The sequence below is a fragment of the Candidatus Vogelbacteria bacterium genome (genome assembly GCA_021414225.1).
Classification (GTDB): Bacteria; Patescibacteriota; Minisyncoccia; order Phycocordibacterales; family XYD1-FULL-46-19; genus JAIOOX01.
On record JAIOOX010000001.1, the window covers coordinates 1 to 57671 of the forward strand.

54 protein-coding genes, 2 tRNA genes and 3 rRNA genes (1 of these 59 running past the window's edge) are annotated in these 57671 nt (G+C 41.0%); 8 read left to right on the plus strand and 51 right to left on the minus strand.

Going from position 1 to position 57671, the window contains the following annotated elements; all coding sequences use genetic code 11:
- The coding region (locus K8Q91_00005; protein MCE9628382.1) for a hypothetical protein at positions 1-213 on the minus strand (213 nt) is incomplete at its 3' end.
- Positions 214-228: 15 nt separating this feature from the next.
- Between K8Q91_00005 and K8Q91_00010 the strand changes: the two genes are divergently transcribed.
- Positions 229-945, plus strand: coding sequence for a hypothetical protein (locus K8Q91_00010; protein MCE9628383.1), 717 nt, complete (start codon positions 229-231; stop codon positions 943-945).
- Between the two features lie 12 nt (positions 946-957).
- Here the strand turns inward: K8Q91_00010 and K8Q91_00015 are convergent.
- The 9 genes from K8Q91_00015 to K8Q91_00055 form a co-directional block, all read right to left on the minus strand.
- Positions 958-1031: transfer RNA gene (locus tag K8Q91_00015), tRNA-Ile, on the minus strand.
- 211 nt (positions 1032-1242) lie between these two features.
- Positions 1243-1623: a PASTA domain-containing protein gene (locus K8Q91_00020; protein ID MCE9628384.1), complete on the minus strand. Its 381-nt coding sequence runs from the start codon at positions 1621-1623 to the stop codon at positions 1243-1245.
- A gap of 306 nt (positions 1624-1929) precedes the next feature.
- Positions 1930-3403 (minus strand): 16S ribosomal RNA (locus K8Q91_00025).
- 291 nt (positions 3404-3694) lie between these two features.
- Positions 3695-4585: a protein translocase subunit SecF gene (secF, locus tag K8Q91_00030; protein ID MCE9628385.1), complete on the minus strand. Its 891-nt coding sequence runs from the start codon at positions 4583-4585 to the stop codon at positions 3695-3697.
- A gap of 5 nt (positions 4586-4590) precedes the next feature.
- Positions 4591-5994 carry a protein translocase subunit SecD gene (gene secD, locus K8Q91_00035; protein MCE9628386.1) on the minus strand — a complete coding sequence of 468 codons (1404 nt, stop codon included), beginning with the start codon at positions 5992-5994 and terminating at the stop codon, positions 4591-4593.
- A 109-nt stretch (positions 5995-6103) separates the two neighbouring features.
- Positions 6104-6592 carry a hypothetical protein gene (locus tag K8Q91_00040; GenBank protein MCE9628387.1) on the minus strand — a complete coding sequence of 163 codons (489 nt, stop codon included), beginning with the start codon at positions 6590-6592 and terminating at the stop codon, positions 6104-6106.
- Positions 6593-6684: 92 nt separating this feature from the next.
- Positions 6685-7479: a bifunctional 5,10-methylenetetrahydrofolate dehydrogenase/5,10-methenyltetrahydrofolate cyclohydrolase gene (locus K8Q91_00045; GenBank protein ID MCE9628388.1), complete on the minus strand. Its 795-nt coding sequence runs from the start codon at positions 7477-7479 to the stop codon at positions 6685-6687.
- A complete protein-coding gene (locus tag K8Q91_00050) occupies positions 7476-8387 on the minus strand; it encodes an NAD-dependent epimerase/dehydratase family protein (protein ID MCE9628389.1) in 912 nt (303 codons plus the stop codon). Before K8Q91_00050 ends, K8Q91_00045 begins: the two co-directional genes overlap by 4 nt.
- 3 nt (positions 8388-8390) lie before the next feature.
- Positions 8391-9698, minus strand: coding sequence for a sugar transferase (locus K8Q91_00055; protein ID MCE9628390.1), 1308 nt, complete (start codon positions 9696-9698; stop codon positions 8391-8393).
- A gap of 60 nt (positions 9699-9758) precedes the next feature.
- Between K8Q91_00055 and K8Q91_00060 the strand changes: the two genes are divergently transcribed.
- Positions 9759-10895 (plus strand): glycosyltransferase, encoded by a 1137-nt coding sequence (locus tag K8Q91_00060; protein ID MCE9628391.1) that lies wholly within the window; start codon positions 9759-9761, stop codon positions 10893-10895.
- Positions 10896-10900: 5 nt separating this feature from the next.
- On the opposite strand, the gene K8Q91_00065 is transcribed toward K8Q91_00060, so the two are convergent.
- The 15 genes from K8Q91_00065 to K8Q91_00135 form a co-directional block, all read right to left on the minus strand.
- Positions 10901-11611: an endonuclease/exonuclease/phosphatase family protein gene (locus K8Q91_00065; GenBank protein ID MCE9628392.1), complete on the minus strand. Its 711-nt coding sequence runs from the start codon at positions 11609-11611 to the stop codon at positions 10901-10903.
- A gap of 17 nt (positions 11612-11628) precedes the next feature.
- Positions 11629-12012: a hypothetical protein gene (locus K8Q91_00070; GenBank protein ID MCE9628393.1), complete on the minus strand. Its 384-nt coding sequence runs from the start codon at positions 12010-12012 to the stop codon at positions 11629-11631.
- A gap of 7 nt (positions 12013-12019) precedes the next feature.
- Positions 12020-13159, minus strand: coding sequence for a rod shape-determining protein RodA (locus tag K8Q91_00075; GenBank protein ID MCE9628394.1), 1140 nt, complete (start codon positions 13157-13159; stop codon positions 12020-12022).
- Positions 13160-13167: 8 nt separating this feature from the next.
- On the minus strand, positions 13168-13941 hold the full coding sequence (locus K8Q91_00080; GenBank protein ID MCE9628395.1) for a hypothetical protein: 774 nt from the start codon (positions 13939-13941) through the stop codon (positions 13168-13170).
- 73 nt (positions 13942-14014) lie between these two features.
- Positions 14015-14121 (minus strand): 5S ribosomal RNA (gene rrf, locus K8Q91_00085).
- Between the two features lie 64 nt (positions 14122-14185).
- Positions 14186-14262, minus strand: a tRNA-Gly gene (locus tag K8Q91_00090).
- A 139-nt stretch (positions 14263-14401) separates the two neighbouring features.
- A 23S ribosomal RNA gene (locus tag K8Q91_00095) occupies positions 14402-17445 on the minus strand.
- Positions 17446-17797: 352 nt separating this feature from the next.
- Positions 17798-18484 (minus strand): hypothetical protein, encoded by a 687-nt coding sequence (locus K8Q91_00100; protein MCE9628396.1) that lies wholly within the window; start codon positions 18482-18484, stop codon positions 17798-17800.
- A 129-nt stretch (positions 18485-18613) separates the two neighbouring features.
- Positions 18614-19216 carry a hypothetical protein gene (locus tag K8Q91_00105; GenBank protein MCE9628397.1) on the minus strand — a complete coding sequence of 201 codons (603 nt, stop codon included), beginning with the start codon at positions 19214-19216 and terminating at the stop codon, positions 18614-18616.
- A gap of 181 nt (positions 19217-19397) precedes the next feature.
- On the minus strand, positions 19398-19793 hold the full coding sequence (gene rplL, locus K8Q91_00110) for a 50S ribosomal protein L7/L12 (GenBank protein MCE9628398.1): 396 nt from the start codon (positions 19791-19793) through the stop codon (positions 19398-19400).
- 32 nt (positions 19794-19825) lie between these two features.
- Positions 19826-20320 (minus strand): 50S ribosomal protein L10, encoded by a 495-nt coding sequence (gene rplJ, locus K8Q91_00115; GenBank protein MCE9628399.1) that lies wholly within the window; start codon positions 20318-20320, stop codon positions 19826-19828.
- 300 nt (positions 20321-20620) lie between these two features.
- A complete protein-coding gene (locus K8Q91_00120; GenBank protein MCE9628400.1) occupies positions 20621-22033 on the minus strand; it encodes a PKD domain-containing protein in 1413 nt (470 codons plus the stop codon).
- 105 nt (positions 22034-22138) lie between these two features.
- Complete coding sequence (locus K8Q91_00125) at positions 22139-23179, minus strand: hypothetical protein (GenBank protein MCE9628401.1); 1041 nt, start codon at positions 23177-23179, stop codon at positions 22139-22141.
- Between the two features lie 71 nt (positions 23180-23250).
- Positions 23251-24756 carry an efflux RND transporter periplasmic adaptor subunit gene (locus K8Q91_00130; protein MCE9628402.1) on the minus strand — a complete coding sequence of 502 codons (1506 nt, stop codon included), beginning with the start codon at positions 24754-24756 and terminating at the stop codon, positions 23251-23253.
- A 49-nt stretch (positions 24757-24805) separates the two neighbouring features.
- Positions 24806-26485, minus strand: a complete 1680-nt coding sequence (locus tag K8Q91_00135) for an O-antigen ligase family protein (GenBank protein ID MCE9628403.1) — start codon at positions 26483-26485, stop codon at positions 24806-24808.
- A gap of 94 nt (positions 26486-26579) precedes the next feature.
- Between K8Q91_00135 and K8Q91_00140 the strand changes: the two genes are divergently transcribed.
- Positions 26580-26747 carry a hypothetical protein gene (locus tag K8Q91_00140; protein MCE9628404.1) on the plus strand — a complete coding sequence of 56 codons (168 nt, stop codon included), beginning with the start codon at positions 26580-26582 and terminating at the stop codon, positions 26745-26747.
- A gap of 156 nt (positions 26748-26903) precedes the next feature.
- Here the strand turns inward: K8Q91_00140 and K8Q91_00145 are convergent, their stop codons facing one another.
- Entirely contained in the window at positions 26904-28874 is a 1971-nt protein-coding gene (locus K8Q91_00145; GenBank protein MCE9628405.1) for a peptidoglycan-binding protein, read from the minus strand.
- 544 nt (positions 28875-29418) lie between these two features.
- Complete coding sequence (locus K8Q91_00150; protein MCE9628406.1) at positions 29419-30228, minus strand: DeoR family transcriptional regulator; 810 nt, start codon at positions 30226-30228, stop codon at positions 29419-29421.
- A 193-nt stretch (positions 30229-30421) separates the two neighbouring features.
- Between K8Q91_00150 and K8Q91_00155 the strand changes: the two genes are divergently transcribed.
- The 4 genes from K8Q91_00155 to K8Q91_00170 all read left to right on the plus strand — a co-directional run bounded on the left by K8Q91_00155 (position 30422) and on the right by K8Q91_00170 (position 34628).
- Complete coding sequence (locus K8Q91_00155; GenBank protein MCE9628407.1) at positions 30422-32593, plus strand: DNA translocase FtsK; 2172 nt, start codon at positions 30422-30424, stop codon at positions 32591-32593.
- Between the two features lie 8 nt (positions 32594-32601).
- Positions 32602-32943 carry a hypothetical protein gene (locus K8Q91_00160; protein MCE9628408.1) on the plus strand — a complete coding sequence of 114 codons (342 nt, stop codon included), beginning with the start codon at positions 32602-32604 and terminating at the stop codon, positions 32941-32943.
- 17 nt (positions 32944-32960) lie between these two features.
- On the plus strand, positions 32961-33995 hold the full coding sequence (gene recA / locus K8Q91_00165) for a recombinase RecA (GenBank protein MCE9628409.1): 1035 nt from the start codon (positions 32961-32963) through the stop codon (positions 33993-33995).
- 63 nt (positions 33996-34058) lie between these two features.
- On the plus strand, positions 34059-34628 hold the full coding sequence (locus K8Q91_00170; protein ID MCE9628410.1) for an elongation factor P: 570 nt from the start codon (positions 34059-34061) through the stop codon (positions 34626-34628).
- Between the two features lie 63 nt (positions 34629-34691).
- On the opposite strand, the gene rpsR is transcribed toward K8Q91_00170, so the two are convergent.
- From rpsR to argS, 12 genes are read right to left on the minus strand one after another with little or no spacing between them, the layout of a single operon-like run.
- Complete coding sequence (gene rpsR / locus K8Q91_00175) at positions 34692-34892, minus strand: 30S ribosomal protein S18 (GenBank protein MCE9628411.1); 201 nt, start codon at positions 34890-34892, stop codon at positions 34692-34694.
- Between the two features lie 41 nt (positions 34893-34933).
- Positions 34934-35383 carry a single-stranded DNA-binding protein gene (gene ssb / locus K8Q91_00180; protein ID MCE9628412.1) on the minus strand — a complete coding sequence of 150 codons (450 nt, stop codon included), beginning with the start codon at positions 35381-35383 and terminating at the stop codon, positions 34934-34936.
- A 2-nt stretch (positions 35384-35385) separates the two neighbouring features.
- The gene (locus tag K8Q91_00185; GenBank protein ID MCE9628413.1) at positions 35386-35877 is read right to left on the minus strand and encodes a 30S ribosomal protein S6; all 492 of its coding nucleotides are present in this window, start codon (positions 35875-35877) and stop codon (positions 35386-35388) included.
- 44 nt (positions 35878-35921) lie between these two features.
- Complete coding sequence (locus K8Q91_00190; protein ID MCE9628414.1) at positions 35922-36728, minus strand: TatD family hydrolase; 807 nt, start codon at positions 36726-36728, stop codon at positions 35922-35924.
- A gap of 2 nt (positions 36729-36730) precedes the next feature.
- The gene (locus tag K8Q91_00195; GenBank protein ID MCE9628415.1) at positions 36731-37183 is read right to left on the minus strand and encodes an inorganic diphosphatase; all 453 of its coding nucleotides are present in this window, start codon (positions 37181-37183) and stop codon (positions 36731-36733) included.
- Positions 37184-37185: 2 nt separating this feature from the next.
- Complete coding sequence (gene metG / locus K8Q91_00200; protein ID MCE9628416.1) at positions 37186-38628, minus strand: methionine--tRNA ligase; 1443 nt, start codon at positions 38626-38628, stop codon at positions 37186-37188.
- 14 nt (positions 38629-38642) lie between these two features.
- Complete coding sequence (locus K8Q91_00205; GenBank protein ID MCE9628417.1) at positions 38643-39704, minus strand: AI-2E family transporter; 1062 nt, start codon at positions 39702-39704, stop codon at positions 38643-38645.
- Between the two features lie 42 nt (positions 39705-39746).
- Complete coding sequence (locus K8Q91_00210) at positions 39747-41030, minus strand: glycine--tRNA ligase (protein MCE9628418.1); 1284 nt, start codon at positions 41028-41030, stop codon at positions 39747-39749.
- A gap of 23 nt (positions 41031-41053) precedes the next feature.
- A complete protein-coding gene (locus tag K8Q91_00215; protein MCE9628419.1) occupies positions 41054-42976 on the minus strand; it encodes a hypothetical protein in 1923 nt (640 codons plus the stop codon).
- Between the two features lie 37 nt (positions 42977-43013).
- Positions 43014-43610: a recombination protein O N-terminal domain-containing protein gene (locus K8Q91_00220; protein ID MCE9628420.1), complete on the minus strand. Its 597-nt coding sequence runs from the start codon at positions 43608-43610 to the stop codon at positions 43014-43016.
- Between the two features lie 3 nt (positions 43611-43613).
- Entirely contained in the window at positions 43614-47087 is a 3474-nt protein-coding gene (locus K8Q91_00225; protein MCE9628421.1) for a class I tRNA ligase family protein, read from the minus strand.
- Between the two features lie 3 nt (positions 47088-47090).
- Positions 47091-48809 carry an arginine--tRNA ligase gene (gene argS, locus K8Q91_00230; GenBank protein MCE9628422.1) on the minus strand — a complete coding sequence of 573 codons (1719 nt, stop codon included), beginning with the start codon at positions 48807-48809 and terminating at the stop codon, positions 47091-47093.
- A 147-nt stretch (positions 48810-48956) separates the two neighbouring features.
- Between argS and K8Q91_00235 the strand changes: the two genes are divergently transcribed.
- Positions 48957-49223, plus strand: a complete 267-nt coding sequence (locus tag K8Q91_00235; protein ID MCE9628423.1) for a DUF378 domain-containing protein — start codon at positions 48957-48959, stop codon at positions 49221-49223.
- Between the two features lie 53 nt (positions 49224-49276).
- On the opposite strand, the gene dut is transcribed toward K8Q91_00235, so the two are convergent.
- The 12 genes from dut to msrA all read right to left on the minus strand — a co-directional run.
- The gene (dut, locus tag K8Q91_00240; protein ID MCE9628424.1) at positions 49277-49702 is read right to left on the minus strand and encodes a dUTP diphosphatase; all 426 of its coding nucleotides are present in this window, start codon (positions 49700-49702) and stop codon (positions 49277-49279) included.
- Between the two features lie 14 nt (positions 49703-49716).
- The gene (locus K8Q91_00245) at positions 49717-50397 is read right to left on the minus strand and encodes a thymidylate kinase (GenBank protein ID MCE9628425.1); all 681 of its coding nucleotides are present in this window, start codon (positions 50395-50397) and stop codon (positions 49717-49719) included.
- 2 nt (positions 50398-50399) lie between these two features.
- Positions 50400-51581, minus strand: coding sequence for a serine hydroxymethyltransferase (locus K8Q91_00250; GenBank protein ID MCE9628426.1), 1182 nt, complete (start codon positions 51579-51581; stop codon positions 50400-50402).
- Between the two features lie 2 nt (positions 51582-51583).
- The gene (locus K8Q91_00255) at positions 51584-52873 is read right to left on the minus strand and encodes an FAD-dependent thymidylate synthase (protein ID MCE9628427.1); all 1290 of its coding nucleotides are present in this window, start codon (positions 52871-52873) and stop codon (positions 51584-51586) included.
- Positions 52874-52875: 2 nt separating this feature from the next.
- The gene (locus tag K8Q91_00260) at positions 52876-53385 is read right to left on the minus strand and encodes a cytidine/deoxycytidylate deaminase family protein (protein ID MCE9628428.1); all 510 of its coding nucleotides are present in this window, start codon (positions 53383-53385) and stop codon (positions 52876-52878) included.
- Positions 53386-53583: 198 nt separating this feature from the next.
- Complete coding sequence (gene rplK / locus K8Q91_00265) at positions 53584-54009, minus strand: 50S ribosomal protein L11 (protein ID MCE9628429.1); 426 nt, start codon at positions 54007-54009, stop codon at positions 53584-53586.
- Between the two features lie 21 nt (positions 54010-54030).
- Positions 54031-54576 carry a transcription termination/antitermination protein NusG gene (gene nusG / locus K8Q91_00270; protein ID MCE9628430.1) on the minus strand — a complete coding sequence of 182 codons (546 nt, stop codon included), beginning with the start codon at positions 54574-54576 and terminating at the stop codon, positions 54031-54033.
- Positions 54577-54588: 12 nt separating this feature from the next.
- Entirely contained in the window at positions 54589-54774 is a 186-nt protein-coding gene (gene secE, locus K8Q91_00275) for a preprotein translocase subunit SecE (protein ID MCE9628431.1), read from the minus strand.
- A gap of 399 nt (positions 54775-55173) precedes the next feature.
- Positions 55174-56190 (minus strand): bifunctional oligoribonuclease/PAP phosphatase NrnA, encoded by a 1017-nt coding sequence (locus tag K8Q91_00280; protein ID MCE9628432.1) that lies wholly within the window; start codon positions 56188-56190, stop codon positions 55174-55176.
- Between the two features lie 2 nt (positions 56191-56192).
- The gene (locus K8Q91_00285; protein ID MCE9628433.1) at positions 56193-56690 is read right to left on the minus strand and encodes a DUF677 domain-containing protein; all 498 of its coding nucleotides are present in this window, start codon (positions 56688-56690) and stop codon (positions 56193-56195) included.
- A 48-nt stretch (positions 56691-56738) separates the two neighbouring features.
- Positions 56739-57146: a DoxX family protein gene (locus K8Q91_00290; protein MCE9628434.1), complete on the minus strand. Its 408-nt coding sequence runs from the start codon at positions 57144-57146 to the stop codon at positions 56739-56741.
- A gap of 448 nt (positions 57147-57594) precedes the next feature.
- Positions 57595-57671: the end of a peptide-methionine (S)-S-oxide reductase MsrA gene (msrA, locus tag K8Q91_00295; GenBank protein ID MCE9628435.1), read on the minus strand. Its footprint extends 403 nt past the window's final position; 77 of the gene's 480 nt are visible here — the last part of the coding sequence; the start codon falls outside the window, past its right edge — the gene reads right to left on this strand; its stop codon occupies positions 57595-57597.

The following is a 57671-nucleotide window of genomic DNA, read 5'->3' on the forward strand; positions in this document are numbered from 1 at the left end:
AATGAGCTCCAAGGCCTGATGCTCCTCTTCGCGCAATAGGTAGCGGATGACCATTTGGATAGTCTTGGGTATGTCCTTTTCCTCCGTGGAGATAAGGACGGGAACCTCGTCATAGTCATCGCCCACCCAAAGCCCGTAGAGATCGTCATCGGTACGCGTGTTCGGGTCAAGGAACGACACTCGGACGCGGTCGATGTAAAGCTTGTTCGCCATGACTACATTGCTGGTGTGCTTCCGGGTGAATTCCTTCACCCCGGTCGCGTCCCAAACAATGTGGTTTTGGCACACCGACTGAAACCAGAAACTTTGGATACCAACTGTCCGACGTCCAACTTCCGAATTCCAGACAAAGAAGCCGGGGGCATACGCCTGGTCGCCGATCTCCACCCAACCAGTCGGGTCAATGAGGAAACAGAACATGTCCTGCTCCCCGCAATACAACCCGGTTCCCCCGCCAGTGGCCACTTGCGGTGGCATGAAGCCTTCGGCCCATTCCGCGACTGTATCCAACACGTCGGCATTGAAGAGCCGGGTGCCGCGCGGTTGGATCGGCTGACGGACGCGTACTTGGACCAGGCAATTGAAAAGGAGGCTTATCAATCACGGCAGGCTTCGCATCTGGAGGATCAGCAGCGATTGAAGGAAAAACTGCGCGATGCGGAGGCGGTTCTGGAGGCAAACCGCAACCAACTCCAAGATTTTCTCGAACTGGTTAAAAGCCTTACGCTGCTTTATGAATTGGGAACGGACGATGAAAAACGCAATGTGGTGCAAAGCGTGTTCTCGAACCAGACCGCATTTGGAAAAGACGTTGTGGTTACGCTGTATTTTCCGTTTCAGGCGATGGCAAATCGGCCACCTGTCCTGGATTGTGCGCATGCCAGGACTCGAACCTGGGACCTCGTCATTATAGACGGCAGGGTAAGAGAGAAATTAAAACATTGATACTGCTCTGCGTGCGCATGCCAGGACTCGAACCTGGGACCTCGTCATTATCAGTGACGCGCTCTAACCACCTGAGCTACACGCGCACGCAAGGCACTATCAGATTTCAATGTTTTGAATTTCGAACGCCCGAACCGTCTACATGATTCATATCAGTGACGCGCTCTAACCACCTGAGCTACACGCGCATTAGTATGTAAAATACTCGGAAAATATACCAGAAAAAAGCTGTAAAAACAAGGATACCCAGGGTCGTGCGAGGGACGACCCTGGGTATTATAAGATGACCAGATTTGATTACACGCTTTTGCCGTAGACGAGGGAGACCTCGTCATACTCGGTCCGAGGAGTCCCAGGCGGCGGTGTCTGTTCGATCACCTTACCGTCGCCCCGCTTATCGTTCGTTGACCACAGAAACGTATTCCCGTAGTGGAGTCCGAATGCTTCCATGATCTCGGCAACTTCTTCCGGCGACTTACCGCGGAAGTCCGGAATCTCACGAACGAAAGTCTGAACTTCCAAAGGCACCATCACCGGAGTGGCCTGTTCGGTTGGCGATGCCCGGTTAAAAGAGATCTTCCCTTTCCACCAAGCCCCCACAACACCGGAGCCGAAGTAAACGGCTGTAAACACGATCAAGGACACCCCGATTTTTTCAAACACGGTCAATTTCTTCATGACGTCAATCTCCCAAGGCTACACACTCAAGTGTCGCCAGTTGTTTACAAGTTCCATTATTTATTATATCACATATACAGAAAAAAGCAAGTATATCCACATCTCACCAAAAAACCGCCTAGTTAGGCGGTTTTTTGGTGGTTTACGAAGTTATTTAAAGTAATGTTTTGGACTTTCTTTTGTTCCGTTCATACTAGTCTTTCCTAGTAGGCACATAAATTTAGAGACAATTATGATGAGTCTTCCTTGATATTAAAATCTCGGAACCGACCTAGTAAGTCATTGTCCTAAGACAACAACAACTAGAATGAAATATTTCCACGACCAGCTTCCGCTAGCCGTGCCTTGTTACGACTTAAGCCTTGTCACCGAGCTTGCCTTAGGCCCGTAAAATTACGAGACTTTGGGCACTCCCGGCTCCCCTGCCTTGACGGGCGGTGAGTACAAAGCTCGAGAACGTATTCACCGCAGTATAGCTGACCTGCGATTACTAGCGATTCCAACTTCATGAGGTCGAGTTGCAGACCTCAATCCGAACTGGGGCTACTTTTGAAGGATTAGCTCAGGGTTTCCCCGTCGCGACCCGTTGTAGTAGCCATTGTATCATGCGTGTAGCCCAGGGCGTCAGAGGGACATGCTGACTTGGCGTCATCCTCGCTTCCTCTCCGAAAATCGGAGTAGTCTCGCCTGACACTTGTAACAGACGACGAGGGTTGCGTTCGTTTCCCCACTTAAGGGAACAACTCAAGCCACGAACTGACGACAGCCATGCATCACCTGTCCAGCCGTCCTTGTGAGACGACCAAAGTTTCTTCTGGTCTTCGTCTGGATTTCTAGCCCTGGTGAGGTTCTTCGTTTAGTGTCGAATTAAACCGCATGATCCACCGCTTGTGCGAGCTCCCGTCTATTCTTTTGAGTTTTAGCCTTGCGGCCGTACTTCCCAGGCGGATCACTTAACGCATTTGCTTCGCCTCTCAGAGGGTCGATACTCCAAAAAGCTAGTGATCATCGTTTAGGGCGTGGACTACCGGGGTATCTAATCCCGTTCGAAACCCACGCTTTCGTGCCTCAGCGTCAGAAATGTGCCAGTCTGCTGTCTTCACTTTTGGCGTTCCCCATGATATCAACGGATTTCACCCCTACACCATGAGTTCCACAGACCTCTCACACTCTCTAGTCTAGCCGTATCTCCCGCGTCTTCCCGGTTAAGCCGGGAGTTTTCACAGAAGACTAACTAAGACCGCCTACGCACCCTTTATGCCCAGTAATTCCGGATAACGCTTGGGGTACTCGTATTACCGCTGCTGCTGGCACGAGTTTAGCAACCCCTTATTCTTAGAGTACAGTCACACCGGTCAACCGGTTTCTTCCTCTACAAAAGAAGTTTACGTCCCGAGGGACTTCATCCTTCACGCGGCGTCGCTCCATCAGGCTTTCGCCCATTGTGGAAGATTCTCGACTGCAGCCACCCGTAGGTGTATGGTCCGTGTCTCAGTACCATCGGTGGGGGTCAGCCTCTCAGCTCCCCTAGACGTCATAGCCTTGGTAGTCCTTTACACTACCAACTAGCTGATATCCCGCAGGCTGTTCCTAAAGCGATAAATCTTTACTCTTTCGAGACCATCGAGAATTATTCCGCCTTTCGGCGGGTTATGCCCGACTTTAGGGTACATTCCTACGTGTTACTACCTCGTTCGCCGTGGGTCTAAACCCACTCGACTTGCATGCCTTATCCACGCCGCCAGCGTTCATCCTGAGCCAAGATCAAACTCTAACAAAAAATTGTATAAACAATTTAAGAATGAACGGAACAAAAGAAAACACAAAACTTTCTCTCACGGAATTCGTTCCGTGAGTAGAATTACTTATGGATCATATCTCATAACGACTTCGTAAACATTATGAGACTATTTTGCTGTCAAAGGTCACTAGAAAACAACAGCCTATCGAAACAATAGGCTACAGGGGCTATTATATAGGTATTTAAGCGGGTGTCAATATAAGTAATAACCTATACAAATAAAGCCCCAAAACCGGCCTCTGGGCCGGTTTTGGGGCTTTATTTTAAGGCTTATTTCCGACTCCACTTCTCCCAAGTTACCAGGAGCGGCGAAGCGATGAAGATTGAAGAATAAGTACCCACCACCATACCGATAGTTAGGACCAAGGCAAAGTCTTTAGTGGTCGGACTACCAAAGAAATAAACAGCTAAGAGCACCAAGATAACCGTCATGGAGGTGTTAATAGATCGAGTGAAAGTCTGAGACAAACTCATGCCCACCACATCTTCGAAATGAGGGGCAACTTTATTTTTCAAGTTTTCTCTGATTCGGTCAAAGACCACAATTGTATCGTTAACTGACAAACCTAAGATGGTTAGCAAAGCGGTCAAAAATAAAGCGTCAATTTCTGTCCCCTTAAAGTGACCCAACAAAGCAAAAACACCCGTCGGAATAATCACATCGTGAGCCAGAGTACTAATAGCAATGATGCCATACTTCCACGAAGCAACCGGTCGAGACACGCCCCAGAAAGCAAAAGAGATGAATAAAACAATCATCAGAGCCACAATCACAATAGCAATTATGCCTCTAGTGGCTAGTTCATTACCTAAGGTTGGACCAATTGAGTCCGAACGCTTTTCGGTGAAAGAATATTTACCTTCAACTGAAGCCTGTTTAGTAAGACTATTTTTTTCTTCCGGTGATAAATTTTTTGATCTAATTACCATTCCAGATTCATCAACTGGCTGGACTAACAAATTTCCTAAGTTAGCCTTGTCTAATGAAGCTCTAAGCTCAGCTGTTTCTGGTCGATTCTGACCATAATCTAGCTCAATAGTTGTGCCACCTTTAAAGTCAATCCCTAAGTTGAGACCATACATAGCCACTGCCGCCAAAGAAGCAACGATCGCTAAGCCAGACAAGATATAAAAGAATGATCGATATTTAATTACCCACATATTAGTTATTTAGTGAAACCGCTACCGAATAAAAAGGTCGACAATTTTGTTTTATGCTTAACACCCAAAGCCAACAAGAGAGTTCGGGTGACAGTAATCGCACTAAACATACTAACCAAAATACCAATCATCAAAGTCAGGGCAAAACCTTTGATCAAACTAGTTCCAAACCAGAACAAAACTGCAGCTGAGATAATACTAGATAAATTTGAATCCCGAATCGATAACCACGCTCTAGAAAAACCTTCCAACAAAGCGTCATGAATACTTTTACCGCGACGTAACTCATCTTTTAGGCGCTCAAAGATAAGCACATTAGCATCGACAGCAATCCCGATCGACAAAATTAGCCCCGCCATTCCAGCAGCTGTCAAAGTAACCGGGATTAATTTAAACAAGGCCAGCATGATAGCCACGTAGATTGATAAAGATATAACAGCAATCAAACCAGGTAAGCGATACCAAAAAATCATAAATAGAGCGATGACCGCCAAGGCTACTGCTCCAGCCTTGACCCCTTTATCAAAAGCCTCTTGCCCCAAAGTCGCCCCAATTGTTTGAGATGAAGCCAATTTGATTGGTAGGGGTAAAGCACCAAGGTTTAAATCACGAACCAAAGTCTTAGCTTCGTCGACGGTAAACTGGCCAGTTATTTCCGCTCGACCATCTTTAATCGCTTCACGTACGTTAGGCGCTGACAACAGTTGACCATCTAAATAAATAGCAACCGACTTACCGACATTCTCACTGGTAATTTTGGCAAATAATTTTGCTCCTTCCTCATTGAATTCTAGGCTAACCCCTGGACCAGACACCCCTTCTCCACTAAAAGACACACTCGCTTTTTTTAAATAACGGCCAGACAACCCAGTCGACACATACAAAGGATCTTCACTTAAAAGTGGATTAGCCTTTAATAAAGATTCGATAGTGGTTGAAGCATTGCTAGTGATACTTAATTGAGCTTGTTCATAAGCTTTTTTTATTTGCTCTTTTTCTGGACCATCCGGTCGTTCTGTTTTAAATTCCAAAACTGGAGTTTTGCTAATTAACTGTAACGCCTGGTCAATATTAGTAACTCCCGGCAATTCCACCACCAGTCGATGTTTAGCCTCAGCTCCCAAACCAGCTGTTTCAGTAAAAATTTGCGGTTCAGAAACTCCAAACACGTTAATTCGTCTTTCAATCACCTCTCTCAATGAGTCCATCGCATCCTTCACATCCCCAGCTTGTATAACTGAAGTGTCAGCATCATAAACTAAACGAGTTCCACCCCTAAGATCCAAGCCTAATTTAAAAGGCTTAGATAAAAATGAATCAGGAGTGACAGTCTCGGAGTGGTACACAAAATATCCAACCCCGACTCCCAGCAACAACAAAATAACAGCAAAAATACGGTAATATGACATAAGTATCAATTAAACGATGTAATAGGGCTATTATAGAGAAAATAGCCCGTAAAGCAAGGTTAAACCCGGCAAAACACTTGCGTGCTTTGCCGGGTCAAAATAGAAACAATTACCGACGATTTAAGGTGATGTTGATTTCAAGCGCCTCCAGATATGCCCTGGAACTTTCTAGGGTTCGAAGCCTTTTGTCGGCTTTATCGACCCAACCATCAAGAGCACCTTTTAGTACATCAGAAAACCGGGAATAGCTGATTCGAGCAAGAAGATCCCATAACCCGTTTTGGAACTCCCAAACCTGAGTTTCGACACCACATCTAAAGCCAGTACTCATACTCCAGAACACATCCAACTGACGCAAGCGACCATCACGACCAAGGCCCCAGAAATGATCAGTCTTGCCCTCCCTGTTAAAAGGAGAAGGGTCCCAAATCCCCTGAATTCTTTCACCTTGGGACATCTGCTCGATACGACTGAAGTGACAATCCTTCCCTGCTACTACTGTCTCAAAAAAAGGAAGGGTTTCTGTCGACAAAAACGGATGGAATCGTTTCAAAAGCAACTCCGCAGCATGGACTTCACGATTCGTGGGCGTACCCATAAAACAACTCCTTCGTCACACGTTCGGCGTACCGTTTGGTGACTTTTTTAGACACGGTATTATGCCTAAATCTAGCCCAATTTCTAACACACTTATTGTCCGTCTACAAGGTCTAAAAGATTTGCAAAAAGAAGTACCAAAGTCAGAGGGCCAACACCACCTGGTACTGGTGTAAACAAAACAGCTTTGTCAGCGCAGGCCGGGTCGGCATCACCGGCCAGCCGGCCACTGGCTTCGGAAGTTGCGGCGTCGATAATGACCACTCCATCTTTGATCATGTCCAGTTTAATTAGCCCTGGCTGGCCGGCTCCCAAAATCAAAATATCAGCATGTCTGGTAATCGCTCCGACATCCACCACCTTACTGTCCACCACCGTCACATCATAACCATCACTAGCCAACCATAAAGCGACTGGGCGACCCACTAATTTACCCTGACCAACCACAACGATCTTTTTGTCAGCTAATTCAATCTGACTAGTTTTCAAAATCTCTTGCACTGCTCGCACTACCGGTGAAGGCACCTTGGCATCCTCACCCAAACTATCTGGATCTTTAGCCGGTGGAATCAAATTAATTATTTCCTCTCGATTAAGATGGTCGGGTAATGGTAGTTGCACCAACACCCCATCAATGTCTTGTCGAGCGACTAATTTTTCTATTTCTAATTTTAAGTCAGCTTCTACAATATCAGCCTCGTATTCAAATAGTTGAACATCCACTCCAACATTTTCCCCCACTGCTTTTTTACGATTAATATATTTAACCGATACCGGATCATCTCCAACAATCACCACCGCTAAAGTAACCGGTTTACCTAAACCAGTTACTTTAGCTCGAAGCTCGGCCTCGATTTTTTTACTTAAAGCTTTGCCGTCTAAAATCATAGTAATCCAGCCAACTGTTTTAGTTCATTAATTCCCTCTTCAATCGACACTTGCGGCTCCCACCCAAGTAGCTCCTTGGCTTTAGAGTTATCGGCTTTTGTGTCTTTTGGCTCAAGTCGTGCAGGTAAAAACTCAACAGGACCACCAACCAGTTCCGCAATTCTTTTAACAGACTGGTTGTTACCTGCACCGATATTTACAACCTCCCCCCGACCTATTTTGAGGTTATCTAGGCAAAGTAAATTAGCCCTGACAATATCTGTGACGTGGGTAAAATCTCGTGTTTGCTCACCGGACCCACAGATAGTTAGTGGTTCGTTATTTTGTCGTTGTTTTATAAACTTGGTAATCACCAACGGATAAGATGCTTCAGCACTATCACCTGGACCATAAACATTAAAATATCTTAAACAAACGGTCGGTAAACCATAAATTTCAGTAAAAGTTTTCGCATATAATTCACCAATATATTTTTGTAAACCATAAGGACTTTTTGGTCTAGCTGGCATGGTTTCCACTAATGGTAAGATGTCTTGATCCCCATAAGCAGAAGATGAAGCTGAGTAAACAAAAATCTTTACTCCAGCATCCTTAGCAGACACTAGAAGATTTAGAGTACCTTTAACGTTAGCCTCATTGCTTTCTATTGGGTGATCTATGGAAAAAGAAACTCTAGGTAAAGCAGCTAGATGAAAAACCGCCTCCACGCCAACTAAAAGAGGTTTAAGACTATCTAGGTCAGTAATATCAACCAGGTGGAACGAGACACCATCAGGAATCCTCTCCTTTTTACCAGTCGACAAATTATCAACTACCACCACCTGATGACCATCTTTGAGTAAGGCTCGAACTAAATGTGCTCCGATGAAACCAGCCCCTCCACTCACTAAAATTTTTTTAGATATCATAATTTAAGAACCTTTAGCTGATAATAATAAAGCGACTGTTTTTAAACCTATTTTTATATCCAACCAAATACTTCTATGCTTAATATAATACAGGTCGTATGATAATTTGTTGCGTGTCTCGACAACATCTAAACCATGATGAGGATGGGCTTCATGATACATTTGAGCCCAACCAGACAAGCCAGGTTTAATGATATGACGAATATTGTAATAAGGAATCTGATTACTATATTTTTCAACTGGATCGGCAAACTCTGGGCGTGGACCAATCAAAGAAATATCTCCTCTTACAACGTTCCACAACTGAGGCAATTCATCAATCCTGGTCTTTCGTAAAATCTTACCAACCCTGGTTACTTTGTTTTTGTTCACAGCTCCCCACACTCCACCGTCGTTACTATTAGTCATCGTTCTAAATTTTATCAAATTAATTGGTTGATTGTTTTTACCAACTCGAGTTTGATATGAAAATAAAGGACCTGGTGTTTCTAGTTTTATTAAAACAAAAACAATTGGATATAAAATCAAAGATAAAATCCCAAACACCAAACCAACCATCAAATCGGTTGTTCGTTTAAAAAAATCATAAAATGGTTTTGGTTGATTAGACAAATGTTCCAAGAACCAACGTTCACTAATGATCGAAACCGGGACTCGACCATAAACTTCTTCATAAATGTCTTCAATATTAGCAAAGCGGACTCCAGAAAAAAGCATTCGATAAAAGTTGGCAAACAAAGGGGCACTAGCAGTGTCGTGGGAATTAAAGACAACCATCGACACCTCTTGCGGTAAAGCTCTAGGCTCACCATCCCGAACAGTAATCCCATACTTACTATTCTTCGCAAAAGTCTGTCTTAACTCTTCAACTTCTGGGCCACCACAGGCAAACAAAATTGATTCTTGAGCTGGTCGAATAACAAAACCAACCCCTAATCGACGCCACACCAACAAAATTAAACAAGAAACAACTAAAAATATGAATAGATTAGTTTTAGGAGTAATCCCAAAATAAGGAATCAGATAAAAGAATAGTAGTGCAATGATTATGTTGACCACCTGGGCATTGAGAATAGCACTAGTCAATTTTCTTTCCAAAAATAGAGTTCTAGACCCGTAAAGATCGTACATAAAAAAGACCAGACTCCAGAGAATAAAAATAATAGCAAATGGAGCTAGGTGATCAAAAAAAAGTTGAGTGCTTGGCCAGCCTAGATAACGAATAATAAGCGTCAACCATAAGGCTATCGCTAGGGCAAGCAAGTCACCCAAGAACAAAAAAACTGTTTGAGTGGTAGTCCCAAAACGCATAAGTAGCCGAATAATACAACAAAATAACCTTTTATGCTACCCTAGATACTAAGTACTATTATGACTAAAAAAGTTCTATATTTAATCACTAAAAGTAACTGGGGTGGAGCCCAAAAGTATGTTTTTGACCTGGCCACCAACCTACCTAAAGACCAGTTTGAGACAGCTGTGACTAGCGGTGGCACCGGAGCCAAAGGAGCTGAGGTTGGTCAACTGGCCAATAAACTAGCCGAGGTCAGCCTCCCTTTCTACCCGATCAAATCGTTCACTCGTGATATTTTTTTATTTAACGAACTAAAAGCTTTTTGGGAAGTGGGTTTGATTATTAAAAAATATAGGCCAGACATTCTTCATGTTAATAGTTCTAAAGCGGCTGGTGTCGGTGGTTTCGTCGGGCGACTAATTGGTGTTAAAAAAATTATTTATACCGTTCACGGTTGGCCTTTTAACGAACAGCGAAATTTTATCAGCAAATTCCTGATCTACTTTTTTTCGTGGCTAACCTGTTTTCTAGTTCATGAAGTAATTGTGATCAACGAAAAAGATTTTGCGCAAGGCAAGAAAATGTTTCTAGTGGGTAAAAAAATGCATCTAATTTACAATGGTCTCGCTCCTATTTCTTTCCTGTCCCAATCAGAAGCTCGTAAAAAGTTAAGAGAAATAACTATCCACAATTTTTCTGATTCAGATTTAATTGTAGGTTCAATCGCTGAACTCCACCCCAACAAAGGATTAAACTATTTGATTGAGGGAGTAGCGCAGGCACCAGAATGGAAATTAATAATAATTGGCGGTGGTCAAGAAAAAACCAATCTTGAAAAATTAATCCAGAAACTCAATGCAACTGATCGAGTATTTCTAGCTGGCTTTGTCACCAACACTTCCACCCTACTCAAAGCTTTTGACGCTTCCGCTCTTGTCTCTCTCAAAGAAGGTCATCCTTACGCTGTGCTGGAATCGGGCCTCGCCTCACTCCCTGTTATTGGTTCAGACATTCCTGGCATTCGAGCGATTATTGACTCACCAGACAAAGGCATGTTAGTTCCCCCAGCCAACCCCCAGGCTATTACTGAAGCCCTAAATAAATTAGCCAACGACCCTACCATTCGACAGACTCAAGGCGAGAATCTCCAAAATAAAGTCCAATCAGACTTTAATATCGAAAAGATGATAAATAGCACCACTCAGTTATATTAGGAGATCTATATCTTTTTTATCGAAGCAACCACAGCCAAGTGATCACTCACTCCATCTACTAATTTAATGTCCACCACTTCGTAGTGAGGAGTAGTAAATAAAGCATCAACCATATAAGGTAAGTAACCAGCTCTGTGCAGATTTTCATCTAAACTAGTTACCACCTCTTTTGGAATATTATCTTTGTACATCGTCGCCCAGTTATCAAATATATCTGTTCCACGGGGACAGTTAGTATCACCAGTAAAAATAAGTTCGGGCATAGAATTTAACATTTTAGTTAAATCAACTTGAAGTTCTTTTTGAAAATCAGACACCTCATTCCCAACATGATTTTTGGGGAAATGGGTCGTGGTAACGGTAAAAACATCATCACCACTGACCACATCAACTCGCACTAAAGCAAAAACAGACCAGTAGACATCGAGGGGATGCATTTTACTACCAGGCAAATGATCCACTCCTCGCCAGTAGTAATCCGCCTTCGAAGTGATAATTGACAACTGACTCAAAACACCAGCACCCAATATTCCCTCTGAATTTGTAAGCATTGGGGCAAATAAACCAGTCATACCCAACTCTGCCTTAAAGAGATTAAAAGAAACTTCGCTAACCTCTTGTAGACACAAAACGTCTGGTTTTTCTGTCTTTAAGAAAGGGGTGATTTTATCAATATGCCTATCCCCTTCGACATTTAGTTGTATTAGTTTGATCATAAAAAAATATTATATCTTTAAATCAAAATTTTTGAAATATCCTCTCTAGAGATTTTACGAACCTTAACTCCTTCCATATTTAAAATATAAGATTTCATTAATCGATGAAGTCCATCCAAGATAAGCCATCGACCTTTATTTTCCATAATATCGATCGGGTGAATTAAATCAGCTTTCATGGTTCTTTCATACTCTTTTTCATGAGCTTTCGGACTATCAATCACCTCTTGGGGTTTGAGATTATAAACCCCATCCTCCCACAAAAATGGAACATCAAAATGCCAAGTTAATTCTTTTATGTCCATTTCCTCTACTGGTACATCAAGAGCCCAAACCTTTTCTTCACTCCAATTAAAATCAAACCCGACGTCTTTAATAATTTGTGGAATATCTTTTTCCATAATTTAATTAACGTGGTCCCACAAACTCATTATGAATATCTCCTCGATGGTAAGCCAGGCGATAGCGTCGCATACCCATCAGAATTCCAAGACCAGCAAAAATAGTCAGCATGTGAGACCCACCATAACTCATAAACGAAATCGGCAGACCAGTGACTGGTAAAACTCCAATATTCATACCAACATGAATCACAAAGTGACTCATTAAAATAATAGACAGCCCTATAGCAAACAACGTTTCAAAATTGGTCGCCCCCACCAGGCCGGCCCCTAAAATCCTCCAAATAACCGTTCCAAATAAACAGAAAACAATCATCACTCCAACAAACCCCCACTCTTCAGCAAAAGCGGCAAACACGAAGTCTGTCTGAAATTCCGGCAAAAATTTTAGTCGGGACTGACTACCAAACCCTACCCCCTTCCCTAACACCTGACCCGAACCAACCGCAACCGTGGACTGAAAAGCGTTATAACCCGCCCCCTGAATATCCGACAATGGATTAACGAAAGTTTTGATTCTGTTTTTTTGATAATCAGCTAAAACAAATCCCCATAACATCACAAAAGAGATCACCCCTAAACCAAAAACTACGGCTAAATGTTTTTTAGAAATACCGGCCACCATGGTCATCCCCAACCAAATAAAAAATATGATAACAGCCGAACCAAAGTCTGGTTGGATAAAAATTAGTACGAATGGAATAAAAGCATACAAACCAGAAACTAAAATATGACGGATATGAGCAATCTCTACATGACGCCTAGTAAAATACTTGGCCAACATAATCACTAAAATCAACTTCATAAATTCCGCTGGTTGGAGTGATACCCCACCAACAGAAAACCAGCTGTACGCTGAACGGGTGGCCTGACCAAAAAGAAACACCACCAACAAAGCCAAGCAGCCCGCCAGATACAAGCTAGCCACCACTTCTGTTCGACGTAAAATCCGCCAATCGACAAAACTGAAGAATAAAAACGTGGACAAACTAGCCGTAATCCAGATCAACTGCCTCGTGAAATAGTAACTATCACTAGTAAATGAATTCATAGTAATCAAACCAGCTCCCAATAAAGGCAAGATAGCTACCACTAAAACCCAATCAATCGACACGCCCCCAAAGCGTCGTAAAATAGTCTCCAACATGATCAGTATTATTGGCGCTTAATTCTAAAAGTATTGGCTCGAGGATAGAAATCAACGTATTCTGGAGTTTTGGTCAAAGCTTGAGGCCAAGTAAAATACACATCTTTAGTTTGGCCACGACCCAAATCTTGGATCAAAGTCGCACTCCCAGTAAAAGCGTTTTGTTGACCATCAGACACAACCACCGGCACGACAATATTTTCCAAATCGTAATTTGATTCATTCGTCACCAAAGCATGAAGCTTCGGTGTTTCATCTGCAAAATTAAATTCTTTTCTAGTCACAGATAAAACTGGTTTAGCAATCTCTGGTTTATCCCAACCAGTATCACTCGTAAAATCAATAAAGGCCCGTAAAGCAATCTGGTTGTCAGTATTAATATTCGGTTCAAAAATAACAAACTTTTCTTGAGGATTAACGAACACCTCTCCCTTCCTGGTCGCCACCGTTGCGCCGAGGTCATTTGTTAATTTAATGGTGTAAAAAAGACGATCCACTCCCAAGGATCGATTTTGATTCTCAAACAAACCCATCACACTATAAGTACCAGCCACAATCGAAAATGGCCTAATCCATAAAGTTTGAGTTGGAATAACTTCACTGCGACAAACCTTAGCACAAGGACCTCCACAATCTATTCCAACCTCTTCTTGATTTTGCCGACCATCAGAACAAGTTGGTAGCGGTTTGGTATACCAATAACCAAAACCAGTCACTGCGACTATAAAAATAATCACTCCCAATAAATAAGCTAGTTGTCGGCGTCGGTTCCAAGATAACATTAGGTCTATGGTACCAAAAATCCCACCCTCTGGCGAGGATGGGATTTTTGATTTTAAGTTTTTGAATACTCTGTTCCGGCGACAAGCTACTCTCCCGCATAGCAGTACCATCGCCGCTACGGTGCTTAACTTCTCTGTTCGGAATGGTAAGAGGTGTGACCACCGCGCCAAATCGCCGAAACAGAACATTCAAACGCTTTTGAAAACTGTGATGGAAAGCCAACATAAATGTTGGCGAAAAAATTGGAGCGGATGGTATGGGACTCGAACCCACGTCTCCTTATTGGCAATAAGGCACTCTACCAACTGAGCTAACCCCGCCCGAAAAATTTTAGGGATATCCCATCACAATTTTCAAACTTTAGGTAAAACACTAAATTAAATTGACTACTCCGACAAATTAACTTGTCGGAGCGATTTGTAAAAATTTTAATTTTTACAAATCGCATGATTTTTAAATTTCCTAATAGGAATGGACGAATTAGTACACCACGGCTCAACACATTACTGTGCGTACACCTAGTGCCTATCAACGTAATCATCTCTTACGGGTCTCATAACGATATCTAATCTTGAAGTTGGCTTCCCTCTTAGATGCTTTCAGAGGTTATCCATTCCCGACTTAGCTACTCGGCAGTGCCCTTGGCAGGACAGCCGACAGACCAGCGGTCAGTTCACTCCGGTCCTCTCGTACTAGGAGCAAATCTTCTCAAATATCAACGCCTACAGTAGATAGGAGACCAACCTGTCTCACGACGGTTTGAACCCAGCTCGCGTATCTTTTTAAATGGCGAACAGCCATACCCTTGGGACCTGCTCCAGCCCCAGGATAAGATGAGCCGACATCGAGGTGCCGAACACTGCCGTCGCTGTGGACGCTTGGGCAGTACCAGCCTGTTATCCCCAGAGTAGCTTTTATCAGATAATCTTTGACCGCGTCTAAAGCGAATCCTCGGTTCACTATGTTCTGCTTTCGCACCTGCGCGACATTCACGTCTTGCAGTCAAGCCACCTTGTGCCATTACACTATCGGCACGGTTTCCATTCGCGCCTAGGTGACCTTAATAAACTCCTCCGTTACTTTTTAGGAGGATAGCGCCCCACTAAAACTACCCACCAGATACTGTCTCAATCCGTTTTTGCCGGACTGGTTAGTGCATACATTTTTACAGAGTGGTATTTCATTGTTGACTCCACGACAGCCAAAACCGTCGCTTCAAAGTCTCCCACCTATGCTACGCAGTAAAAACGTATACACAATATCAAGTTGTAGTAAAGCTTCTGGGGTCTTTTCGTCTAACTGTAGGTAGAGGGCATCTTCACCCCCATTGCATTTTCACCGGGCTAATCCTCGAGACAGTTCCCCAGTCATTACACCATTCGTGCGCGTCAGAACTTACCTGACAAGGAATTTCGCTACCTTAGGACGATTATAGTTATCGCCGACATTCACCAGGGCTTATAAAGCAAAGCACAACATCCGAAGACATTGCACCGACCTTATTTGACCTTCTGGCATTGGTCAGGTGTCACCCCCTATACATACTCTTACGAGTTCGCAGGGAGCTGTGTTTTTGATAAACAGTTGCCAGGGATACTTTAGCTGCGCCCGTCACTAGGACGGGAGGCCTTATCGCTAACTTACGGCCGCTTTTTTGCCGAGTTCCTTGAGGATCACTCACCCGTTCGCCTTACTCTTCTCGAGCTGACTACCTGTGTCGGTTTACGGTACGGTTTCATTATGCTTAATCTTAGAAGTTTTTCTTGGAAGCGTGCTTTGTCTCATTTTCCCGCGTAACCGCGGAAATTTATGCTGAGCTTGGATGTTGTCTATTACGACCAGCCTCCGGATTTACCTAAAGGCCACCCTCACCCCACAAACATAAATCCAATAATATGCGAGACATACAACCCTCCGTCACTCCATCGAAACATAACAAAGTCATGGAATATTAACCATGTGTCCATCGGGTCCGACTTTCGTCATTCCCTTAGGCCCGACTAACCCTTGGCTGATCAACATTGCCAAGGAAACCTTAGTCTTTCGGCGGCAAGGGCTCTCACCTTGCTTGCGGTTACTTGTGCCAACATTCTTGCTTCGCAACGCTCCACGGTGCCTCACGACACCGCTTCACTGCGGTTGCGAATATTCTCCTACCACGTTATTTAAAAAATAAATAACATCCGCATCTTCGGTACCACACTTAGCCCCGATAATTTGCGGCGCAAATTCTCTGAATGAGTGAGCTATTACGCTTTCTTTAAAGGATGGCTGCTTCTAAGCCAACCTCCTCATTGTCTGAGAAATTTCACCTCCTTAAGTGCACTTAGTGTAGATTTAGGGACCTTAAATGGCGGTCAGGGCTGTTTCCCTTTCGACGAGTGGAGCTTAGCCCCCACCGTCTAACTGCCGTGTACTTCGTCTCGGGTATTCGGAGTTTGATAGAGTCGACGAGATTGCTCCCTGTTCGACTCTTCCAGTGCTCTACCCCCCGAGGGTACGCACGACGCTAGCCCAAAAGCTATTTCGGAGAAAACCAGCTATTACCAGATTCGATTAGCTTTTCACTCCTTACCACAGGTCATCCGATAGCGTTGAACGACTAACCGGTTCGGACCTCCCCCACCATTTCTGCTGGGTTCATCCTGCCCATGGTAAGCTCATCTGGCTTCGGGTCTTATGTATACTACCTTTCAGGTTTCATAACTTGTCGCAAATAAATGCGACCAGTTACAAAACAAGAAGACGCGCTATTCACACTCGGTTTCCCTTAAGCTCCATCCCATAAGGACTTAGCTGAGCAGCATACATAAACTCGTTGGCTCATTCTTCAATAGGCACGCCGTCACCCCTTGCGAGGCTCCGACTCCTTGTAAGCATGTGGTTTCAGGATCTATTTCAACGCCCTCTCGGGCTACTTTTCACCTTTCCCTCACGGTACTTGTTCACTATCGGTCTCTATACGTATTTAGCCTTGCCGGTTAGTCCCGGCGGGTTCCCTCAAGCTGTTCATGTCTCGAGGTACTCAAGAATAAAAGCAAAGAAGTTGTTTTGTTTTCGTTTACGGGACTATTACCCTCTAGGGTGTTGCTTCCCAGCAACTTCAACTAACAAAACAATTTATAACTTCTCTAGTGATACTACGCTTTTACCTTACAACCCCTGATTCCTTTCGGAATAGGTTTGGGCTTCTCCCTGTTCGCTCGCCGCTACTTAGGGAATACTAGAAGCTCCTTAGTCCTGACGACAAAGTCATCGTCAAAACTAAAAAGCTTCGTTATTAGTTTATTTTCCTCCAGGTACTGAGATGTTTCACTTCCCTGGGTATGCATCTTGTAACAAGACAAGATTCTCGAAGTTTAATTCGAGAGAGTTTCCTCATTCGGAGATCTCCGGATCGAAGGTTGCTAGACACCTCCCCGAAGCTTATCGCAGCCATGCCACGTCCTTCATCGCCATATAGAGCCTAGGCATCCACCACATGCTCTTAATTTCCTATTAGGAAATTTAAAAACCATGTTTACAATTTTAGCCCTGTAACAATTTTATTTGTTACAAGTTTTGATTTAATGCTTACCTATCCGCCTCCAGTATGGCAAAGACCCCAATTAAATTGGATAGCCATAAAGTGACGGGATTCAGTTATCAATGTTCCGATTCTTGGCTGAAAAAATTAAACCGCCTGTCAGGCGGATTTTAGGCACCTATGCAAAAAGCAAGAGTCCTTTAACCCGCGTGTTTTTGGTTTAATTTGATAATCATACTGACGCTCGTTAGTATATACCCCACAGCAAAACCCGTCAAGCCAATACTGGCCAGACGGGTTTTGTCTTTAAAACAAGGGCTAAAATAGCTCTATTTTTTAGAAATATCGTTACGAAGCTTGTCTATATAACGAGCGGCTGCATCCTTTCCACCCAAACCGAAAGATAGACCGCCGGCGATCGCCAACATGGCCACCAAACCAGTAAATAGGGTCTGAGCAAAAATAGCGCCAATATCCAATTGATTGAAAGCAGCTAAGATAGCAAAGATCCAAATAGACCAACGAGTAATACCGCCCAACAAATCAGCATAATCAGTGCCAGCCGCTTTAGCAGAAGCCACTACCGCTTTTTGTAAAGCGTCCGCAATGATAGCCGCCAACAACAAAATCAGAGCGGCGGCGATAACATTAGGAATATAACCCAATATTACCTGATACAAGAAAACGTTAATCTGAGACAACTTGAGAACATCAAGAGCTGCCACTAAAAAGATAATTATTACAAATACTTTCACCAAGCCTCCGATAAAAGCACCGGAGTCTAGACGGTAGCCAGCTCGGCCGACGATCTCATCAACCCCAACACTAGCCAAAGCTCGGTCAATCTTGAGACTACGTAATACTTGAGCCACCCATCGGCCAACCACCACTGCCACCACCCAACCGACTACAAAAACAATAATGGAAACAAGAATGTTTGGCACGTACGCAACAATCTCGGCCCAGACATTTTGGAATGAAGCAACGAGCACTTCACTCCAGGTTTGAAGAATCATAATATTCTAAAATAAAACTGTTATTGATAAAACGACCTAAAACTAATAATAAGTTACACCTACAATTATACCACGATTAGACCTTTTGCGGGGGGTAATGTGGATAATAATTAGCACAACTTAATCTCATTAAAAAGGCATTTTATCTATGATTCGTTCGTGTGGATAGTCAAAAATATCTCGAATGAATTTATCGCTAGAGTTGGCTCGATATTTAAAATCATCGGTTTCCATAATTGAATAAACAAGTTCCCTACCCACCTCAGCCTCAATCCCCCGAATAATATTCTCAATCACATTTCGTTTTAGTTGGTCGCCGATAATAACCAAATCAACTCGACTATCAGTGTTTTCCACAAAAATACCAGACACAATCAACAGTTTGATTTTGCCACAGTTTTTAAATCGTCTAACCAACTCATTTTTTCGGCGAATAAAATCAGCATTCAATAGTTTTTTAATTTGAGAGGCCAAAGGAAAACCTTGGGTCAATTCCAAGCCAACCCTAGATCTTGAACCATTCTTTTGTTTCGCTGGTAAAGTTTTTTCCTTGATTACTCCAGCCGCGATTAGAGTATTAATTTCTTTAGCTAAACGTTCGGCTGGGATCTTGGCTCGACTAGCAATACTGGCTCGGTCAAAAATAGTCTCGGGATTAAATAAAAACAATCTCAACAGCTTCACCCGATGAGGACCACCAAAAAGCTTGCCTAATATATCAATCGTATTCATGGCCGGTAGTATAACAAACCCCGCTCTCGGTCACAACCGAGAGCGGGGTTTGTTAAACCGGTCATTTTATATATCAGTTATTATCAATACAACCCCTCGAGACTAAAGTCTCGAGGGGTTGTATTTAGCTCTTATCCCGCTTCCCTTTGGGAAGCGGGATCTCGCTTAAATAAATTACTATTTATTTAAGCTCGACCTGACCACCAGCGGCTTCGATAGCCTTCTTGATAGTTTCAGCTTCTTCCTTCTTAGCACCTTCCTTAACATTAGCAGGAGCAGCATCAACAATATCTTTAGCTTCCTTAAGACCAAGACCCAGGGCGTCTTTGATAGCCTTAATCACTTGAACTTTTTGATCGCCAACCGCTTTCAAGACTACTGTGAAAGAGTCTTTCTCTTCAGCCGCTCCCTCACTAGCTCCAGCGCCACCAGCGACAACCATTGCTTGAGCAGAAACACCAAACTTTTCTTCTAACACTTTTACCAATTCATGAAGTTCCAACACACTCATTGACTCAACTTTTTCTACCAAGTCTTTGAATTTAGCCGGCACTTCTACCGCTTTTGTTTCTTCCATAATAATTATCTTAATATTTGGATTAATAATATTTAGTTCGAATCTTTTTTATCAGCTATCTGACCAAGTGTCATCACAAAACTCTGGATCGGCCAATTGATCATATTTACAAATTGACCATACAGAACTTCACGAGTAGGTACCTTGGCTAGAGCAGTCATGTAGACCGCATCAGCATAATTATTTTCGAACACTCCGCCAACAATCGAAATCTGGGCTGGATTTATTTTCTGAAATTCATAAACCCCTTTAGCCGCTTCTAATGGGTCTTCACCGTAAGCTACCGCAATCTCACCTGGCAGTTCTGGCATAGAACCATTGATAGCACTGTTACTGAAACCAATCTTGATTAAGGTTTTCTTAGCTACAAAATAGCCAATCCCCTTATCTCGAAGTGATTTTCGAATCGTAGTTGCAACTCCAACAGGTAAACCATGAAATTTAACAAAGACGACTGACTTGGCACTGCCAGCCACGTCGCTAAGTTTTTTCACAATTGCTTGTTTTTTGTCTTTAGTAATTGCCATTGTTTTTGAGTAAAATAAAAAACGGCTCTTCGCCGCCGTCTCGACCGCCACACTGTTTATATCTAAACCACCACACAGTGTAGGGTTATCTTCCAGTGGGCCTCAGTAGGTCTTATAAATGCCTACTTTCTACGGCTTGGCTAAAAGCTTACCACGCTAAGGAGCTTTGTCAATAATGGAGAGTTAAGATCGCCTCTTTCATAAGCCCCCACACTATAAACCACCCCCAAACCAAATAGAATTAGTACTAAAAAACCAATTGTCATGCGCCAAAATTTAGGATTAAAATCTACCATATAATTATCTACCAATTATATCGTGAATCATCTTAAAACCAAGACTTGGTATATTTTTAAAAGAATCATACCAGCTAGCCGGCTTATCTATTACGATTGAAATAGTTCCAACCCCAGCCACCTGATTAGAACTGGTAGAGCTCACTATTTTAGTGGGTTCATCCTCAACCGCTATTACTTTTTCTTTTTTAGCTAAAGATGATTGTTGAGGAGCTAAAGTATTTACTTGATTAGAAATCAAAGCCAACCGGGATTCTATTTCCGCTAGACTAGATACCAAATGATCACTTTGACCTGTTGTTATTAATGGGTTTAAAGTAGTCGCCAAGTTTTTATTCTGGGGATCTTTCAAAAAAATATTTTGAGTGGTCGATCCAATCGTAAAACCCAAAATCCCAAAAGCCACTGGCAGATGACCACCAGGCACAATCAAGGTGTCGGTGGGAAAAACAAAGTCTTGCGAACCATCCCCTATCCTCCAATCACCAATATTAACTTCTCGGTTGGATTTATTTTTTAAAATTAAATACCCAGACAAGAAGTCAATTACTTCTATCTCTACTTCTGGTTTAGTGACGACCACCCTAGTTCGCGAAACCGCTTTCTCGGTACCGGATACAGCGTTGAGAACTATCTCATAAGTACCGGGTAGGGCATAAGCATGTCTCACTGATTTACCTACATAGCTAGTCCCATCCCCAAAACTCCAAGTAAATGATGGGTTGAAAAAATCACCACCTCTTGTCACCACAGCATCAAAAGACACCAAGTTGCCAACCACACTTATTTGTTCTCGACCGGCGCTGACTTCAAATTTTATGGGACTGGCGGTTGAACTAAGGGTCACCGAACTAGAGTGAGCTGAGGATGTCCCCCCACTAGAACTGTTGGTCGCGTTAGAGACTTCAGCAGTCACTGTGGTAGTCGAGGTGGTCGATGTTTCTTCCTCAGAATCACTGTCTCCATTAGGTAGCGAAACAGTTACTGTTTTTTGGTAAGTTTCCCAATCGTTGTTTTCAGGCGACCATGTATCACAAGAAGTTGTTACTTCACTTGGTCGCAAAAAAGTTTTTAACGAGAAAACAGTCTCAGACACTCCATTTAAACTAAAATAAAAATTACGATTACTGACCCCGTTTTCGTTTTTAGGGATATTACTTTTTATTTTAGACCCGATCTCAACTTTAGAACTACTGAAGAAAGTTCCTCCCGCTGAAGATTCTAATTCAAAACAAGTAGTTAACGTTCTAGAATTTAAGGCTCTAACTGTAATTGAGTTTTGCTCAGAAGCACCAATAATACTATTTCCTTCATCGTTACCCACTAAGACAATATATTCTCCATTAGCTAAAACCAACTTCGGTAAAAATACTAGATTTAAAATCACTAAACCGATTAAACAAAGTTTATTTGTCATCGTTTTAAATATTAAGACTATATCTATAATCTTAATCCTAGCTAAACCGACTGACAAAAATGTTTTCCCCACCCTATCAATACCAAGGATAGCCCTCGCTAAAGATTAGTATTTAATCTGATCAACAAGAAGGCCATTGGCATCATACAAGGTAATGGTTTCTCGCTCTTTTGCCCACATCTCCCAGACTTGACCCAAGTAAACTCGCCACTCCCCTTTGAAAAAATCGTCATCCCCTGAATGGTATTTTAAACAACTTTGGTAGTTGAAATGCTCTTTCAAATAATTTTTACACAAATTAGAGAAGCCATCGATACCATCGACGTAACTACCTCGGACCACTTCATTACCAATCCTCTTATAGTCCGAAATGTCAGGAGTCCGGCAACGCCCTAATCTCTGAGTGACATACTTGTAACATTTTTCCGCTAACTGCGGTACGCCAATTTCTTTTCGAGGGTCAGGACAAGTGAGTGGTAAAGACGGCACAAAATTATAATCAGGTGTCTGTTCAATATAACCAGTACACTTATTGGTTTTAAAGCTACGAGTAATATCAAAATCAGTACGAATTGCAGTAGGGCTACCCGTTGTCACAATGGCCCTCTCACCAGCCTTGAGAGTAATGGGACCCACCACATCATGGTCTAGCCCCGTAAATAAAACTGAACCGAAAGGAATAGCCACTCGTTTTGAGACACCTGTCACTATTTCACCATTTTGTTCATAATATCGATTATTAAATCCATTTTCCAAGATCCAACCGGAAATATTAACTTCTCCTTTATTATTAGAAGCAGCTTGTAAAGTAATATATTCTTCACTGGAGCGGTAAGACGAACCAGCATTACCCCTCCCTAATTTTATTTTTCCCTTCCAAGGTGAGGTAGTAGAAAAACTATTATTGGAGTTACCAACACTGTTTGACCCAGACCCGGCAGAACTTTGGTTATTATTATCAATACTAGAACTATTATTTGGGTCAAAGTTAACTTTTGGTACAGCTATTTGCAACGAAGCTGGTGTTAAAAACAAAGACTCATTGCTCTGTTTTTTACTGATTTGACCACTACCAGTCCACAAAGCAAACAAGGCTCCAATAACCAAAAAGAAAAAAAGTAAGTCATTTTGAAAACCTCCAGACATAAGATTATATTAATTGTACTACAAAATTAACCAGTCTGACTATTGATTAGAGTCTGAAAACAAAAAACTAATTACTGAGCTTTGACTTCAATCTTGTCGCCAGCCACCAAACCCTCAATCACCTCCACTAGACCATTATCACCATAGATACCCAATTTGACGGGAGTGGCAACCACTTGGCCGTTAATGTATTTTTTCACAGTTGATACTCCTTTGTCAGTGGTAATAGCATAGACAGGCACAACCACTACCTGATCTTTAGAATCAGTGGTAATAGATAAATTAGCGGTCAGACCATTTTTTAAGCGCTCGTCTTTTTCAGTAAAAGAGACTTTGATTTTGTAGTTAACCACCCCATCGATCAAAGTTTCAGCTGGATCAATATAGAAAACCTCGCCAGAAAAATTTTCACCAGGAAAAGCGTCCAAGGTAATGGTCGACTTCTGACCTACTTTTATTTTACCAATATTTATCTCCGGAATATTAGCTTCCACTTCGAAGGAATCAGGATTAAGGATGGAGACCAAAACTTCACCAGCAGAAACCGATTCACCCACTTTAGCTTCTTGTTTGGTAACGACACCCGAAATAGGTGCCGTTAAAGACAACTTCGAAAGGAGGGCTTGCTTTTCAGCTACCTGAGCTTCTGCTTGTTTAATCTGAGCACTCTGAGTTGAAACTTGCCCGTTGCTCAACTCCGCCGCACTTAGACGAGCACTATTCCAATCTTGACTAAATGAAGAAATATTGGAAATTTTTTCATTAACGCTTGTCCGAGCTGAGGAGATTGTGGATTTATAGTTATTAATAGTCGATAAATAACTATAGTCCCCAGTATCAAAAGAATTAACTCCTAAAGAAATATCATCTAACAATGTCTGTATCGCTTCTAGTCTATTGCGAGTAATATTGATAGATTTTTCTTTATCTTTTAGAAAATCTGGACCATAAATATCTGCTTTCCACTCTTCGAGGATGCGGTCAACCCTTCTCTTGCCAGTTGAAATTTTACTTCTTAAAACGTAATCATTTGTACTCAAGCTAACACTCTGACCATTATCATAAAACTGAATTTCAAATGAAGGTGAGGATGAATTGGGATTTTTAAAAAATTGATTTACATAGTTCTTTAAAATATCATCGGCCGAAAAATAGGCACCACGCAAAGAGTCATCTAAATTTCTCTCCACATCTCCTAAAGATATTTTAGAGTCATTCAGTTTTGCTTTCTGATAATCTAGATTAGCTTGAGTTGAACTCAACTCCGCATAAGCTTTATTTTTATCCAGACTAACTAAAATCTGACCAACTCCAACAGTGCCACCTACCCGAGGACCAACAAATGAAACTAAACCCGTTTGCTCAAAAGCTAGGTCAACATAACTTTCCGCCCTAGTTTCTCCGGCCACCGAGACAGTCTGAGTAATAGGTCCAGCCGACACAGAATAACTCTCGACTGCATTACTAGTATTTCTTAAAAAGAAAAAGGCTATCAATGCCAGAGCTAAAATGGACAGTCCCCCTATCCACCAGTATCTTTTTCTTAGTTTAAATTGTTTTTCAAAAATATTTATCATTAGTCAATTGAAGCATACCTAGTTTAAATAATAAAGGCTTTGGTAAAGTTTATATTTGTCTAAAAAAGAATAAGTCCAGGTCTGGAAAAGTTTTAATAGATTTTTCTACGTAAGCGACCACCTCCTGACTCTGTTTAATTTTAGGATTAAGCGCCAAACCACGACTAGAAAACTCTCTAGCCAAATCAAACTTTCTCATATAAACATAAGCGACGGCTTTCATCCAGTAAGGTTGGGGACTTTGGGGAACTAGTTCTATCGCTTTATCTAGAACCTGCTGGGCCTCGACTAGATTGTTATCACCAAATAACATCGAGTAAATTAAAACATCAGCCAAACCTAAATGGGCTCTAAAATTATCCGGATTATTTTTTAAGTACTCTCTATACTCATCCTTGATGATCAACAACTCCTGTCTGATACTTTCTACTTTTTTAGGGTTTTCTAAAACCTTAGGATTTTCAGCCACCCCTCTCTGGAAATCAGTCATCGTTCTCCATAAAATAGCTTGTTTATCAATTTTCGATCCAAACAAAGCTGGGTAAAGTGGAATTCTTTTGTCTGTATCACCCACCATCCTCAACTGCCCATTAGCCACCTGTGAGTTTAGAAAAGGATACAACCCGTAAATTAAAGAAAAAATAGTAAGAATGGTGACCACTCCAGCAGATAAGTACTGACCCACTAGTCCAAACTGTATTTCTTTATTTTGGTAAGACCAATTTCTGTGGAACAGTACCGCAGCGGACACAAACATAAAACCTAGGATTGGATAGGAGATCGAAGTGTCAAAAGCGGTTTGTAGTTCTAATAAATGTAGCGGAAAGTAAACAGCCAAAATCACTGCCAATAATTTATCCTCTTGCTCTGAGGCGTTTAGAGCCACATAGATCAAAGATAGTAGAGAGACTATGTAGACCAATAAATAGAGGCTCAAGCCCACCAGACCATTGTCCACCAATTGATCAATAAAGATATTGTGGGCCCGATCAAACCAGGCCTCCCCTCCATATTCATTCTGTAGTAACCGATTATCATAGTTAACCTCAAACACTCTTTCAAAATTATCCTGACCAAAACCTAGATAAGGCCTTTGGGAGATGGCTTGCTCAGAAACTGACCACACCAAAGGTCTAGCCGCAGAGGATTGACTCAAGTAAAAATTACGGACCAACCCCCCAGAAGACAGCAGAGAGAAAATAAGAAATACTATCCCAATAAACACACCCCCAGCCAAAGTATAACTTAATATTGATCTTAATTTATGATCTTTAATTTTAGCTAGCAACCAAACAAAAATTAAACTAACCAGGGATAGGATAACAACGTAGGTGGTCGCTCGGGCTTCGCCAATTATACCGTCAGAAAAATCGCCTCGCCAAATTTTGCTACTTATAATATAAGGATTTACCAGTAAACTAACTGGTAGTAGATACAGCCACCATTTCTTAACTTTTTCTTTAGCTACAAAATAAACAGACAACATAAAAGTAGCAAAAAGATACATCGCCGCGAAACTGGAGTTACCAAAAGTAAAACCGTCGTTTGGATTAGATTTGAACAATAAACCTAGACCCTCTGGACCTAATACTGACAAGATGGAGTAGAAACTAGTTGATAAACAAATAATTAAAATAAGCCGGTCATGTTTAGACCGATCATTAACTATAACAAGACTCATTAAAACCAAAACAATACCTAGACTGATAAAATACCAAAGCCCAGTCATTCGAGTAATCACCGACCAAAATGAGTTAGATAAACTTAAACCCAAAAAACCCGATAAACAAACAGATCCCAGATACAAGGTTAAAGATAAAAAGATGGGTGATTTAGCTATAACCAGCTTTCTTTTGCTTGAAAAAATAAAACCCAAAAAAACCAAACTAAGCAGTATTGAAAAAATTACTAAATTAACAGATCTAGTGGTTGACCCAGAGTATAAAAAAGAACCGTACAAGATAAATGGAAAAGACCCAAAAAACAAATAGATTAAATATTCTATAACCACTAAATACGAGGACTTTTCTTTGTTTATTAGCATATGTTTTATTATAAACCACTGTTTGTAAAACAACAAAAAACCGCCCAATCGGGCGGTTTTTTGTTGTTTTACAACAATTACAAAGTAACGAACTCTACTATAATTAGTTAAGAGTTGCGTTAACCTTAAATGAGTTAAGGTTTGAAGTGTAAGCGTTGTTTGGAGTAGCGTCAGTCTCATCAGTTGTCCAACTAACACCTCCCAATTTAACTTGGAAGTTGCCACTAGAACCAGCTGCTGGCAATGAAACGGTTGTAGTCAACTCAAATGTTGCACTTTCACCATCTTCAATTGTCCAAGTACCAGCTGAAGTTACTGTAGGCTCTACAGTGTCCACGTTAATAATACGAGTTGATACACCACCAACAGTGGCAGTACCATTTCGATCAACGTTAACAGTAGTGTAACCAGCTGTAACACCAGTAAGTTGTTTATCTGACAGTGATGATACGTAAATAGTATCACCACTTGCAGTTACCTTAAACTTGATGACGAAATCACCAGAGTCGTTATTCGCTACAGCGTTATCGGCTACAGGTTTAGGAGTAACACTAACCAATGTCAAACTAATACCACTGGTTCGTAATTCTTGAGCTTCACCAGTAGCAGTACCTGATTTCTCTGAAGAGTCAGAAAGTTGATCACCTTCTTCGTTTTCAACATCCATCAAGTTACGGTTACTTGTAGTAACATCAGCCTTCAAAGTAGCACCGTTTACGAAGATTGAGCCGTCAACATCGTTAACATCAGCTAATACTTCGAATTCAACAGTATCACCAGCATCTAAAGCTAGATCAAGGTTGTCGAAAGTTACAGTACCAGCAAGAGCGGCAGTTACACTCATGGTTTCAGTGTATTCCTTACCATCAATCTTAAGTGTTACTGAACCAGCAATGTCATCAACACCGTTAGCAGAACCACCGTTAGCAGTAGCTGTGAAAGTTACAGGGAACTCATCAAGAGTTGCATCTGAAGTACCTTCAAGCTTTAGCTTACCCTTAAGCAAAGTAACGTTATCAGTATTTGATGAATCATCAACTTCAACGATACCAGCTTCTGGACTGTCTGAGTCAGTAGAGATCTTAAGTTCAGTATCAGCTGAACTTGAGAAACTAACGAAATCAATAGACACATCCATACCGTCAATATCACCAGTTGAAGTGTCTGTAGTTGAAACACCAGAACCATCAACGAAGCGAATACTGTCAATATCAACTGTCCAAGAATCACCTCCAATATCACCAGAATCTAGGTTATTAGCAGCATCAACTGAAATGAACAATTGAGCTGTTTTGTCAGCCTTGATTACAGCATTGGAAACAGAAATAGTTTTTGAGTAAACACTTCCATTTTCAGTGAAGTCATCTACATCAGCTGAGCCGATTTTAGTAGAACCCAACCAAATAGAAACTGAATCAATATAATCATCAAGATTATCTGAACCAGATGTACCAGTTGAATCAAAACTTACTTTAACAGCAGTGATAGAAATATCACCGTCGTTAGAAGCCTCTACATCAGCTCCTAATACTTTAACACCCTCTTCACCATCACCTACCTCTTCACTGTTGTAAGAACCAAGTTCATCAACATCTGAAAGAGTTCCGAATGAACCAGTCAAAGGACCAGTAGTTGCTGGAGTACCAGGAGTTGCTGGAGTACCAGGAGTACCAGCCATAGCGTTAAGCGCGGTTCGTGAGATAGGACCCACGTAACCAGCTGCTGGAGAAATACCAGCAGCAGCTTGCCACTTAGCAACAGCTGCTTGGGTCAAAGGACCAAAGTTGCCATAAGCAACACCAGCAGGCATAACCAAGTAACCCTTAGCAACCAAAACTTTTTGAAGTTCAGTTACATCAGCACCAGTAGAACCGATAGTCAAATTACTAGTAAATTGGTAACCACCAGTAGATGTACCAGTAGTGGTTGTACCACCTTGTAGCTGAGCAATCATTGCTGTTAACTGAGCAATTTGGGCCTTAAGTGCATCAACATCAACTGTTTGAGCACTAGCAGGAACTGCTACAGCAACAAGCATGAAAGCGGCAACTGCCAAAGCAGAGATTTTTTTCATACTCATAAATAAATAATATGTGAACTAATAATTTTAATTAACTAATCAACCTTTTTATACTTCAAGACTTTACTGATTGTTTCCAATCTCAAATCCCAAAGTACGCACCATCTCAACTTTCGACGGTTTGACATAGTGCAGTTTGATTTCGATTTTTATTAACCTTGAACTACCTACTCCGCATTATATTAATGGTGCGTTTTGACAGCCAAGGGTTAATAAACAAAAGGGAAGAAATCTGATCGGCAGACAGATAGATCGTGACGGAATTTATTTTTAACCTTATTTAATTTTCAAAGTTCAGTCAGCCGGACAACTAGCGACCAGATTACAACGTCAAAGATTATTATACTATTGTCCAGCCTCACCCACCAAATTGATGGGCTTAATAATGTGGATAAGTAACAGTATTTTGACTCTGACGATCTCTGGAGGTTGTTTATTTTCCACCAGTTCTCAGGCTCTAGTTTAACCTAAAATGGTCAAATAGTCAACGAAAACGTCTCCCTTTGCCCTAGACTTGAACACATGAAAATAATTATTTTTAAGAGACAAGCGTATAGCGACTCCACCGTCTATCCCCCTTTTTTCTAAGTAGTCCTTTTTCTACCATCAAAGACAAGTCACGTTGGATGGTTTTCATACTACATTCCGGAACTACTGTGGCTATGTCCTTTATGGATAACCAACCTTTGTCTTTTAGAAAAGAAACAATCTTATCGTGTCTATCATTTTTTAAACCAGATTCAACTTCTAACTTATCAGTCGCCTGTCGGTCTGAAGTTTTGTCTTTAATATTTCCGGTTTTTAATTCTTTGGAAAAAGACTGACCTTGAGGTAAATTTTTGGCGTTAGAAACTGTCCCTAAATAAGCTCTATCAGTCACCTGATTTTGGGTTGGCAAACTAGAATAACCAGGTTGTCGATCATAACCCGACAACATAAACAGGCGCATCGATTCACGAACCGAAGCATTAATATTATCAGCCAATTTTTGGTATTCCTCTCTAAGTAAAACTAAATTCATGGTGGAAACAGTTCCAGCCGAGACCGCAACCGATACAAGGGTATTTAGATCGTTAATAGATTTGACTAAAGTATCAACATCAATGTTTTTATAAAAGACAAAGTCCTGACCGTAATCAGCCATGTGCTCTGTTTCCACTTTTTTAATATCAGACAAAATACCTAAAGCTGATTCGCGTAACTTCCACTTCAACGGCTCGCTGTCCGATAAAAGCGAGGTCACCAAATACAACGCCGAAGTTAGTCTTTCTGTTTTTAAGACAACAAAACCAAAGGCGGTATTATCCTTCAAAGTCAGGTTAGTTTGGTTGTCCTTTGTGTTGTCCATAAGTATTCTGTCTTTTAGATAAATTGTCTCTTAAACCAGATAAAAGACACTCCTAATGTGTCCTTTATTATATATTAGACATAAAGTTTTGTCCAATGCCTTTAAAGGACGTTTTGTTTATATGGCTCAATCAAGCCTTCTTTTGCGATCATTATCTTGATATAATAATTAGGCATCACAAACCACCCCTTCAATGGCGCGTAAAAAAACTACCAAAAATAAAAAGGACCACGGGGACGAAGAACTAGTCAGCCCCCGCCTACAGGCCGAAACTCGTTACGGTATTATGGCTATTGTTTTTTTTACTTTAGCCCTCTTTTTTATTCTCTCTTGGTTTACCAAAGCCGGTCTAGCTGGACAATATACTTACCAAGTACTGGACTATTTATTCGGGGCTGGCTATCTACTAGCACCGACTGTTTTTCTAGTCTTAGCCATCTCTTTCCTCCAACTATCCAAACCTAACTTTATGGCTCATCGTTTGATTGGTGGCTTACTACTTTTCTGTTCATCTCTCGGTATTACTAGTATTATCGTGGACCCTGAAGCAGGCGGGGTCGTCGGCAATCTCATCGCCACCCCTTTCCTAAAATTATTTGATATCTACTCTAGTTTAGTTTTCCTAGTCGCCCTGATCATCATCTCAGTCTTGATTATGTTCGAAACCAAAATCACTCTCGGTTGGGGCATTTTCAGTCGTCTATTTAAACAAAAAGAATTGGCGTCTGAGACCGAAGATATTGAACCGAATATTGTCGGCCAACCAGACACTGATGAGGAAGAAGAAAACACTCCCAACAGACCAGTTAAACCGGTGGCCACCAAAACTGAAACCCCCAACGAAATGGGGTTACTCGGCTCTTTGGTTGGTTTTACTAAAAAAGGTACTAGCGGCTCTTTTACTCCACCACCATTATCACTCCTAGAAAAAGATAGCGGTAAACCAGGGGCGGGCGATATTAAAGCTAATGCTAATATTATTAAAAGAACTCTGGCCAACTTTGGTATTAATGTCGAGATGGACGAAATCTCTATCGGCCCGTCAGTTACTCGCTACGCTCTCAAACCCGCCGAAGGTATCAAGCTGTCTCGAATTGTCGGCTTACAAAATGATTTATCTTTGGCTTTAGCGGCTCACCCACTTCGAATCGAGGCTCCGATCCCTGGCAAATCACTTGTTGGAATAGAAATACCAAACACAGTGAAAACCACCGTTGGTCTAGGCACCTTGTTGGGCGCCAAAGAATTTACTGATTCAGCCCATCCTTTACTTGTTTCTCTTGGTCGAGGTATATCTGGTATACCAAACTTCGCTAACGTCGCTAAATCCCCTCACCTACTAATCGCTGGTACGACTGGCTCCGGTAAATCTGTCACTATCCACACTTTGATTGTTTCTCTACTCTATCGCAACCCACCAGAATTGATGCGCTTTATCATGATCGACCCTAAACGAGTCGAACTCACTCTCTACAACAAGATTCCCCATCTCTTAACCCCAGTTATTACAGACCCCAAAAAAGCTATTGCCGCTCTCCGCTGGGCCGCCAAAGAAATGGATCGCCGCTATGATATTTTGGAATCACACGCTGTTCGTGATATTCAGTCTTATCACAACAACATCCTCGCCCCAGCCACCGCCAAAGCTAGTGGTAAAGATGACGAGGAAGCGATGGAACAAATGCCTTATATTGTCATTTTGATTGATGAATTGGCAGATATTATGTCGACCTATCCTCGAGAACTGGAAGCGGCTATCGTTCGTCTAGCTCAAATGTCTCGAGCGGTCGGTATTCACTTGGTTCTATCAACCCAAAGACCATCAGTCGAAGTAATCACTGGTTTAATCAAAGCCAATATTCCATCTCGAATCGCTCTCCAAGTGGCTTCCCAAATCGACTCTCGTACTATTATTGATATGCCTGGAGCTGAGAAACTATTAGGTGCTGGAGATATGCTTTATATGTCTGGGGAAATGTCCAAACCGATTCGGGTTCAATCAGCCTTTATCTCTGAGACTGAGGTAAAAGGGGTGGTTAAATATCTGGTTGATAAATATTCTGATGCTATTCCAAATGAGATAAACTTAGGTGGACCAGAAGAAAACGGTAACTCCCTCTTTTCTACTTCTCTAGACAACGACAACGGTGACGATGATGAGCTTTATGAAGTAGCTCGAGAAGCAGTGGTGGAGGCTGGTAAGGCTTCAGCTTCTTATTTACAACGTAAACTAAAAGTGGGTTACGCTCGAGCCGCTAGACTGTTGGACATGCTGGAAGAACGAGGCGTGATTGGACCCGGTGAAGGCGCTAAAGCCCGTGAAGTGTACGGTGGTGGTCGCTCAAGTGAAGAAGAAGTTCTATAATAATAAACATGAGACAAGTCACTATCTTAAAAATGATTTCGTTGGCCCTAATCATGGTTTTTATTACTGGTTATGCCTACTCTAAGACCATTGATGTGATTCGCGGTCCAGAAATCATCATCCACTCACCTACCATTGGCTACTCCACCACAGACAATCTCATCCAAATCAAAGGCCAAGCTTTGCGCATAGCCAAACTCTACCTAGACGGCAAACAAATATATACCGATGACCTAGGTAACTTTAAGGAATCGTTGCTCCTCCCTAAAGGCTATAGTACACTCAACCTAGAAGCGACTGATATTTTCAATCGCAAAACTAGTCACAATATTCCGGTCGCCCATTTATGAACCAATTAGCCTAAATTATGATCAAGAAAAAACAATCTGCCCCCAAAGAAACCAACACCGGTGTTGATGATGCTATTAAAGCGATTCAATCTCGTTTTGGTGACGAATCTATTATTAAACTTGGAGAAAAACCAAAAGTGGGAGTTAATGCTATTCCAACCGGCTCTCTAGGTTTAGATTTAGCCCTCGGTATTGGTGGTGTGCCTCGCGGTCGGATCATCGAGATCTATGGCCCAGAATCGTCAGGTAAGACTACCCTCGCCCTTCACATCATCGCTGAGGCTCAAAAACACGGCGGTGTGTGTGCTTTTATTGACGCTGAACACGCTCTCGATCCTGAGTATTCAAAAAAAATTGGCGTAAAGATTAATGACCTTCTAGTCTCCCAACCAGATTATGGTGAACAAGCCTTGGAGATCTGTGAAAGTTTGATCCGCTCGGGTAGTATCGATGTTATCGTTATTGACTCTGTAGCCGCTCTCACCCCTAAAGATGAGATTGAGGGTGATGTTGGTGCTCAACACATGGGTAAACAGGCTCGTCTAATGTCTCAAGCTCTCCGTAAAATGACTGCCATTGTCGCTCGATCTAAGACTGTTGTTATCTTTATCAACCAAATTCGAATGCAAATCGGAGTAATGTTTGGTAATCCAGAAACTACCCCTGGAGGTAAGGCTCTAAAGTTTTATTCCTCTGTTCGTCTAGATATCCGCCGCATCGCTCAAATCAAGAAAGGTGAAGATGTTGTTGGCGGTCGAGTAAGAGTCAAAGTGGTCAAGAACAAGGTCGCTGCCCCTTTCAAACAAGCAGAATTCGATGTTCTTTATAATGAAGGAATCTCCCCAGAAGGTGAAGTGCTAGCTTTGGGTGAAAAATATGGCATCGTTAAAAAAGCTGGTGCGTCTTATAGCTACACCCCCGAAGGTAAGGATGAGGTCAAACTCGGACGAGGTTACGACGCGGCTCGCACTTTTGTCAAAGCCGACCCTAAATTAAAGAACGAGTTGGTGAAGAAAATTAATGAAGCTTGGGGTAAAGAAACCCTTGCTTAAGCTTCCAAATAGCCCAAGTCGAGCGACTGGCTTTTTTACAGAATTAAGTTACAATACTCCCGTATGGCTATGCTCGAATACAATGAAATAAAGCCCCGAAAGTACATCATTCACGAAGGTGGGCCTTATGAAGTTCTCGATTCTCACGTCTTCCGCAAACAACAACGAAAGCCAGTTAACGCTACTAAACTTAAGAATTTGATTACTGGTAAAGTCGTAGAACATTCTTTCCACGTCTCCGATAAAGTACCTGAAGCTGAGTTGACCACTAAAAAAGCTAAATATCTATATTTCAACCGCGGTGAGTACTGGTTCTGCGAACCAAGCAATCCTAGTAATCGCTACCAAGTTGAAGCTAGTGTTTTGGGTGAGACAATTAAATACGTAAAAACCAATTCTGAGGTAGAGTTATTAACCTTTGAAGAACAGCCGATCGGAATGAAGATTCCAGTAAAAGTGGAACTGAAAGTCACTGAAGCCTCCCCGGCTGTTAAAGGTAATACTGTCCAAGGTGGTAGCAAACAAGTTACCTTGGAAACAGGAGCTACTCTCAACGTGCCCATGTTCGTCAATGAAGGCGATACAATCCGTATTAATACCGACAGTGGAGAATACGTCGAAAGAATAAACTAAAATCCTAACAAAAAATCCGGCCAGGCGCCGGATTTTTTGTTATCTTTATATTATCTAAATTTTTTAACTAGCCAAGAAAGGCAATAGACCCATAAAACGAGCTCGCTTAATAGCAGTCGTTAGTCGTCTTTGATGACGAGAACAAGTCGCTGTTCGACGGTGCTTAACGATTCGAGCATGAGGATCAAGAAAGAGCTTGAGGGCATCAACCTCTTTGTAATCTACCTCCTTAATATTATTACTGCAGAAATGGCATTGCTTCATATTTACATTATTACTATCACGTTTATAATATTTCGTCTAGATTAAAAAGGAATATCGTCAGGATTAATCTCTTCCTCTGGATATTCAATAGTATCCAACTGAGGAGCTGGGGCTGGACCATCGGTCTTGGCTGTCTCACCAGCAAAGCCAGTCGCTTGCCCCTCTCGTCTTGGTCCTAATTGAATCTTCTCCACCACTATTTCAGTTCGATACTTTTTAGAACCATCTTGGGCATCCCAACTGCGGGTCTGCATTCTGCCTTCTACCATCACTGAACTTCCCTTCTTGAGATATTGTCCGGCCACATTGGCTTGAGGACCAAAAGCGACGACATTGTGGTATTGAGTATCTTCTTGCTTGGCTCCATTCTTATCCTTCCACACTCGAGAAGTGGCTACCGCAAAACTAGTGACTGATACCCCACTTGGCAAAGCTCGCTGTTCTGGATCGCGAGTAAGATTACCAATGATTATCGCTTTATTAAGATACATATTTAAGCAACGAGTAGTTCTTCGATCTCTTGGTCGATTTTTTCATTATCAACCAAACCCTTATCTTCTTCTATCACCCCTTCTTCAGCGATCACTTCTTCATTTTTAACCTCAGCTCGTGGAACAACAATTCTTTCTGTTTGAACTGGAGCGTCGATAACCAAAATACGAATAATTAGATCACTTTTTTCTACTTGTTTTTTAACGGTATTTATTTTGTCAGGCGTAACAGAAAATTTAACCGCTCCAAAATAAGCATCTGACACTAAAGTTTTTTTGTGGTTAATAGTCTTACCAATTTTGTAAGCCAATTTTCGTAAGTGAGGAGTGGTTTGACTAACCATAGTTCCACCTACCGCTTCCACCTCTTTAACAATAATCTCAGTGATTTTGTCAGCCTTGTCAGCCTCAGGCACCAAAGGACTCAACAAATAGCCTATTTCATAGGTTTTTGGGTCTTTTAAATCAATATCAGCAATAACTTGTTCTTTCATAGATAGGAGGTATGTTACCAGACAAAAGCCAAAAAGTCAAAAAACTAGAGGCCAAATAGGCGCCTGGCGTTGGCTACCAAAGCTTCAGCTACCTGCTGTTCTGGTAAGGCTTTGATTTCAGCTATTTTTTTAACAATTTCCACCACATAGACTGGTTCATTCCTTCGGCCTCGATGAGGCACCGGAGCGACGTACGGACAGTCGGTTTCAGCCATAATCATATCTAAAGGCGTGTTTCTAACCAACTCCTCATATTGCTTAGCAAAAGTCACCACCCCAGTAAAAGAGAGGGTAAAGCCTAAATCTAAAAATTGTTTCCCCTCCTCCCAAGTACCAGCAAAAAAATGGACATTACCCAATACTTTGGCGTCCTCCCTAAGCACAGCCAAAGCGTCACCATAGGCCTCTCTAATATGTAACATTAGAGGTTTATTGATTTCATTAGCCAAAGCTATTTGTTGTTGGAAAACTGGTATTTGGGTCGCCTTGGTTTGCTCCTCCAACCGAAAATAATCCAAACCACACTCACCAATCGCTACGACTTTCGGGTCACTAGCTAATTTTTTATAGATCTCATAATCAAAAATCTCAGCCTCATGAACCACTTGGTCTTTTATTTCATCAGGATCAGCCGGATTGGTCGTACTATGAGTCGGATGTAAGCCTACAATAGCGTAAACCCCTGCTTCATACTGATTGGCCAGATCTACTGCCGATTGCGAGGTTTCTAGCCCGGTACCAACATTAATCATCGCCACCTGAGCTTCCTGTGCTCTTTTAATTACCTCATCTCTGTCACCGTCAAAAGCTGGGAAATTAACGTGCGAATGAATATCAATATAGCGGAACATGACTAAATTTGAGACTTTTTTATTAAAGTTAAAGCTTCAGCCTCATCAACAATTTCAACTATTGGTGATTTGTAACCAAAATAATCTTTTATTATTTTTTGCTCTGTTAAAGGAATGTCTGACCAAGAATTATGGTCACAAAAATCTATTTCTACTGCCAAAATCTTTTCATCTTTATCTTCTCTCTTTATAAGACCAATTGGTTTAATTAATACTTCGTCAGCTGGTTTCAGATCTCTACTAGAAAAAACCAAAACATCTAGTTCTTCCTCGTGCTCACTATCTTCTTCTTTATTTACAGTATCTTTTATAAAACCATAGTGAACCGGCATTATTCCCTCATTAACCGGAATCACATCCTTAATAGGCCCCAAATCGATTAAACCACTCTTGTCATATTTCATATGACGTCTTCGACCATCTCCTTTTGGTATCTCTATATAAGCTTTATACATAATTAATCCTTGCGTAAAAATAAAGGCTGAGCTGGGGCTTTATTTTCTTCAATTAATTGTTGAATGATTTTAGCAGTTTCGGGCATAAGTGGATTTAACATTTGACTAATAGTGTATAAATCAGTAACCAACTCTTCAATAATTTTAACTCCAACCGCTTGATCAGTTTTTACCAATTTAAATGGTTGAGTGTCTTGGATTTTTTTATCGAGCTTAGTGATTATCTCCCAAACCACACTCGCCGCTTTATTGGTGTCGTATTCAGATAAAGCAGTCTGAAAATCAACTGAAGGTAGTGCTGGAACCAAAGCCGGACACTTCATTAAATTAGTTTCAGCCATTTTCATAATTCGTGACACCAAATTACCCAAACCATTAGCCAGATTGGCATTATAAGTGTCTTTAAATCTTTCCATCGTAAAAGGACTATCATCAAAAGAAGAAGTTTCCCTGGTCACAAAATAGCGCAAAGCATCCACTCCGTATTCTGCCACTACATCATAAGGATTAACCACATTACCGATTGACTTAGACATCTTAATCCCCCCTTCGCCAGTATAGAAACCATTTATTACCACCTGATGAGTATTCGGTAGATTGACCGACATCAACATGGCCTGCCACATAGCCGACTGTTGACGCAAATTGTCCTTACCACAATATTGAGTCGGTGTTCCATTGACCCAGAAAGCCTCAAATTGAGCCTGGTTGTCAGGCCAACCTAAGGTGGAGATATAATTAACCAATGCATCGAACCAAACATACATTACTTGGTCTGAATCATCGGGAACAGCTACACCCCAGGGCATTTTAGATTTCAACCGAGAAATAGAAAAGTCTTCTAATCCTCTCTCGACAAAAGCTTTAATTTCATTAAATCTAAAATCAGGTAAAACAAACTTAGGATGTTTAGTATAAAAATCTAACAATGGTTGTTGAAAAGCGGAAAATTTGAAAAAATAGTTTTCTTCATCAATTAACTCAATTGCTCGGCCAGGATGAAGCGGGCACTCCCCTTTATCATCTAGTTCGGAGTCTGTTTTTTCTAATTCACATCCGACACAATATTTAATTTGGTAAGCTTTTTTATAAATAAAACCATTAGCCTGACAACGGCGCCAAAATTCTTGAGCGGTTTTTTCATGCTTGGCATCAGTAGTGCGAACAAAATTAATATCTTCTGAAATACCTAACAACTTGACTAAACCTTTGAATTTTTCAGCATATTCATCGACATACTGCTTTACTTCTTTACCTTCTTTTTGGGCGGCTTGCCATAGTTTGGAACCATGTTCATCAGTACCAGTATTAAAAAAGACTTCATCACCCACTGATTTACGCCACCGAGCGATCACATCAGCCCTAATCAACTCCATAGCAAAACCAACATGCGGTTCAGCATTAACATAAGGCAAAGTGGTGGTGATATAAAACTGTTTAGACATAAAAACTAAACTGGTTATCGAGCTTCATTCATGCGCGCTTTTCTTTTCTCGAAATCGTTGGCTATTTCCATCAAGATGGTAGCCAGTGGTACCGACAAAATAATTCCTAGAAAGCCGGCTATTTTTGCTCCCACCAACAGGGCTAAAATAACAATAATTGGCGATAAACCAACCACCTTTTTAACCACTAGCGGGTAGATCAGATGGTTTTCAAACTGTTGAATGATCACATACAATCCAATCACCATCAAACCAGCGGTGGTATTATCAGTAAAAGCTAATATCACCGCTGGAACAGCGGCTAAGATCGGCCCAAAAACTGGAATCAACTCAAAGAAGGCCGCAATTACCGCCAACACAAAGGCATATTTAACTTGCAAAATAGTGAGTCCTAAAAAGACCAAAACGCCCACAATCAGAGCCAGTACAATTTGCCCTTTCATCCATTGACCAATCTTAATCTGGGACCGGTTCCACAAATCAAGAATATAAGGTTCATTACGATAAGGTACGACTAGTTTAATAAAGTTTTCAATTCCTTTCTCTTGAACTGATAAGTAGAAAGAAATAACTAAAATCAAAATAAAACTAAAAGCTCCACCGAAGACCGTACTAGCAGTCGTAAATAAACCACCAGTAAATTGACCCACCGCCTGTTCAACTGGTTCGATTAAATCTTTTAAAACAAAACTTTTTTCAATCCCCCCTAGAGATAAGACTGGTTCAAAGTTATAACCAACCACGGATGAAGAATCAATTTGTTCTGGAATATTATTAGAAAGATCGGAAACCTCTAAAAAGAGGGGTGGTATGAAGATATACAAAAAACTAAAAACAGCACAAAAAGAAACCACATAAATAGTCAGCACAGCTAATACTCGTGGAAATTTATAATTCATAAACCAACGAGTCGCCGGTTCTACCGCTGAAGCCAGTACCACTGAAGTCAACAAGATCAACACCAAATCAAATAATAAATAACCAAGCAAAATCAAGAAGGCCACAAAAAATACCCGCCAGACAGTACCAGTCGTAATAGTTACTTGGATTGGAGTATTTTTAGAGTCTTGTTCCATTAGCCTTATGTTACTACAGAAACTACCCGACTCGCAATAAGCTTAGGAGTTGAGCTTGGTTATTAGGCCGGCTATGGTCACCCGTTCTTGCTCACCGCTATCACGATGACGAATGGTGACCGTCTCATCTTCAAGGGTATCAAAATCGATAGTCACACAGTAAGGAGTTCCTATCTCATCCTGACGGCGATAACGTTTACCAATATTGCCATTATCATCAAAGACTACTCGGCCAAAATTGGCTTTTAGTTCAGCAAAGATCGTTCGAGCCTTAGCAATTAATTCTGGTTTATTTTTAAGAAGTGGGAAAACAGCCACTAGCACAGGGGCGACACTAGGGGCTAAAGCCAAATAACTTCGAGCCTCTCCATTCATTTCATCTTCTCGATAAGCATCACTCAATACAGCTAGAACTGTTCGATCTACCCCAAAAGACGGTTCAATGACATGTGGAATAAAACGTTCTTTAGACTCTTCATCGTAGTACGACAAGTCAACAGTGGAGTTTTCCGAATGCTTTTTGAGATCGTAGTCGGTTCGATAAGCTAAACCATAAAGCTCCTTGCGACCAAAAGGAAAATCAAATTCAAAATCAATTGTTCTTTCAGAATAATGGGCCCGGTCTTCCGCTGCCACCTCCAACTCATGAACATGTCCAGCCTCCAAGCCAATCTCCGCATTAAAAGCCAAGACTTCCAATCTTAACTCTTCAAAAGCTTTTTGCCAGTCGATCGGCTTAACAAAATATTCAATTTCCATTTGCTCAAACTCTCGAGTTCTAAACACAAAATCCCGAGGCGCTATTTCGTTACGAAAAGCCTTTCCAATCTGAGCCAAACCAAACGGCAATTTGGGATGAAAAGAGTCCAGCACATTTTTGAAGTTCACAAACATCCCCTGAGCTGTTTCTGGTCGTAAATAAGACACTGATGTTTCGTCTTGGACTGCCCCCACATTAGTTTTAAACATCATATTAAAAGCTTTCTCAGCTCCTAAAGCTCCCCCGCAGTCTGGACATTTTTCTTTGTCAGCTAAGTGATCAGCTCTAAAACGTTTTTGACACTTAACACATTCAACCAAGGGGTCAGCAAATCCATCCACGTGACCTGAAGCTTGCCACACATTTTGATTCATCAAAATAGCCGCATCAAAACCATACATATCCTCTCGATCGTCTACAAACCGCTTCCACCACAACCGTTTAATATTATTTTTAAGCGCTACCCCTAAAGGGCCGTAATCCCAAGTCCCAGCCAGGCCACCATAAATTTCCGAGCCCTGGTAAATAAAACCGCGCCTCTTAGCTAAACTAACTATCTTTTCCATCGTTTTCTCTGTATCCATGACTCTTACTCTACCACCAAACCGTCCTTAACTTCAAACCCTGGCTCTGATAACAAACTAGTGTTTAAAGTATTTTTAGTATCTTGTAAAGTATTATTAGTAAAAAGATCAACCCCAGATAATAGGATATTTTTGACTATAACCGCCGGCCGCTGACGATCAGTAAGACTAGGAGTAAGCCCTACTTTGAAGATCACTTCCCTAGGAGCCATTTTAACCCCTGTTCCTGCTACTACCCTACCTAGATCCCACCGCACCTCACTAGTGACCGGGTTATAAGTTACTTTTTCCGACTTGGGAGTTGTTTCTCCGATAAATCTCACCCCTTGAGGCAAGACCACCTTAACATAGGAATCACTAACATCATTTGAGGTGTTCAAAACAGATATATCAATAGAATAAGTGGTCTCTTGATCCACCTTTGGCGGGATTGGACCAGTATTGGTCAGAGGCCCGGTCTGGTGAAGCACTTTGGCTGATAAGCGCAAAATAGAATTCAATTTAATCTTTCGACTAATTTTGGTTTCAATATTTTCAGTTGGAAAGCCCTCAGAAATTCTCGTCCCTCGAATCACCGCATTAAGTTTAATAGTTGGATTAACAATACCAGCCATCGCTTGATCAAACAAAGAGTAAGAGTTGAACGTAAAAGAAGTTTTACCAGACTCAAGCGAAGTTATATCAGCCAACTTAGGTTCAGCCACTTGTGTCCAACTAATCGTTCCATCACTCACTCGATAAAAACCCGTGCCTGGAGAAACACTAGATTTATTAAAAGGCTCTCCCGACAAACTCACTTCTAGCTGATTATTGACCACCTTACTAGCCAAACTATTAATCCAGTTTAAATCAACCCGAATAGTGCCCCCACTGGTCACCACCGGTTCAATAGAAGCACTACCATTAATACTTGTATCCAGAGCAATAAACGGTTGCTTTAGGGTTATAGTCTTAAACACTTCAGTAAATTTTGTTTCAATCGCTCCTTCATCAATAATATCCTGAACTCCAAGTAAAGCCTGAAAAATCTTTACCTCTTGATTAACTCCTGTTAGTCGGCCCTTAATAGTAAAATTCTGCTCACTCCCGGATTTTATCTCACCCAAAACCCAAAAGTTGTTGTCTTTGGTTGGCTCTAAGGTCGAACTGATAAATTCAAATCCTCGGGGATAGCTGATCTGCAAAGCAATCCCCCGCAACACTGATTGAGCGTTAGAAGTAATTTTAACATCTAAGGAAACTTCATGGTCAACTATCGATTCTGGAACAGCTGTAATCGCAATACTAACCGGCGGTGAGCTAATAATTAAATTATATTTGGAATCTTTTTGATAGACCGCATTCGATCCGTAAACTCGATAAGCAATCGAACCAGTCACTTCTCTGGCTTCGTTTTCATTACCAAATAAAGCCGCCGAGACTGACTTGTTGATAGTTTCACCGGGAGCAATACTACCAACTGGTAATTCTACTTTACGTAATGGTACAGTAGCATCACCAGGTTGTTTAGTATCGTTAGGATACTCAACCGTTAAGACCACTTGATCTAGGGCTAATTTATTACGATTAGTTATGATAATTTGAAAATTTGTTTCGTCGCCAGCCTTGGTAGTAGCGGGACCACTAATAGAAAAATCAATATTACGATTGGAGATTAAATTGGCTCCCTGAAAAAACCAAAATCCAGCGACCGCCAGAGTTAAAGCAAAAAAAATAGCCGAGATTAAAGCTAATTTATAGAGAAAGCCTTTTGTAAAACTATCATTATTTGAAGTGATGGCCTGATTGGAATCAGTCCAAACTGGGACCACTTCTTGGTATTTAGGAGATAATTTTGATCGCCTTACTCCCCCAACAGAAACATCTCGATCGTATAATCTTTTCTTTAATTCCTCGATCCGATTAAATTCTTCATTATTAGCGTTCATCTAATAATTATACCATGAGTAGAGTTCGTCAAAAATACTACAGGTGAGTAGCCTTGAGTGAGTTGTTAATAGTCTGAATCATTGGTCGACGGACAGCGTCTAATTTAATTTGAGCTAAGTCTGTCCAAGAGAAATGGTCGATGAAGATCCGTAATTCTGGAATATCAGGAATGTAACCTAAGTGGTGCAGAACTCGCAATAAAGTAACGAGCTCAATGTTTTCTAATTCTAAATGACGCCCTTGATCAACAACCAAACTAATCTGTTTGAACGAGCCTAAAATATCGTCAAACAGAACAGGGTGACTATCCTCACCCTTAACCAACCTTTTGACCACGTTGATAATTTGTCCCACAACCAGTCGAGCGGATTTATGTTTAACAAAAACAGTCGTAAGACCATAATTTTCTACCCCCACCAACCGCCACACTTCCCGACCTCTCACTACACTCAGTCTAATATAACTATACAAAGATAGATGTGGTCTTAATTTAGATTCTGGACGACGATAAGCTTTAACGTGAACAAAAATTAAACCTAAATCTCTCGTAAAAACACCCACTCGAGCATCCCACTCACTGACACTCGTTTTCGAGATCACAACACCATCCGTGTGATATATGTGATGAGCCATAATTTAACGTAAAGCCAAAGAGAAAGATCGACCATCAATCAATAAACTATCAACCCCTGTTATCAGTTCAAACACGATCGATCGAGAGTTGGTTACTCGCAAAATTTCGGTTTGGTACTTTTCTACTAAAATCTGACTGTCTGGATCAGTACTAATTACCACACTAACAATATCAGTTGGTAATAAACCATTACTTTTACGCAATTCTTGAATATGTCGAATCAAATCTCTAACCAAACCTTCTTCTTTTAACTCAGAGGTAATATTTGTATCCAACTGGACAGGTTCGGACAGGGTCTCATCAACCGAAACATTTTTTACATTAACCTCTTCAGCGATCATGACTAAGTAGGCCGGACTTAATGTCTTTTTAATCATCAATTGAGCTAGTGGTTGGCGAACTTTAATTCCCGCTTCAGCTCTCAAGCGCAATCCCTGCTCAACAATAATTCTAGCTTCGGCCATATCAGCAATCACTACTTCATCAAAAGAAGTGGCCACAGGCCAGTCAGTTAGGTGGACACTAATTTGATCTTCGGGATTTTTTAATTTTTGGAAAATATCTTCAGCTATAAACGGTGTAAGCGGGGCCATTATTTTAGCTAAGACAAGTAAGACGTGACTAGTGGTTATTTTGACCAAAGTCCGATCTTTTATATCTTCACTTTTAAACCGATCTCGACTACGACGAATATACCAATTGGACAAGTCATCAATAAAGTCATCAATTGGTCTAACCGCTCGGTCCAATTCATAGTTATCCAGCGCTTTACCCACCTCTAAAGTGACCTGGTTTAGTCGGCTGGTAATCCAAAGATCTAAAATGTTGTCAGATTTTTCAGAACCAATCTTCAGATCTTTATCTGCATACATTTCATAGAAAGAAATTACGTTTTGCAGTCGAGCAATGACTCGCCGACTAGTCTCACTCAGAGTTCGCTCTGAAAAAGCAAACTCCTCCGCTCTAACTGATGGACAACCCAATAAATAAAAGCGTAAAGCATCAGCCCCATATTTATCAATTGTCGGATGAAGGTCTGGATAATTTTTCAATTTCTTACTCATCTTTTGACCGTCTTCCGCCAAAATCAAACCATTCACAATCACATTTTTAAATACCGGTTTATTAAACAAAGCCGTCGACAAAACAGACAGCGAATAAAACCAGCCTCGAGTTTGGTCTAAACCTTCAGCAATAAAATCAGCTGGGAAATTTTGATTAGTCTCAGGATCAAACTGGTTTTTATCTCCAAACGGATAATGCGCTTGGGCGTAAGGCATCGATCCAGACTCAAACCAGCAGTCAAACACATCAGATACTCGAATAAGATTTCCACCACATGAACAGGTCCACTTAAATTCATCAATGTATGGGCGATGAAGATCTAACTCATAATTTTTATTATGAGGATATGACCTAACCACCGCCTCTCTAGCTTCACCAGTTTTGAAATACAAGTCACTCCATTTTTCTATTTTTAATAAGTCGTCAATTGTTTTGAAATTCAAATACTGTTCCGCCAAGAACAGTGGTAAACCATGAGAAACAACCAGGATTGTTTCATTTTCATGACTATTATTAATATCCATGATAGCACCCAACATTCGAGCTGATATTTCATGAATAGTTTCCCCTCCAGGTAAAGCCTTAAAGAAACGTTCATTTCTATTTTTAAACTGGGCATTAAATTCCGCCCAAGGTTTACCATTAAAGCCCCCGGTTTTAAGTTCTCTTATTTTCTCTTCAGTAACAATATCCTCGATTGGAAAACCGATCGTCTCCGCCACCAATTTGGCTGTCTCTTGAGTCCGCACAAATGGTGAGGCAAAGATTTTAGTTATACCTATATCTTTCAAACCACTCGCTGTTTTTGATACCTGACTCCTACCAGTCTCACTTAATTTATTAACTTCAGTTGGATCATCACTAATAACATCTCGAACATTACCACCAGCTTCACCATGGCGCATCAAAATAAATTTATTTCCACGAGTTGGAAGTTTGCTCACCAAATCCTCCACCGAACCAAGGACTTCGCTTTTTTCACAAGAATCACATTTCCAGACCGGCAGTGGTGCTCCCCAAAAACGGGATCGAGAAATAGCCCAATCGCGAGCCCCTTCTAACCATTTACCGAACCTCCCATCTTTAATATGATCGGGAATCCAGTTGATCTGCTGATTATTAGCAATTAGCTTATCTTTAAAATCAGTTACTTTTACAAACCACGACGAGGAGGCGTAGTTGAGAAGTGGTGTATCACAGCGCCAACAGTGAGGATAGGAGTGGACGATTTTTTCTTTGGCAAATAACACCTCTTTGGCGGCTAGTAGTTTAATCACTTCAATATCAGTCGCCTGGTGGTCGTCTTTTGGTTTAGCTTGTTTACCAGCCAGATCAGTCACTTCTAGTTTGAATTCCCCGTTGGTGCCCACATGCTGAATAAAAGGCAGATTGTATTGCTGACCCAACTTCATATCATCTTCACCAAAAGCCGGTGCAATATGGACAATCCCTGTCCCATCTTCAGTTGTCACAAAATCAGCTCCATAAACTTGCCAACCGTTATCACGATTGACTAATTTTTCATCTTTGGAGTAATGATCAAATACTGGTTTATATTTTTTACCAACCAATTTTTCCCCATTAAATTGTTCAACGATTTCATAATCACTCTTCAGGTTTTTTTCAACTAAGTTTTTGGCGAGAATATAAAATTTACCATCCTTAACCACTTTCACATATTCAACTTCTTTGTTAACCGCCAAAGCCACGTTACCAGACAAGGTCCAAGGTGTCGTTGTCCAAGCCAATAAATAGGTCCCTGGTTCATCAACTAGTTCAAATTTTACTGTCACTGAGATATCAGTAATGTCTTTATAGCCCTGATTAACTTCAAAGTTAGATAAAGTAGTCTCACAACGCGGACACAATTGCATTGACTTAAACCCTTGGTAAATCAAATTTTTGTCATGGAGAATTTTAAAAATCCACCAAATTGATTCGGTGTAAGTAGGATTCATAGTTTTATAATCATTCTCCATGTCCACCCAGCGACCCATGCGGTAAATAACCTCTTTCCAATCAGAAGCATAACGAAGCACACTCGCTCGAGCGGCTTCGTTAAAAACATCGATTCCTAAAGTCTCAATGTCTTTTTTAACTTTTAACCCCAACTCTTTCTCAACCACATTCTCAACCGGTAAGCCATGACAGTCCCAACCCCAGCGTCTAAAGACCCGCTTCCCTTTCATGGTTTGATAGCGAGGAATAGCATCTTTAATCGAGGTTGGCAATAAGTGACCAAAGTGGGGCAAGCCATTGGCAAATGGCGGACCATCATAAAAAACAAAATCCCCCGCTTTACCCGGCCGACTTTCGGTCTGTTCAAAAATTTTATTGGTACGCCAAAACTCCAGAATTTCTTCTTCACGTTTGGCGACATTACTTTTTGTTTCTTTTTCTGGTTCAGCCATAGGTTACATCTTATCGGGTGCTACTATTCCGAGCAAGTACAGACCATTCTTCATCACAATCGAGAAACTTTCAGTCAAAGCTACTTTATAACCCGACTCCAAATCATTAGCGTCAACGATTTTATTTTGAGCGTAAAAGTTATTGAAGCTAGCAGCCAGTTCTAACAAATAGGTCACAATATAGTGTGGAGAGAATTCTTTGCCGGCTCGTTCCACCACTTCTGGAAAACGATAAAGTAACTTTTCTAACACATAAATTTCCTCCACTGTTTTCTTGGTTGTTTTTTCAATACCAGCCTTATTGGCTTTGTCTAAAATAGATTTAGCTCTCGTGTAAGCGTATTGCAAATAAGGACCAGAATCACCTTCAAACGAGATCGATTTGTCAAAATCAAAAATCACGTCTTTTCCAGGTGCCTGACGCAAGATGGAGAATTTGATAGCCCCAACCGCTACCGCCTCGACCACCTGGGCTTTGGTCGCCTGATCATAGTCACGATCTTTAATTTTATCAGCTACCATCTTTTTTATATCTTCAATTATCGAGACAGCTGTAATCACGTCACCGGTCCGTGAAGACATCTTACCAGACGGCAATCGCAACATACCATGAGACAAGTGAACCGTTTTCTCTGCTAGTTGAGGAAAAACCAACTCCATAGCCTTTAAAACTACTTTGAAGTAGTCATTGACCTCATTGCCGGTTATCACAACCGATAAATCATAAGGATAGTCTTCATATTTTATATGAGCTAAACCAAGTTCCTTAGCTTCATAAGTTGGCAAACCTTCTGAGTTTATAAAAACCCGAGTATGCAAACCAAAGTCTTCGCCTGGGAAAATAATCGCCCCATCGCTTTGTTTAAAAATATCCTTCTTGAGGGAATCCATTACTATCTTCTGACCAAAGTCCCCGGTCGCACTCTCAAAAAAGAAGTGGTCAAACTTAGTACCAAGTATTTTGTAAATCGAATTAAAGTAGTCTAGACTCCAGTTTTTACCGGTATCATAATAGTAATTAGTTGAATTATTATTCCTTAAATAAATTTCTTTATTCAGCTCAATTATTAATTGCTTCACCTCTGGATTAGATTCATATTCTTTAGCTCCAAAACTATAAGCGCGACCCAAAAAGTTAGCACGGGTCGTTTCGTCACCCAGTAATTTAACTTTCCAAAAATCAAACTTCTGATGTTGTAAACCATAAACCGCTTTCGCAATATGCAAACCTACATCACCTTGATAACAAGCTCGGTGCAACTCTGCTCCACTGTAGCCAATAACCCTAGAAATAGATTCACCAATAATATTAGACATCAAGTGACCCAAATGAAATTCTTTAAACGGATTAGGGTCTGTATATTCAACAATTACTTTTTTATTTTTTAAATTATTGTTAGCTCCGTAACTAGCCCCATTTTTACCAATCATCTCCAGACTATCACCAAAAAAACTAGGAGCTAGGTAGAAATTAATAAAGCCAAAACCAGCAATCTCCACTTTTTCTAATCCCGCTATTGGTTGTTTATTGAAGGCCGCCACAATCGCCCGAGCCACTTCCAAAGGACTCATCTCCAGCTTTTTACCATAAACCAGGGCAACATTGGTCGAATAGTCACCATGAGATAAGTCGCCTGGATGTTCTAAGACTACCTGAGGTCTTTTAACCCCAAGCTCTTTAAGTGCCTCCCCAATAATTCGGTTAATATCGTTAGTTACCATAGCCTATTTGGCTATCATAACATAAAAGGCCCCTAGGGAAAGCAGTTTATTTATGACCGTAAATTAGCCTCATAGCCCAATCTAGACTCAAGTGATATAGTTTAATTATTAATAAAGGTCTTAGTTATTTAAATAAATAAGCTATATATGAAAAATAAATGTAACCTCGCTTTAGTTGGTTGGATTTTGTTAGCTATCGGTGGTCTAAACTGGGGCTTAGTTGGTATTAGTTATTTTGTTGAACGAAATTTAAATTTAGTAAACTTGCTGTTTGGCAAAATACCGACCCTAGAAGCAACTGTTTATATTGTCGTTGGTCTAGCTGCTATCGCTTCATTCCTACATTGTAAATGTAAAAAATGTCAGAATTGTTCTTGCTCTGACTCGAACTGCAATCACTGTAAAGTTCAGTAATCAACCAAAAAAACACCCCTCAATTGAGGGGTGTTTTTTTGGTTGAGGGCAAATTAAGCTCTCCCTGTACTACCAAACCGTCCATCTCCCCGACTCGATTCTGACATTTCCTCAACCTCTTCCAGGGTGGCAATCTCAACCGGCATAACAACCAGTTGAGCAATTTTATCTCCTTTCTCAATCACATAAGGCTCTTGACCTAAGTTAATTAAATTAACATTGTACTCCCCTCGATAGCCTGCGTCATAAACTCCACCCATGGTATGAATACCGCCATTTTTTGGCAAACTTCCTTTATCTTTAACTAGGACCGCAAAGCCATTTGGAAACTCCAAAGCAAAACCAAGAAAAAATATTCTTCTTTCTCCAGGCTGTAATTCATATCTTTCAAGGGAAAATAAATCTAAACCAACATCGCCAGGATGAGCATAAGAAGGCAATTTAGCTTCTGGGTTAAGTTTCTTGATTTTTAAATTCATATTTATATCTAAATTTAACTAAGTAATTTTTTAATCACAATTGAAATCTGTTCATGAATATCTGGTATAGGTTTAGGCCTATCCCCATCAGCGCAATCAATTACAGTCCAACCATATTGTTTGGCGACCTCTAAATAAGCTTGTGAGGCTTTTTCTAAGTGCTGGAGATCGGCTTCATGAATATCTCTTTTTTTACCTTGAGTGTACTCTCTAGCCGACTTCTGATCGACTAATTTTTGACCTACAGCTGGTGGCATAAACAAAATAATCACCGCATCTGGTTTTGGAATATTAAGCATTCCAAACTCTAAATCTAATAACCAGGTCAGGAATTTTTGACGCTCAACCGGATCGGCAATTTTACCAGCCTGATGCCCAATATTAGAGGAGACATAACGATTAGCGATCACCACCCACCCTTCAGCCAACCACTGTCTGATCTCGGTCGCTTTATCAAAGCGATCTAAAGCATAAAACAATGAGGCCTTATAAGGTCCAACTTCATCCGCTGATCCATATTCACCGCGTAAATATTTTTCAACAAACCAAGCACTGCCATTACCATATTGAGGAAAATCAACCATTTTCACTTTCCGCCCCTCAGTTGCCAGACGTTCGATGATTAAAGCTGTCTGGGTCCCCTTACCTGAGCCATCCGTACCATCAATGACAATAAAAATACCTTGCTTAATCATGCCTAATTAATCAGTTTTTTAATTACCCGGTCTATTCGATCAGCTATTTTGACCATATCTGATTCTTTTTTACCTCTAGTAGTTTCAGCTGCCGTACCTAGACGAATACCTGAAGGATCTACTGGCGAGCGACTATCAAATGGAATGGTATTTTTATTAACAATAATCCCCACCTTCTCTAGAGCTTCACTCGCCGCTTTTCCGCCCACCCCTTTACCGTCCAACCAAGTGTCAACCAAAAGTAGATGACTATCAGTTCCACCAGAAATTAATCGCCAGCCCTTTTTCTTAAGAGCTTCACCTAGAGCTTTAGCATTTTTCACTACTTGTTTAGCATATTTTTTATAGGCCTCACTTTGAGCTTCAAGCAAAGTAACAGCCACAGCTGCTATCTGATTCAGGTGTGGTCCACCTTGTAAGCCTGGAAATACCGCTTTATCTATTTTTTTATATAAATCCCGGTCATCAATCAGAGAAAAGATCAGGGCACTCCGTGGACCTCGCAAGGTCTTGTGCGTGGTCGTAGTGACCACATCAGCATACGGAAAAGGACTTGGATAAACTCCACCAGCTACCAAACCAGCAATATGAGACATATCCACCATCAGCAAAGATTCTCCAGCATCAGCTATCTCTCTAAATTTTTTCCAATTGATATTTCGTGGATAAGCAGTAAAACCAGCTACGATAATTGTCGGCTTTTCTTTGATTGCTATTTTCTTTAATTCTTCATAATCAATAACTTCCGTTTCCTTAGATACACCATACGGCACCTGAACCCAAGCCTTACCTGTCATTGATACCTTATAGCCATGAGTTAAGTGTCCTCCATGGTCAAGCGACATCCCCATTATTTTACCGCCCAGTGGCACCAAACCAAGGTAGACCGCCAAGTTCGCTGGAGAGCCAGACAAAGCTTGAACGTTAACATGCCATTTTTTAGCACTTAATTTAAATAACTTAAGAGCTCGATCCTTACAGATATTTTCAATCTGATCCACAATTTCATTGCCTCCATAATAACGCAACCCAGAATATCCCTCAGCATACTTATTAGTTAACTCCGAACCCAAGGCTTTAAGCACGTCAGCTGAAACATAATTCTCTGACGCAATTAAATTAACTACTTTCTTCTGACGTTTTTTTTCTATGTCTATTAATTTAGTGATTTGTTTATCTTTCATAATTATTTTTCTTTAATATCACTTAAACCTCGACGAACATCCCAACTATCCAATTCTAAATCTGAATACAAAACTAGATCAGGAAACAGGGTTTTCAATCCATAATGCATTTGGTGAGCAATTTTTCTTAGAGTTGGGTGAACCAGTTTACCTGATCGCAACTCTACTGTATAAACGGTCGCCGGCAAGCCATAAGTAACTTTACATGGCGTATTGAAACCCATCGCCACGTAATATTGTTTTATCTCATCAGTAGCCGACAAAGACTGAATCGCTTCTGTCTGATTTTTAATTAAAGTCAAAGCCTCTAACATTAAGTCATCCGGTAACTGATTTAAGTACCAATCATTAAAACCACACTGCGGGGTCAATAGCGGCATCCGGCAAACACCATTACGATGGCGTTGAATGTCTCTGAACGAACCAAAGTCCATCAAAAATTCAAAAGTAATAGTTCCTAATTCCGTCAAAAAATGAGGCAGGTTAGTTTTGATTGGCCGTTTAGCCAATATCTCTTTGTATTGACTCAAGCTGGAAGCATCAATAGTGGTTGAATAAATAAAATTAGGATTACAAACTTTAGGATTATAAAAAGTAAAATTTTCAACTAAATACTGACGATAATTTTCCTGCCCTTCATAATTCTTGTGCGAGAAACTGTTTGGGTATTTTTCAGATAAAGCCTGGTGAATACTCTCGGCCACCGCCCTAACTTCCGGTAATGGATTATAACGCATTAAAGCTAGTTTATCGGCCGCCTGACGTAAGTTGGTATGCCATGACAATTGAGTTGTTGATCCTGCTGGTAAAAACGAACGCAAGATATCAAAAGAACGAGCAGTAATAGCTTTCAAATACACATTTTCATCTTCTTCTGGCCGACGCGGATAGCGTTTTTGTAAGTAAGCAATCAACGGCTCTTTACTCTTACTATAAAAATCTATCCAATTCTGAATAATTTTTTTAGATTCTGGTGTACCTAGAGGATCAACTATTTCTTGTTGAGCAAAATCAATATAGCGAGAACTAGTTTCTTGGCCAGAGTAAAGAGGCCAGTCTTGAACAGCTTTTGCCACCAACATACTTACTCCTTCAATAAAAACCGTCGTACTACCGCAATCCGCAATACTGGCATGACCATAGCCAACATAAAATTTCTCCATAAACTTACCTGAACCCGTTTTCTTAACCTTCTCCGCATGTTCCACCACACTCTCAGCACTCCGAGAGTATAACGCTTGCATCATCGCAATATCTTCTGGATTAAATTCATCGTAGACAAAAGTTTTCATAATTATTTCATATTATCGTAAACTTCTAATTCATTATTCAAAAGCTCATACTCCACACCAGCGTCTTTAAAAATTTCTTTACTCCGACCGCCACGATGATAATCCTTCAAAGCTACTACTCGCTTAATTCCAGCATTGATCACGATCTTGGCACAAATATAACAAGGGGTCATGTGACAATAAACCGTCGCCCCATCCAAACTAACTCCGACTCGAGCCGCTTGAGCGATCGCGTTTTGTTCGGCGTGAGTTGTCCGCACACAATGCAATGACTGGGTACCATCATCGTTTAAAACCGTACTCAGCTCATGACCAACTTCATCACAATGAGCCACCCCAGCTGGAGCACCCACATAACCAGTCGTTAAAATTCGTTTGTCTCTTACAATTACACAGCCAGACCGACCTCGATCACAAGTCGCTCGACTGCCAACCAACTCAGCAATACTCATAAAATATTCGTCCCAAGACGGGCGACGATAAGACTCTTTGACCTGTTTATCTTCAGTCATATTGGTCATTATACTCCTCCCACTCAAAACACCCAGACTTGTTTTGAGACTTTATTTGTTTTCTAAAATACCACCCTCCCCCAGAAAGCCTTGCTGCCAAAAGTCTGAACCAGTCCAATTAAGATACCTAGTCATTTTTTCCGAATGTGGATAACAAAAACCCCCAAAGCTTACGCTTTGGGGGTTTTCAAGATTTATTTAATCAATCACATCTACACCCATTGACCGAGCGGTCCCCATAACAGTCTTGATAGCTGTTTCTAATGAAGCAGCGTTCAGATCAGGCATCTTTCGTTCAGCAATTTCCTTAATTTTAGCTTTAGTGATTTTACCAATCTTACTAGTATTTGGCTTACCAGAACCTTTCTCTACCCCAATCGCTCGCATAATCAAGTTCGCTACCGGTGGAGTTTTAAGCACAAAATCATAACTACGATCTTCGTAAACTGAGATAATAACCGGGATAACGTCTCCCACCATTTCAGCAGTAGCTGCGTTAAACTTCTGAACGAAGTCGCCAATGTTAACCCCGGCTTGACCGAGAACTGGACCAACTGGTGGTGCTGGATTAGCTTTACCGGCCGGAATCTGTAATTTAACTTGTTTTACAATCTTTTTTGCCATATTAGTGGTTTATAGACTACCTTAAATCTTCTTAACCTGCAAGAAGTCTAGTTCGACTGGAGTTTCGCGTCCAAACATAGACACCAATACCCTGACCTTACCTCTTTCATTGTCGATCTCACTAACCTTTCCTTCAAACTCTTTAAACGGACCATCCACAATAGTGATAGATTCCCCAACCACTAGATCAATAGCGTGCTTAGCTGAATCGTCACCCATTCGACGGAATAGCTCATCAACCTCTTTCTTTTCTAGTGGTACCGGCACAGTTCCCGCTCCAATAAAACCAGTTACTCGAGGTGTATTTCGAACCACATACCAAGAATCATCAGTAACAATCATATCTACCAAAACATAACCAGGATAAATTTTCTCTTCAATGGTCACTCTCTTGCCACCTTTAATTTTAACTTTGTTTTCACTAGGAACTAAAACATTAAAAATCTTATCTTCCATCCCTAAAGATTCAATACGTTGTTTCAAATTCCGAGCTACAGCATTCTCATAACCTGAATAAGTATGAATAGCATACCAATTACGTCCTTGATCTAATTCTTGTTTAGCCATAGATATTATTTTTTAGCCTAAAATGACCGCTCGTAATATTAAATTAAAAATAAAATCAAACAAACCAAGGTAAGCTCCAGCCAAAATAGAGGTGATAATCACTACCACTGTAAAAATAACCGTATCTCTACGAGTCGGCCAGTTAACGTGACGCAATTCACTTCGAGTACCCTTAATATATTCTGAAAGCCAAGACATAATATTTGTTGTAAATTAAAACGCCCCGCAGGGCTCTTGCCATATTACCCCGCTAAAGGAGAAATGTCAACCAAACAAGGGCCTCAAAATAACAAAACTCGGGGGTGCCAGAGGACACACCCGAGTCACACACGAGACCACAGCCTACCGATGACACACCAGCTGTTGATGCTGTTGACGATCATACGCCACCGCACCAGAAACATTGATGGTTGTCGGTTTAGCAGGATCGCCTTCCAGTTTCAACCCCCGGAGGGCCGCCCGATAAAAAAGAATATCGGGCCAAGAGCCCTCGAACAAAATACCTGGCCAATTTGAAAAGATAACCGATTCCGTTTCCGTTTTCACAGGCACCTCCCGTTTGTTCAATCCAGCCTTTAGAAAACCATATTATAAAATTTAACGCAACTCCGGATAGACAGTGTAAATAGCTTCTACCACTTTTTGTTTAGCTTCTTCGTTGGTGCCTTGAATCAAGGCCCCTGCTGCCGGTTTGTGGCCACCGCCCCCCAACAAGGAGGCTATTTTTGATACATCAAAACCACTTCTTTCTTTAACGCGAAAACTAATCCGGTTAAAACCTTCTTCCTTTTCAATTATTGAGATGCCAATATTCCAGCCTTTCACTGTAATCAAAGTGTTAGGCAAACCTTGGTTTTTAATATTCTCTTCTTTAATTTCGTGCTGTTTTAATAGGCTATAAGGAATACTAATAATTGCCACTTGATCATGGCCAAACAATTCAATATGTTCAAAAGCCATCGCCTTAAAATATAATTGCTCTGGTTCTAACTGATCACTAATAGCCGAGATAATAGCTGTAAAATCGGGATAAATTTCCACTAGCTTGGCCGCTATTTCAAAAGTTCGACTAGTGGTCGCCCTAAACCGAAAACCACCAGTGTCATAGTACATCCCCACCAACAAACAAATCGCTATATCTGGCGTAATGTTTATTTGTAACTCTTCAAACAAATCATACAAAACTTGAGCTGTCGCTGGATAACCAGGCTCTATTAAATTAATCTGACCATAACCAGTATTGGTCGCGTGGTGGTCAATCACAATAGTTTTTAAATGATCAGGGAAAACTACCTCTTGTAGTCTGGTCACCATAACTGGTGCACCACTATCGAGAATAATAAATAGATCAAATTGACTTAAATCCATTTCGCCAAAATTCTTATCAACTATCTCAGCCCAGCCAGGCAAGACAGATAGGTTTTCTGGTTTAGGAGAATCTCCACCAATCACCACCACTTCTTTACCTATCCCTCTAAGGGCGTGATACACAGCCAAAGAACTGCCCACACTATCGGGATCGGGACTAGGGTGACAATGCAACAAGATTCGTTCCGAGTTATCTATCGCCTCTTTGATTTGCGGAGTTAGTTGTGGAATGATAACGCTTTTCATTTTTATTGTTTTCTTAAATCTTCAATGTTTTTAGTTAGGATTTCGATTTGTTTCTTAATCGTCTCCAAAGTCGCCACCGTCATATCTTCAATCTCATCATCCTGTTTTTCTATTTCATCCACATCTTGTTGAATCTCGTCAACATTGTGTTGAATTTCATCCACATCTTGTTGCATCTCATCAACATCTTCTTGAATAGTATCAACTCCTGCTTGAATCTCCTCAATATCTTCTTCTACTTCTTCCAAACTAGCCGTGTTTCGATTAACAGTCATTTGAATGAAGATGGCTAAATAAATCGCCTCCAAAGAAACAATGGTCGTTAACACTAGTAACACCCGATCCCAATTAACACCTAGCAAGCCCAATAAAAAAGCTGAAATAAACAAGGCAGTATGAACAGCTAAGGATTCGGTTGAACCAATCCAGGCAGTCGCTTTGGTGGAAATTTTTTCCAAATTAAACCTTTTATTCTTTTTTGATTTTCTTTTTTTAGACATTGCCGTCAAATATACTCACCAGTAGGAGTCCAGTATTATCAATTAGTATTACTTTCCTTTGTTAACAAATTTTTCGAGAGTGTAACGACCAGCGCCAGCACAGATAACTCCAATAGAAGCCAACAACAAAACTAAATCCAACTCATAACCACCATTACCATAACCCATTCCCCCTTTAATTTTAGTGATCGCCCCCACCATAATAAACACAAAAAGCACCGCCACTGTCTGAGTAGCCACTCCTGCAATCATCAGCAAGCCACCCACCAACTCAATTATAGCCACCGACCAAGCCAACCAAGCTGGTAAATTGATTGAAGCAAAAAAAGCGACCGTTGCCCCCATATTCATAAGTTTAGTTGCTCCGTGATACACAAAAGGGATACCAACCGTTAGACGTAGAGCCAACAAACCTAAAGCGGGATTGTCAGTATAACTTTGAATGCGTTTCAACATAGGAAAGAAAATAAATTTAGTAATTACTAATTATAATAACACTTTATAGATTCAAACTCCAAAGGCGGGACTTAAAAAGCCCCGCCAACCTTACTCGCACCAAAGAACTATGTCCGTCTTTTTTTATTAAACATTGCCATGTCTACAGCAATATTTACAGCCTCCCAAGATTTTATTTTATTGGACTCCAAATGCCGACGGTAATGTTGAGAATACAACTCCCTCCTAATCAACTGCCCGCACAAGTTACAAAGAAAACAACACGGCTCTGCCCAGTGCAGACAGTTTGGTCGGTCAGAAAACCTGTGACAACAGCAGTCACACACCTCCTCCGGTAAACAATCAAACACTAACAAGCGCCCTTCATAATGAGTGGTACACATAAAAAAATCCTCCCATTTCTCTTCCTTTATTTAGAATACGCCCAACCAAACACCTAAGTCAAATACTAGTGGCAAACATTTAAACCTCTCTTCATTAAATACTTCTGGTGATAGTCTTCGGCCGGATAAAAAATTTCAGCTG

Bases quoted from the DNA above. Each gene is read 5' to 3' on its own strand.
- K8Q91_00020 (MCE9628384.1), bottom strand. From the start codon at position 1,623: ATGAAGAAATTGACCGTGTTTGAAAAAATCGGGGTGTCCTTGATCGTG.
- secF (MCE9628385.1), bottom strand. From the start codon at position 4,585: ATGTGGGTAATTAAATATCGATCATTCTTTTATATCTTGTCTGGCTTA.
- secD (MCE9628386.1), bottom strand. From the start codon at position 5,994: ATGTCATATTACCGTATTTTTGCTGTTATTTTGTTGTTGCTGGGAGTC.
- K8Q91_00040 (MCE9628387.1), bottom strand. From the start codon at position 6,592: ATGGGTACGCCCACGAATCGTGAAGTCCATGCTGCGGAGTTGCTTTTG.
- K8Q91_00045 (MCE9628388.1), bottom strand. From the start codon at position 7,479: ATGATTTTAGACGGCAAAGCTTTAAGTAAAAAAATCGAGGCCGAGCTT.
- K8Q91_00050 (MCE9628389.1), bottom strand. From the start codon at position 8,387: ATGATATCTAAAAAAATTTTAGTGAGTGGAGGGGCTGGTTTCATCGGA.
- K8Q91_00055 (MCE9628390.1), bottom strand. From the start codon at position 9,698: ATGCGTTTTGGGACTACCACTCAAACAGTTTTTTTGTTCTTGGGTGAC.
- K8Q91_00060 (MCE9628391.1), top strand. From the start codon at position 9,759: ATGACTAAAAAAGTTCTATATTTAATCACTAAAAGTAACTGGGGTGGA.
- K8Q91_00065 (MCE9628392.1), bottom strand. From the start codon at position 11,611: ATGATCAAACTAATACAACTAAATGTCGAAGGGGATAGGCATATTGAT.
- K8Q91_00070 (MCE9628393.1), bottom strand. From the start codon at position 12,012: ATGGAAAAAGATATTCCACAAATTATTAAAGACGTCGGGTTTGATTTT.
- K8Q91_00075 (MCE9628394.1), bottom strand. From the start codon at position 13,159: ATGTTGGAGACTATTTTACGACGCTTTGGGGGCGTGTCGATTGATTGG.
- K8Q91_00080 (MCE9628395.1), bottom strand. From the start codon at position 13,941: ATGTTATCTTGGAACCGACGCCGACAACTAGCTTATTTATTGGGAGTG.
- K8Q91_00100 (MCE9628396.1), bottom strand. From the start codon at position 18,484: ATGATTCTTCAAACCTGGAGTGAAGTGCTCGTTGCTTCATTCCAAAAT.
- K8Q91_00105 (MCE9628397.1), bottom strand. From the start codon at position 19,216: ATGAATACGATTGATATATTAGGCAAGCTTTTTGGTGGTCCTCATCGG.
- rplL (MCE9628398.1), bottom strand. From the start codon at position 19,793: ATGGAAGAAACAAAAGCGGTAGAAGTGCCGGCTAAATTCAAAGACTTG.
- rplJ (MCE9628399.1), bottom strand. From the start codon at position 20,320: ATGGCAATTACTAAAGACAAAAAACAAGCAATTGTGAAAAAACTTAGC.
- K8Q91_00120 (MCE9628400.1), bottom strand. From the start codon at position 22,033: ATGACAAATAAACTTTGTTTAATCGGTTTAGTGATTTTAAATCTAGTA.
- K8Q91_00125 (MCE9628401.1), bottom strand. From the start codon at position 23,179: ATGTCTGGAGGTTTTCAAAATGACTTACTTTTTTTCTTTTTGGTTATT.
- K8Q91_00130 (MCE9628402.1), bottom strand. From the start codon at position 24,756: ATGATAAATATTTTTGAAAAACAATTTAAACTAAGAAAAAGATACTGG.
- K8Q91_00135 (MCE9628403.1), bottom strand. From the start codon at position 26,485: ATGACTGGGCTTTGGTATTTTATCAGTCTAGGTATTGTTTTGGTTTTA.
- K8Q91_00140 (MCE9628404.1), top strand. From the start codon at position 26,580: ATGGGTGATTTAGCTATAACCAGCTTTCTTTTGCTTGAAAAAATAAAA.
- K8Q91_00145 (MCE9628405.1), bottom strand. From the start codon at position 28,874: ATGAAAAAAATCTCTGCTTTGGCAGTTGCCGCTTTCATGCTTGTTGCT.
- K8Q91_00150 (MCE9628406.1), bottom strand. From the start codon at position 30,228: ATGGACAACACAAAGGACAACCAAACTAACCTGACTTTGAAGGATAAT.
- K8Q91_00155 (MCE9628407.1), top strand. From the start codon at position 30,422: ATGGCGCGTAAAAAAACTACCAAAAATAAAAAGGACCACGGGGACGAA.
- K8Q91_00160 (MCE9628408.1), top strand. From the start codon at position 32,602: ATGAGACAAGTCACTATCTTAAAAATGATTTCGTTGGCCCTAATCATG.
- recA (MCE9628409.1), top strand. From the start codon at position 32,961: ATGATCAAGAAAAAACAATCTGCCCCCAAAGAAACCAACACCGGTGTT.
- K8Q91_00170 (MCE9628410.1), top strand. From the start codon at position 34,059: ATGGCTATGCTCGAATACAATGAAATAAAGCCCCGAAAGTACATCATT.
- rpsR (MCE9628411.1), bottom strand. From the start codon at position 34,892: ATGAAGCAATGCCATTTCTGCAGTAATAATATTAAGGAGGTAGATTAC.
- ssb (MCE9628412.1), bottom strand. From the start codon at position 35,383: ATGTATCTTAATAAAGCGATAATCATTGGTAATCTTACTCGCGATCCA.
- K8Q91_00185 (MCE9628413.1), bottom strand. From the start codon at position 35,877: ATGAAAGAACAAGTTATTGCTGATATTGATTTAAAAGACCCAAAAACC.
- K8Q91_00190 (MCE9628414.1), bottom strand. From the start codon at position 36,728: ATGTTCCGCTATATTGATATTCATTCGCACGTTAATTTCCCAGCTTTT.
- K8Q91_00195 (MCE9628415.1), bottom strand. From the start codon at position 37,183: ATGTATAAAGCTTATATAGAGATACCAAAAGGAGATGGTCGAAGACGT.
- metG (MCE9628416.1), bottom strand. From the start codon at position 38,628: ATGTCTAAACAGTTTTATATCACCACCACTTTGCCTTATGTTAATGCT.
- K8Q91_00205 (MCE9628417.1), bottom strand. From the start codon at position 39,704: ATGGAACAAGACTCTAAAAATACTCCAATCCAAGTAACTATTACGACT.
- K8Q91_00210 (MCE9628418.1), bottom strand. From the start codon at position 41,030: ATGGAAAAGATAGTTAGTTTAGCTAAGAGGCGCGGTTTTATTTACCAG.
- K8Q91_00215 (MCE9628419.1), bottom strand. From the start codon at position 42,976: ATGAACGCTAATAATGAAGAATTTAATCGGATCGAGGAATTAAAGAAA.
- K8Q91_00220 (MCE9628420.1), bottom strand. From the start codon at position 43,610: ATGGCTCATCACATATATCACACGGATGGTGTTGTGATCTCGAAAACG.
- K8Q91_00225 (MCE9628421.1), bottom strand. From the start codon at position 47,087: ATGGCTGAACCAGAAAAAGAAACAAAAAGTAATGTCGCCAAACGTGAA.
- argS (MCE9628422.1), bottom strand. From the start codon at position 48,809: ATGGTAACTAACGATATTAACCGAATTATTGGGGAGGCACTTAAAGAG.
- K8Q91_00235 (MCE9628423.1), top strand. From the start codon at position 48,957: ATGAAAAATAAATGTAACCTCGCTTTAGTTGGTTGGATTTTGTTAGCT.
- dut (MCE9628424.1), bottom strand. From the start codon at position 49,702: ATGAATTTAAAAATCAAGAAACTTAACCCAGAAGCTAAATTGCCTTCT.
- K8Q91_00245 (MCE9628425.1), bottom strand. From the start codon at position 50,397: ATGATTAAGCAAGGTATTTTTATTGTCATTGATGGTACGGATGGCTCA.
- K8Q91_00250 (MCE9628426.1), bottom strand. From the start codon at position 51,581: ATGAAAGATAAACAAATCACTAAATTAATAGACATAGAAAAAAAACGT.
- K8Q91_00255 (MCE9628427.1), bottom strand. From the start codon at position 52,873: ATGAAAACTTTTGTCTACGATGAATTTAATCCAGAAGATATTGCGATG.
- K8Q91_00260 (MCE9628428.1), bottom strand. From the start codon at position 53,385: ATGACTGAAGATAAACAGGTCAAAGAGTCTTATCGTCGCCCGTCTTGG.
- rplK (MCE9628429.1), bottom strand. From the start codon at position 54,009: ATGGCAAAAAAGATTGTAAAACAAGTTAAATTACAGATTCCGGCCGGT.
- nusG (MCE9628430.1), bottom strand. From the start codon at position 54,576: ATGGCTAAACAAGAATTAGATCAAGGACGTAATTGGTATGCTATTCAT.
- secE (MCE9628431.1), bottom strand. From the start codon at position 54,774: ATGTCTTGGCTTTCAGAATATATTAAGGGTACTCGAAGTGAATTGCGT.
- K8Q91_00280 (MCE9628432.1), bottom strand. From the start codon at position 56,190: ATGAAAAGCGTTATCATTCCACAACTAACTCCGCAAATCAAAGAGGCG.
- K8Q91_00285 (MCE9628433.1), bottom strand. From the start codon at position 56,690: ATGTCTAAAAAAAGAAAATCAAAAAAGAATAAAAGGTTTAATTTGGAA.
- K8Q91_00290 (MCE9628434.1), bottom strand. From the start codon at position 57,146: ATGTTGAAACGCATTCAAAGTTATACTGACAATCCCGCTTTAGGTTTG.